At 72.8% G+C, this 56,915-nt stretch carries 48 protein-coding genes and 1 pseudogene (1 of these 49 running past the window's edge); 24 read left to right on the forward strand and 25 right to left on the reverse strand.

Annotation, left to right across the window (positions count from 1 at the left end):
• Window positions 1-116: 116 nt before the first annotated feature.
• Entirely contained in the window at window positions 117-2,276 is a 2,160-nt protein-coding gene (locus ABTW95_RS24310) for an outer membrane protein assembly factor BamB family protein (protein ID WP_500227455.1), read from the reverse strand.
• A 14-nt stretch (window positions 2,277-2,290) separates the two neighbouring features.
• Window positions 2,291-4,357 (reverse strand): outer membrane protein assembly factor BamB family protein, encoded by a 2,067-nt coding sequence (locus tag ABTW95_RS24315; protein ID WP_396450489.1) that lies wholly within the window; start codon window positions 4,355-4,357, stop codon window positions 2,291-2,293.
• 238 nt (window positions 4,358-4,595) lie between these two features.
• Between ABTW95_RS24315 and ABTW95_RS24320 the strand changes: the two genes are divergently transcribed.
• Window positions 4,596-5,162, forward strand: a complete 567-nt coding sequence (locus ABTW95_RS24320) for a TetR/AcrR family transcriptional regulator (protein WP_396450491.1) — start codon at window positions 4,596-4,598, stop codon at window positions 5,160-5,162.
• Between the two features lie 100 nt (window positions 5,163-5,262).
• Complete coding sequence (locus tag ABTW95_RS24325) at window positions 5,263-6,498, forward strand: alkyl sulfatase dimerization domain-containing protein (RefSeq protein ID WP_500227456.1); 1,236 nt, start codon at window positions 5,263-5,265, stop codon at window positions 6,496-6,498.
• Window positions 6,499-6,573: 75 nt separating this feature from the next.
• Here the strand turns inward: ABTW95_RS24325 and ABTW95_RS24330 are convergent, their stop codons facing one another.
• Genes ABTW95_RS24330 through pgfA form a run of 3 tightly spaced genes read right to left on the reverse strand, consistent with a single transcriptional unit; the run spans window position 6,574 to window position 9,993 of the window.
• Window positions 6,574-7,737, reverse strand: coding sequence for a serine hydrolase domain-containing protein (locus ABTW95_RS24330; RefSeq protein WP_500227457.1), 1,164 nt, complete (start codon window positions 7,735-7,737; stop codon window positions 6,574-6,576).
• The gene (locus ABTW95_RS24335) at window positions 7,734-8,864 is read right to left on the reverse strand and encodes a DUF1214 domain-containing protein (protein ID WP_500227458.1); all 1,131 of its coding nucleotides are present in this window, start codon (window positions 8,862-8,864) and stop codon (window positions 7,734-7,736) included. The genes ABTW95_RS24330 and ABTW95_RS24335 overlap by 4 nt, the downstream gene beginning before the upstream one ends.
• Before the next feature lie 52 nt (window positions 8,865-8,916).
• On the reverse strand, window positions 8,917-9,993 hold the full coding sequence (gene pgfA, locus ABTW95_RS24340) for a cell envelope lipid trafficking protein PgfA (protein ID WP_500227459.1): 1,077 nt from the start codon (window positions 9,991-9,993) through the stop codon (window positions 8,917-8,919).
• A 148-nt stretch (window positions 9,994-10,141) separates the two neighbouring features.
• Here pgfA and ABTW95_RS24345 point away from each other — a divergent pair, with 148 nt between their 5' ends.
• The 6 genes from ABTW95_RS24345 to ABTW95_RS24370 all read left to right on the forward strand — a co-directional run bounded on the left by ABTW95_RS24345 (window position 10,142) and on the right by ABTW95_RS24370 (window position 16,974).
• Window positions 10,142-11,521 (forward strand): MFS transporter, encoded by a 1,380-nt coding sequence (locus ABTW95_RS24345; protein ID WP_396454677.1) that lies wholly within the window; start codon window positions 10,142-10,144, stop codon window positions 11,519-11,521.
• A gap of 214 nt (window positions 11,522-11,735) precedes the next feature.
• Complete coding sequence (locus ABTW95_RS24350) at window positions 11,736-12,713, forward strand: lipase family protein (protein ID WP_500227460.1); 978 nt, start codon at window positions 11,736-11,738, stop codon at window positions 12,711-12,713.
• A 382-nt stretch (window positions 12,714-13,095) separates the two neighbouring features.
• Window positions 13,096-14,226 (forward strand): ABC transporter permease, encoded by a 1,131-nt coding sequence (locus ABTW95_RS24355; protein WP_396450503.1) that lies wholly within the window; start codon window positions 13,096-13,098, stop codon window positions 14,224-14,226.
• Complete coding sequence (locus tag ABTW95_RS24360) at window positions 14,223-14,954, forward strand: ABC transporter ATP-binding protein (RefSeq protein ID WP_396450505.1); 732 nt, start codon at window positions 14,223-14,225, stop codon at window positions 14,952-14,954. Before ABTW95_RS24355 ends, ABTW95_RS24360 begins: the two co-directional genes overlap by 4 nt.
• 53 nt (window positions 14,955-15,007) lie before the next feature.
• A complete protein-coding gene (locus tag ABTW95_RS24365) occupies window positions 15,008-15,592 on the forward strand; it encodes a TetR/AcrR family transcriptional regulator (RefSeq protein WP_396450507.1) in 585 nt (194 codons plus the stop codon).
• A 122-nt stretch (window positions 15,593-15,714) separates the two neighbouring features.
• Complete coding sequence (locus tag ABTW95_RS24370) at window positions 15,715-16,974, forward strand: glycoside hydrolase family 6 protein (protein WP_500227461.1); 1,260 nt, start codon at window positions 15,715-15,717, stop codon at window positions 16,972-16,974.
• 154 nt (window positions 16,975-17,128) lie between these two features.
• On the opposite strand, the gene ABTW95_RS24375 is transcribed toward ABTW95_RS24370, so the two are convergent.
• Genes ABTW95_RS24375 through ABTW95_RS24385 form a run of 3 tightly spaced genes read right to left on the reverse strand, consistent with a single transcriptional unit; the run spans window position 17,129 to window position 20,882 of the window.
• Window positions 17,129-19,375: a xanthine dehydrogenase family protein molybdopterin-binding subunit gene (locus tag ABTW95_RS24375; RefSeq protein WP_500227462.1), complete on the reverse strand. Its 2,247-nt coding sequence runs from the start codon at window positions 19,373-19,375 to the stop codon at window positions 17,129-17,131.
• Complete coding sequence (locus ABTW95_RS24380; RefSeq protein ID WP_396450513.1) at window positions 19,372-20,364, reverse strand: FAD binding domain-containing protein; 993 nt, start codon at window positions 20,362-20,364, stop codon at window positions 19,372-19,374. Before ABTW95_RS24380 ends, ABTW95_RS24375 begins: the two co-directional genes overlap by 4 nt.
• A complete protein-coding gene (locus tag ABTW95_RS24385) occupies window positions 20,361-20,882 on the reverse strand; it encodes a (2Fe-2S)-binding protein (RefSeq protein ID WP_500227463.1) in 522 nt (173 codons plus the stop codon). Before ABTW95_RS24385 ends, ABTW95_RS24380 begins: the two co-directional genes overlap by 4 nt.
• 319 nt (window positions 20,883-21,201) lie before the next feature.
• Here ABTW95_RS24385 and ABTW95_RS24390 point away from each other — a divergent pair, with 319 nt between their 5' ends.
• On the forward strand, window positions 21,202-22,254 hold the full coding sequence (locus tag ABTW95_RS24390; protein WP_500227464.1) for an alpha/beta fold hydrolase: 1,053 nt from the start codon (window positions 21,202-21,204) through the stop codon (window positions 22,252-22,254).
• 19 nt (window positions 22,255-22,273) lie between these two features.
• On the opposite strand, the gene ABTW95_RS24395 is transcribed toward ABTW95_RS24390, so the two are convergent.
• Complete coding sequence (locus tag ABTW95_RS24395; RefSeq protein ID WP_500227465.1) at window positions 22,274-24,142, reverse strand: helix-turn-helix domain-containing protein; 1,869 nt, start codon at window positions 24,140-24,142, stop codon at window positions 22,274-22,276.
• A gap of 156 nt (window positions 24,143-24,298) precedes the next feature.
• On the opposite strand from ABTW95_RS24395, the gene ABTW95_RS24400 reads away from it, so the two are divergent.
• From ABTW95_RS24400 to ABTW95_RS24410, 3 genes are all read left to right on the forward strand, one after another.
• On the forward strand, window positions 24,299-24,973 hold the full coding sequence (locus tag ABTW95_RS24400) for a TetR/AcrR family transcriptional regulator (protein ID WP_396450521.1): 675 nt from the start codon (window positions 24,299-24,301) through the stop codon (window positions 24,971-24,973).
• Window positions 24,974-25,089: 116 nt separating this feature from the next.
• On the forward strand, window positions 25,090-26,715 hold the full coding sequence (locus ABTW95_RS24405; protein WP_500227466.1) for a long-chain fatty acid--CoA ligase: 1,626 nt from the start codon (window positions 25,090-25,092) through the stop codon (window positions 26,713-26,715).
• A gap of 25 nt (window positions 26,716-26,740) precedes the next feature.
• The gene (locus ABTW95_RS24410; protein WP_396450525.1) at window positions 26,741-27,625 is read left to right on the forward strand and encodes an SMP-30/gluconolactonase/LRE family protein; all 885 of its coding nucleotides are present in this window, start codon (window positions 26,741-26,743) and stop codon (window positions 27,623-27,625) included.
• Between the two features lie 143 nt (window positions 27,626-27,768).
• Here the strand turns inward: ABTW95_RS24410 and ABTW95_RS24415 are convergent.
• The 5 genes and pseudogenes from ABTW95_RS24415 to ABTW95_RS24435 form a co-directional block, all read right to left on the reverse strand.
• Window positions 27,769-28,554: pseudogene (locus ABTW95_RS24415) on the reverse strand (branched-chain amino acid ABC transporter permease); the annotation flags it as partial.
• 83 nt (window positions 28,555-28,637) lie between these two features.
• A complete protein-coding gene (locus ABTW95_RS24420; RefSeq protein ID WP_396449321.1) occupies window positions 28,638-29,501 on the reverse strand; it encodes a branched-chain amino acid ABC transporter permease in 864 nt (287 codons plus the stop codon).
• A gap of 9 nt (window positions 29,502-29,510) precedes the next feature.
• The gene (locus ABTW95_RS24425; RefSeq protein WP_396449320.1) at window positions 29,511-30,752 is read right to left on the reverse strand and encodes an ABC transporter substrate-binding protein; all 1,242 of its coding nucleotides are present in this window, start codon (window positions 30,750-30,752) and stop codon (window positions 29,511-29,513) included.
• 50 nt (window positions 30,753-30,802) lie between these two features.
• A complete protein-coding gene (locus ABTW95_RS24430) occupies window positions 30,803-31,504 on the reverse strand; it encodes an ABC transporter ATP-binding protein (protein WP_396449319.1) in 702 nt (233 codons plus the stop codon).
• Window positions 31,491-32,282 (reverse strand): ABC transporter ATP-binding protein, encoded by a 792-nt coding sequence (locus tag ABTW95_RS24435; RefSeq protein ID WP_396449318.1) that lies wholly within the window; start codon window positions 32,280-32,282, stop codon window positions 31,491-31,493. The genes ABTW95_RS24430 and ABTW95_RS24435 overlap by 14 nt, the downstream gene beginning before the upstream one ends.
• 249 nt (window positions 32,283-32,531) lie before the next feature.
• Here ABTW95_RS24435 and ABTW95_RS24440 point away from each other — a divergent pair, with 249 nt between their 5' ends.
• On the forward strand, window positions 32,532-33,920 hold the full coding sequence (locus ABTW95_RS24440; protein ID WP_500227467.1) for a tannase/feruloyl esterase family alpha/beta hydrolase: 1,389 nt from the start codon (window positions 32,532-32,534) through the stop codon (window positions 33,918-33,920).
• A 71-nt stretch (window positions 33,921-33,991) separates the two neighbouring features.
• Here ABTW95_RS24440 and ABTW95_RS24445 read toward each other — a convergent pair whose 3' ends face one another.
• Window positions 33,992-34,882: a LysR family transcriptional regulator gene (locus tag ABTW95_RS24445; RefSeq protein ID WP_396449316.1), complete on the reverse strand. Its 891-nt coding sequence runs from the start codon at window positions 34,880-34,882 to the stop codon at window positions 33,992-33,994.
• Window positions 34,883-35,017: 135 nt separating this feature from the next.
• Here ABTW95_RS24445 and ABTW95_RS24450 point away from each other — a divergent pair, with 135 nt between their 5' ends.
• Both ABTW95_RS24450 and ABTW95_RS24455 read left to right on the forward strand, forming a co-directional pair.
• On the forward strand, window positions 35,018-36,205 hold the full coding sequence (locus tag ABTW95_RS24450; protein ID WP_500227468.1) for a CaiB/BaiF CoA transferase family protein: 1,188 nt from the start codon (window positions 35,018-35,020) through the stop codon (window positions 36,203-36,205).
• Window position 36,206: 1 nt separating this feature from the next.
• Window positions 36,207-37,553: an SLC13 family permease gene (locus tag ABTW95_RS24455; RefSeq protein ID WP_500227469.1), complete on the forward strand. Its 1,347-nt coding sequence runs from the start codon at window positions 36,207-36,209 to the stop codon at window positions 37,551-37,553.
• 7 nt (window positions 37,554-37,560) lie between these two features.
• Here ABTW95_RS24455 and ABTW95_RS24460 read toward each other — a convergent pair whose 3' ends face one another.
• Window positions 37,561-38,745 carry a cytochrome P450 family protein gene (locus tag ABTW95_RS24460; protein WP_396449313.1) on the reverse strand — a complete coding sequence of 395 codons (1,185 nt, stop codon included), beginning with the start codon at window positions 38,743-38,745 and terminating at the stop codon, window positions 37,561-37,563.
• Window positions 38,746-38,808: 63 nt separating this feature from the next.
• Between ABTW95_RS24460 and ABTW95_RS24465 the strand changes: the two genes are divergently transcribed.
• Both ABTW95_RS24465 and ABTW95_RS24470 read left to right on the forward strand, forming a co-directional pair.
• Window positions 38,809-39,249 (forward strand): SRPBCC family protein, encoded by a 441-nt coding sequence (locus tag ABTW95_RS24465; RefSeq protein WP_396449312.1) that lies wholly within the window; start codon window positions 38,809-38,811, stop codon window positions 39,247-39,249.
• Window positions 39,246-39,755, forward strand: coding sequence for an NUDIX hydrolase (locus ABTW95_RS24470; protein ID WP_500227470.1), 510 nt, complete (start codon window positions 39,246-39,248; stop codon window positions 39,753-39,755). The genes ABTW95_RS24465 and ABTW95_RS24470 overlap by 4 nt, the downstream gene beginning before the upstream one ends.
• Before the next feature lie 17 nt (window positions 39,756-39,772).
• Here ABTW95_RS24470 and ABTW95_RS24475 read toward each other — a convergent pair whose 3' ends face one another.
• The 7 genes from ABTW95_RS24475 to ABTW95_RS24505 all read right to left on the reverse strand — a co-directional run bounded on the left by ABTW95_RS24475 (window position 39,773) and on the right by ABTW95_RS24505 (window position 47,245).
• Window positions 39,773-41,251, reverse strand: a complete 1,479-nt coding sequence (locus ABTW95_RS24475; RefSeq protein ID WP_396449310.1) for a hydrogenase large subunit — start codon at window positions 41,249-41,251, stop codon at window positions 39,773-39,775.
• Window positions 41,248-42,702 carry a proton-conducting transporter transmembrane domain-containing protein gene (locus ABTW95_RS24480; RefSeq protein ID WP_396449309.1) on the reverse strand — a complete coding sequence of 485 codons (1,455 nt, stop codon included), beginning with the start codon at window positions 42,700-42,702 and terminating at the stop codon, window positions 41,248-41,250. The genes ABTW95_RS24475 and ABTW95_RS24480 overlap by 4 nt, the downstream gene beginning before the upstream one ends.
• Window positions 42,702-43,361 (reverse strand): hypothetical protein, encoded by a 660-nt coding sequence (locus ABTW95_RS24485; RefSeq protein WP_396449308.1) that lies wholly within the window; start codon window positions 43,359-43,361, stop codon window positions 42,702-42,704. Before ABTW95_RS24485 ends, ABTW95_RS24480 begins: the two co-directional genes overlap by 1 nt.
• On the reverse strand, window positions 43,358-44,302 hold the full coding sequence (locus tag ABTW95_RS24490; protein WP_396449307.1) for a respiratory chain complex I subunit 1 family protein: 945 nt from the start codon (window positions 44,300-44,302) through the stop codon (window positions 43,358-43,360). Before ABTW95_RS24490 ends, ABTW95_RS24485 begins: the two co-directional genes overlap by 4 nt.
• Window positions 44,299-46,314: a proton-conducting transporter transmembrane domain-containing protein gene (locus tag ABTW95_RS24495; RefSeq protein ID WP_500227471.1), complete on the reverse strand. Its 2,016-nt coding sequence runs from the start codon at window positions 46,312-46,314 to the stop codon at window positions 44,299-44,301. Before ABTW95_RS24495 ends, ABTW95_RS24490 begins: the two co-directional genes overlap by 4 nt.
• Entirely contained in the window at window positions 46,311-46,796 is a 486-nt protein-coding gene (locus ABTW95_RS24500; RefSeq protein WP_396449305.1) for an NADH-quinone oxidoreductase subunit B family protein, read from the reverse strand. Before ABTW95_RS24500 ends, ABTW95_RS24495 begins: the two co-directional genes overlap by 4 nt.
• An 89-nt stretch (window positions 46,797-46,885) precedes the next feature.
• Entirely contained in the window at window positions 46,886-47,245 is a 360-nt protein-coding gene (locus tag ABTW95_RS24505; protein WP_396449304.1) for an ArsR/SmtB family transcription factor, read from the reverse strand.
• Window positions 47,246-47,433: 188 nt separating this feature from the next.
• Between ABTW95_RS24505 and ABTW95_RS24510 the strand changes: the two genes are divergently transcribed.
• Together ABTW95_RS24510 and ABTW95_RS24515 are read left to right on the forward strand one after the other, a co-directional pair.
• The gene (locus tag ABTW95_RS24510; protein WP_500227472.1) at window positions 47,434-47,649 is read left to right on the forward strand and encodes a hypothetical protein; all 216 of its coding nucleotides are present in this window, start codon (window positions 47,434-47,436) and stop codon (window positions 47,647-47,649) included.
• Window positions 47,650-47,947: 298 nt separating this feature from the next.
• Window positions 47,948-49,510 (forward strand): cellulose binding domain-containing protein, encoded by a 1,563-nt coding sequence (locus ABTW95_RS24515; RefSeq protein WP_396454447.1) that lies wholly within the window; start codon window positions 47,948-47,950, stop codon window positions 49,508-49,510.
• A gap of 149 nt (window positions 49,511-49,659) precedes the next feature.
• Here the strand turns inward: ABTW95_RS24515 and ABTW95_RS24520 are convergent, their stop codons facing one another.
• Window positions 49,660-49,842 carry a DUF397 domain-containing protein gene (locus ABTW95_RS24520; RefSeq protein ID WP_500227473.1) on the reverse strand — a complete coding sequence of 61 codons (183 nt, stop codon included), beginning with the start codon at window positions 49,840-49,842 and terminating at the stop codon, window positions 49,660-49,662.
• The gene (locus ABTW95_RS24525) at window positions 49,829-50,650 is read right to left on the reverse strand and encodes a helix-turn-helix domain-containing protein (RefSeq protein ID WP_500227474.1); all 822 of its coding nucleotides are present in this window, start codon (window positions 50,648-50,650) and stop codon (window positions 49,829-49,831) included. The genes ABTW95_RS24520 and ABTW95_RS24525 overlap by 14 nt, the downstream gene beginning before the upstream one ends.
• 165 nt (window positions 50,651-50,815) lie before the next feature.
• On the opposite strand from ABTW95_RS24525, the gene ABTW95_RS24530 reads away from it, so the two are divergent.
• From ABTW95_RS24530 to ABTW95_RS24550, 5 genes are all read left to right on the forward strand, one after another.
• The gene (locus tag ABTW95_RS24530; protein ID WP_396449300.1) at window positions 50,816-51,241 is read left to right on the forward strand and encodes an ATP-binding protein; all 426 of its coding nucleotides are present in this window, start codon (window positions 50,816-50,818) and stop codon (window positions 51,239-51,241) included.
• Between the two features lie 6 nt (window positions 51,242-51,247).
• The gene (locus tag ABTW95_RS24535; protein ID WP_396454444.1) at window positions 51,248-52,684 is read left to right on the forward strand and encodes a hypothetical protein; all 1,437 of its coding nucleotides are present in this window, start codon (window positions 51,248-51,250) and stop codon (window positions 52,682-52,684) included.
• A 242-nt stretch (window positions 52,685-52,926) separates the two neighbouring features.
• Window positions 52,927-54,501, forward strand: a complete 1,575-nt coding sequence (locus tag ABTW95_RS24540) for a chitinase (RefSeq protein WP_396449298.1) — start codon at window positions 52,927-52,929, stop codon at window positions 54,499-54,501.
• 10 nt (window positions 54,502-54,511) lie between these two features.
• A complete protein-coding gene (locus ABTW95_RS24545; RefSeq protein WP_500227475.1) occupies window positions 54,512-56,275 on the forward strand; it encodes a chitinase in 1,764 nt (587 codons plus the stop codon).
• A 47-nt stretch (window positions 56,276-56,322) separates the two neighbouring features.
• Window positions 56,323-56,915, forward strand: partial view of a lytic polysaccharide monooxygenase auxiliary activity family 9 protein gene (locus ABTW95_RS24550; RefSeq protein WP_500227476.1) — the 5' portion only. Its footprint extends 277 nt past the window's final position; only the first 593 of its 870 coding nucleotides appear in the window; the start codon lies at window positions 56,323-56,325; its stop codon lies off the right edge, out of view.

A 56,915-nucleotide genomic window follows, 5' to 3' on the forward strand; every position in this document is an offset into this window, starting at 1 on the left:
CTGGACCTTAGACAAGCCCATCATCGCAGGCCACGGGGCATCCCTTTTGTCGTTTCCGCAACCTGAACAGCAATCACCCGGTGGATCGAGGCTAAGCCATGGGGCTCAGAGCCGTGTCACGGCTCGTAGCAGATCGCCTGGACGACGGTGTCGTCCACGACGCAGTACACCGTGCCGTCCATCGCGGTGTAGTACCTCGCGCTGCCCAGGATGCTTTGGACGTCCTCGAACTCGAAGCGGTGGCGTAGGCGGCCTGTCGGCAGGTCAAAGACCGACAGGCCGCCGATGGCGCCGTAGTACACCAGCGATCCCAAGATCAGGGGCCGTTCACCATGCCCCTTGCCCACTCCGCGCTCCCAGCGGGGCGCGCCGGTGGCGGCGTCGAGGGCGACGATCCTGCCCTCGTTGTCGGTGGCCACCGCGACCCCTCCGCCCACCGCGGGGATCAGGAAGCCACGCGATCCGGCGCTTCCCGCGGCGCCCGCGACGGGGCGCTGCCAGCGCCGGCGTCCGGACGCCGCGTCGAGGGCGTAGAGGGTGCCGTCCTGGCCGCCGACGAACACGGTGCCGCCGGCGACCCCCACCGGGGCTCCCTTCCCATTCTGGGACGCCGCGGCGCCGCCGAGGGGGACGCTCCACCGCTTCCGTCCGGTGGCCGCCTCCAGGCCGAGGACGGAGCCGTCCTCGGTGGCGACCACCACCAGGTCGCCCGCCACCACCGGTGTCGAGGCGGCGCCGGCACCCGTCCGCACCTGCCAGCGCGCGTTGCCGGTGGCGATGTCGATCCCGTAGACGAAGCCCTTCTCCGAGCTGAAGCAGCACAGGCCGCCCGCGAGCGCCGCCTGGGTCTGGAACAGGGTGTCCACGCTGTACTGCCAGCGCGGCCTGCCGCTCGCGGCGTCGTACCCGTACAGCCCGTACTCCCCGGTGCCGCTGCTTCCGGTGAGGCAGACGACCCCGGACCCGGCGACCACGACGGGCGCGAGACCGATGCTCTTCAGCGACTGGGTCCAGAGGGCCTTGCCGGTCGCCTCCTCGAACCCGACCACGGCCTCACGGCTCGCGGAGTCGTAGAGGAAGCCCCTGCCGCCGAGCAGGGCCGGCGACGAGTCGCGGGCCGCCGTGAAGTCCGCCTGCCACCTCTGCCGCCCGGTCCGGGCGTCGAGCGCGAACGTGCGGCCGTCCAGCCTCGCGGAGGCGAACACGTACACGGTCCCGCGCGACGCCGCGAGCGGCGCCCTGGTGTACATGTCGTCGGGCAGCTCGAACGTCCAGCGGACCGCGGAGTCGCCGCCCCGCCGCAGGAGGAAGGCGCCGGCCGAGCCCCCGGCCAGGGCCGCCAGGACGCCGCCCGCGCCGAGGGCCAGGAAGGCGCGGCGGCCCGAGCCGCCGGGGACGGCGGTCTCGCCTCGCCGGGCGACGTCGTGCGCGATGGGCGGCGGAAGCCAATGCGTGCCTTGCGCGGCGGCGGCCGGGTCGGCGGACAGCTGCGCCAGCAGCCAGTCGGCGCCGGGCCTGCGAGCGGGATCCTTGTCCATGCAGGCCGCGATCAGCGCGCGCAGGCCGGGATCGGGGACGCCCTCCAGATGGGGCGGCAGGTGCATGACGCGGTACACCATCTCGTGGACGGCGCCCTGCCCGAACGGGCCGGCTCCGGTGGCGGCGTAGGTCAGGACGGCGCCGAACGAGAACACGTCCGACGGCGGCCCGGCCGCACCGCCGGACGCCTGCTCGGGGGACATGTAGGCGGGGGTGCCGAGGGCCGCGCCGGTCCGCGTGAGCGCGGTGGCCTCGCTCGGGCGGGCGATGCCGAAGTCGATGACGCGCGGCCCTTCGGGGGTGAGCATCACGTTGGACGGCTTGAGGTCGCGGTGCACGACCCCGGCGCGGTGGATCGACACCAGCGCCTCGGCGAGCCCGGCGCCGAGCGCGCGGACCGCGGGGGGAGGCAGCGGCCCGTGCGCGGCGACGGCTTCCTCCAGCGACATGCCGTGCAGGAACGCCGTGGCCAGCCACGGCGGCGAGGCGTCGGGGTCGGCGTCCACCACCGGGGCGGTGTAGACGCCGCCGACGGCGCGGGCCGCCGTGATCTCGCGCCGGAACCGCGCCCGGAAGTCGGCGTCCTCCGCCAGGGCCGGGTGAATGATCTTGATGGCGACCGTCCGGCCGCCGGGTGAGCGGCCGGCGAAGACCTGCCCCATGCCGCCCTCGCCCAGCCTGGACACGACGCGGTAGGGCCCCACCTGCCGCGGGATTCCAGAACGTGTCGCGGACATCGGCTCCCCGTCTTTCACCCGGTCGCGGTGCCCGATCCACCGCGCGCGTCGAGAGCGTACAGGTAACCGTCCTTGCAGCCGGTGTAGACGACACCGTCCGCGACGGCCACGCCGGACTCGATGCCCCCGGCGGTCCAGAAGCGCCACACCTTGCGGCCGGTGCCGGCCTCGATCGCGTACACGCCTCCGTTGGAATAGATCCCGCTGGGGACGTACAGGGTGCCGCCGGTCAGGACGGGGTTCGCGTGGATCTCCCCCTCCACCTGGATCTGCCAGCGCATCGTCCCGGTGGCGGAATCCAGAGCGGAGACCTTCCCGCCGTAGTCGCACACGTACACCAGGCGGTCCGTCACCACCGGCCGGGACGTGGCGGTCTCCCCGATGTCGAACGTCCAGCGCCGCTTACCGGTACGGGCGTCGACCGCGTGGACCTTCTCCCCCTGGAAGTCGGCGAAGCAGACCATGCCGTTCGCCGCCGCGGCGTCCTGGACGCCGTTGGGGGACTGGTACGTCCACCGGGTCCGTCCGGTGGACGCGTCGTAGGCGGTGAGCCTCTTGCCGCTGGGAACGTAGATCGTGCCGTCGGCGATGGCGGGGGTGTGGGCGGCGCCGCCGCGCTGCCATCGGACCGCGCCGCCGGACGCGTCGAGCGCCTGGAAGGCGTCGCCGCCGCAGAAGACGAGCCCCCGGTCGACCACGGGGTCCGCCTGGGTGTTCCCGACCGTCCGCCGCCATTTCAGCTTGCCCGTGCGGGCGTTGACCGCGTGCAGGACTCCGTCCTGCGAAAGGGCGTAGACGAGGCCCGACGCGACGGCGGGACCGGTGACGATCCGCAGCGCGGTCCGGTGTCGCCACCGCGCTTCGCCGGTCTTCGCGTCGAATGCCAGCAGGCCCCGCTTCTCACTGCCCACGAAGACCTGCCCGCCGGCCGCCACCGGGGTGGAGATGAGGAAGTCGTCGCCGGAGAAGCGTTTCCACAGCACCTTGCCGTCATGCATGGGCGGGGGCGCCGGTGCGGAGGACGTGGTGGGCGGCACGGCCGGCGGCCGCTTGCCAAGCCCGTCCGAGGAAGCCGCCCGCAGTGCGCGGACCAGCGGCACGGCTCCCCCGACGCCCAGCACGACGCACGCGGCCGCCCCGCCGAGGAGCAGGAGCCGCCGCCGTTCCTGGGCCACGGCCGACCGGGGCTCGGTCAGCGGGAGGTCGGGCACGTCCGTGCCCGCCTGGAGGATGCGGGCGGCGACGGGGTCCGGCAGCCAGCCGACGCCGTGCAGGTCGGTGCTCTGCGGCACGAGGGGGGCGAGCCGGTGAAGCAGCCGGTCCGGGGCCGGCCTCCTGCTCGGGTCGGGGTCCAGGCATTCCTCGGCGACCGCGCGCAGTCCCGGATCGGTGACGGCGTCGAGCCGCGGCCGCTCGTGCACGGCGCGGTAGATCAGCACGTGGGGCGGCCCCTGCCCGTAGGGGCCGGCGCCCGTCGCGGCGAAGACCAGGACCGCGCCGAGGGAGAAGACGTCGGCGGCGGGCCCCGTCGGCGCCCCGCGGGCCTGCTCCGGCGACATGAAGCCGGGGGACCCGACGGCGAAACCCGCCTGGGTGACGATGGCGCCGCCCGCGGCGTGGGCGATGCCGAAGTCGATCACCTTCGGCCCGTCGAGCCCCAGGATGACGTTGGACGGTTTGAGGTCGCGGTGCACGATCCCGGCGCGGTGTATCGACACCAGCGCCTCGGCGAGCCCGGCGCCCAGCGCCGCGACGGCGGGAGCCGGCAGCGGCCCCGCCAGGTCCAGCGGCACGCCCGGCAGGTATGCGGTCGCCAGCCACGGCAGGGCGGCGTCGGGATCGGCGTCCATGACGGGGGCGGTGAAGGCGCCGCTGACGGCCCGGGCCGCATCGACCTCGCGGCGGAACCGCGCCCGGAAGCCCGGATCCTGGACCAGCTGGGGGTGGACGATCTTGACCGCCACCAGCGCCCCGCCTGGGGAACGCCCCAGGAACACCTGGCCCATGCCGCCGGTGCCGAGCCTGGCCAGCAGCCGGTGGCCGCCGACCCGCCGGGGATCACCGGACCGGAGAGGCTCCATGCCCGCCACACCCTCTCTCCTGCTCCTGACCTCCGCGGACCGCGCTCCCGTCCGCGCAGTGAGATGCCGGTGCGCACCGCCCCGTTCGCCTGCGTCCGCGGTGAGACCGCCATGATTCTGGCAGACCAGGACGAGATGCTCAGCGAAGTCGCCGCCTCGGCGCCGCCCGGCCGATCCGGGCGGCCGGCGCGGGCGCTCACTTGCACTGGGGGACGGGGCCTGCTCTACTGGCGGTCTCATGGGGACGGTCGGCTCGAATCAGCGTTCGCGTGGCCCGGAGCAGACTCGGAGGGCGATCACCGAGGCCCTCCTCGATCTTCTGCGGGAGTCCGGCAAGGTGCCGACCGCCGCCGACATAGCCACCCGGGCCGGCGTGTCCCGCCGCAGCGTCTTCGTGCATTTCTCCGATCTGGACGAGTTGTACGTCGAGGCCGGGCAGCGCCAGGCCGAACGCCTGCTCGCCGCGGTCGAGCCGATCAGCCCCGACCTCCCGCTTCCCGAGCGCATCGACCGCTTCGTCGACCAGTTGGAACGCATCTACGAGACCATGACGCCGGTCCGGCGCGTCTCCATCGCGGCCGCCACCTCCGGGGTGGTGGCCGGGCTGATCAACGAGGGCGACGAGTGGCTGCGGGGGATGCTCCGCGAGGTGTTCGCGGCGGAATTCCGCGGGCGCGACCCGCTGCTTCCCGACATCGTGGACGCCGCCGTCAGCTGGGGCGCCTGGTACCACCTGCGGCGGCTGAGTCCGGCGGACAAGCGCCGCTGCTTCCGCGAGATCCTCACCGCGCTCATCCCCGCCTGACCGCCTTCCCTCCCGCTCCGACCGCCGGCACGCCCGCGGCCGCCCGACTGTGCGCCGCCCCACACTGGCATCTTTGCACTCAGAGTGCAATAGTGGGTCCATGCTGATGCAGTATGCGGAGCGGATGTGGCAGGGCAAGGCCGGCATGGAGGGATTCATCAACGGCGAAATCCCCACCGGAGTGGCATACGAGATCGCCGACGGCGTCGCCGTGGTACCCGCGTTCGCGAATGTCACCGTCCTGCGGACCGACAATGGCCTGGTCCTCTTCGACACCGGAGCCCAGAACACGGCCGAGAGCAATTACCAGGCGATTCGAAAATGGTGCCCCGACCCGGTGCGGTACGCCGTCTACTCGCACGGGCACATCGACCATGTCTGCGGGCTCGGCCCCTTCGACGCGGAGGCGGAACGGAACGGCGCCGAGCGGCCCGTGGTCATCGCGCACGAGGCCGTCAAGGCCAGATTCGAACGCTATGTCCTGACCGCGGACTACAACCGCGCGGTCAACGCGCGGCAGTTCGGGAACCCGAAGTTCCGCTGGCCGCAGGACTTCCGGTATCCCGAGATCACCTACCGCGACGAGCACCGGCTGCGCGTCGGCGAGCTCACCTTCGAACTGCGGCACGCACGCGGCGAGACCGACGACCACACCTGGGCCTACGTCCCCGAGCGCGATCTCATCCTGGCCGGCGACCTGTTCATCTGGCACTCCCCCAACTGCGGCAATCCCCAGAAGGTCCAGCGGTACGCGGCCGAGTGGGCGACCGCGCTGCGGGCCATGGCCGAACTGGACGCGTCGCTGCTGATCCCGGGGCACGGCGCCCCCATCGCCGGGCGCGAGCGAGTCCGCACGGCGCTGACCGATGTGGCGGAATACCTTGAGTCGCTGGTGTCGCAGACCCTGGCCCTCATGAACCGCGGCGCGCGCCTCGACGAGATCATCCATGTCGTGCACGTGCCGGAGCGACTGGCCGCCAAGCCCTACCTGCGGGCCGCCTACGACGAGCCCGAGTTCATCGTCCGCAACATCTGGCGCCTCTACGGGGGCTGGTGGGACGGCGATCCGGCCGCGCTCAAGCCGCCGCGGCCGGACCGGCTCGCCTCGGTGCTGGCCGAGCTCGCGGGCGGCCCGCACAACCTCGCCGCACGGGCCTGCCGCGCGCTGGACGACGCCGAACCGCGGATCGCCGCGCGCCTGATCGAACTGGCGCACCAGGCCGCACCGGACGACAAGGACATCAAGGACACCCACCGGCAGATCTTCACCGCGCTCGCGCAGTCGGCCACGTCCCTGATGACACGCGGCATCTACCTGGCGGCCGCCCAGAGCTGAACCCGCCCCCGCAGCGGGAAGGCGCCGCCCCCGAGCCACGGGGGCGGCGCCTTCTCCGCCGATCACGGCGCCGCGTCAGCGGATCACCGCGTCGGTGACGACCTTGGCGGCCTCGGACGGACCGAAGGTCGGCGGCTTGGGCCGCGGTTCGGTCTTCCCCAGGCGCACCACGACGGTCCGGGACACCGGATCCACCTGGACGAGCTGGTTGCCGAGGCCCAGCGCCCAGAACAGCCGGGGCGGAGCGCCCGGCACCAGCCGGCCCCGCGAGGTCTCCGCCCGCCGCGCCCCTCCCAGGTCGGTCGCCGCGAGCGGGCCGCGGACGGTGCCGGGCCGGTTGAGCCACCAGAGGTAGCCGTATGCCGAGTTCAGCTTCGTCGACGGCCGGCCTGTGGCCTCCTTGACATAGGCGGCGGACACGATCTGCCGCCCCCGCCATTTCCCGTTTTCGAGCATCATCTCACCGAACCGGGCCATGTCCCGGCACGTGGAGTTGATGCCCATGAAGGTCTGCGTGTTGCCGGCGCGATCGGCGCCCATGGTGGTGCGGCTCATTCCCAGCGGCTTGAACAGGCGTTCCTCGGCGAAGCGGGAGACCTCCTTTCCGGTGGCCTTCTGCAGCACGCGCTGCAGGGTCTGGACCGCCGAGTTGTTGTAGACCCAGACCTCGCCGGGGTCGTGCTGCTGTTTCAGGCCGATGGCGAACTTCGTGCGGTCCGATGCCCGCAGCAGCTGCTGGTAGTCGGTCTGGAAGCTCCATTCCCGGCCGGAGACGTTGCTGAGGAGGTCGCGCACCGTCACCTTCTCCGAGGGGGTCCCCTTCCACTCGCCGATCCATTTCGACGCCTTGTCGTCAAGGCTCAGGACGCCGTCGTCCTGGGCGATCCCGACCAGGATGCCGGTGAACGACTTGGTGACGGACCATACCGGCTGGGCCTTCTCCGGCCGCCCCTCGCGGAAGTACCACTCGCCGACGAGCTTCCCATCGCGTGCGACGGCCAGGCAGTCCGAATCCCCCTTCTCGGCGACCGCCGCGATGCTCTTGAGCTTCGCCGCGTCCATGCCGGCGGCCGCGGGCGCCGTCGTCTCCCATGGGGACGGGCCGGCCTCGCCGGCCGAGGGGGCGGCTGACGTTCCCGCCTCCCCGGACCCGTGCCCGGCGGAGCACCCGCCGGCGAGGAGGACGGCGGTGAGAGCGGCCCCGAGAACGCGGTTCGGTCCTGCGGGCGGCCGGGTCATCGCGCGCTCCCGCCGTGCGGGGCCGCGCCCCGGTCGTCCCGCAGGTCGGCGAGCCTGACCCGTTCGGCATCGGGCATGACCGGCGCGTCCGCGAGAAGCCAGCGGAACAGGACCCAGCCCTCGGGATGGCCCGAGGTGTCCAGCCAGTTCGGCAGGCCGGGATCGGCGCCGGCCACGACGACTCGTACGCTCCCGTCCGCCCCGGCCGTCGCGGTGGCGCTGTTGAGCCCCGTCCGCCGCGTCCGATGGTCCAGGGACTGGCCCCAGCGGTTCGCCAAGTGCACCCCCCAATAGCGGCATCGCGGAGGACGCACGTCGATGACGAGCGCCTCCCCTTCGCCGAGCGAGTACCAGCAGACCACGTAGTCGTTGTCCGGGGTGCGGTAGGGGCCGTGCTCGCCGGTCGCGACGAAGCGGTTCGGCGTCGCGCGCATCCTCTCCACCCGCTGCGCCGACAGCGATGCCGCCGCCTTGACGAACGTCGCCGTGGTGCGCGCGATGCGGGCGAAGCCCTGGTCGTCGAGCGGCGGATCGGGGGCCGGGTCGTCCAGCGCCTCGATCCGGTACTCCGCGGGGACCTCCGTTTCGCGGTCGAGGAAATACTGCCGGGCGATGACCGCCCGCGAGTCGGCGTCGACGCGGAGCCAGCCGCCCGGCGCCTCCTCGGGCGAGAGGATCACCTCGAAGTCGCCGCCGGGCGAGAAGGCGATGTCATCGTCGGACAGATTGACCAGGCGGGTCGTCCCATCTCGGCCCATCGCCGAGTACACGCAGAACGACAGGTAGGTCGAGGTTCCGCGGTTCCCCCAGATGCGGTAGCGGCGGGCACGGCCGAGCACCGCGATGTCGTAGTCGGTGTCGGGATTGTCGAAGAAGAACTTACGCACCGGCGTCACCCCCGGCAGGAACACCGGGTGCCGGGAGCGCCGCAACGCGGCACGCTCGAACTGGTCGGTCAGCACGTTCAGGAGGAAGCCGAAGCCTTCGGCCACGTCGACGGCGGGGATGGCGTCCGCGTCCGCCGCCATCGTCTCGCCCGCCTCGGCTAGCGCGGCCATGAGCTCGCGCCAGGCCGCGATGCTCTCTAGCGGACGGGAGCCGTTCCCCGGATGGAGTAGTTCGGTCACTGGTGCACTCTCTTTCCTGCTTCCTGCGGACGCCGGCACGGTGTGCGGCGCACTACACGGCGTCGTCATGCACCTCGGGCTCCGCCTCGCGCGAGAGCGGAGGAGCCGCGTCGAGGCGGGCGCGCCTGGCACGGGCCCTGAGATACACCGCCATCAGGAGCGCCGCGCCGAGACCGGCCGAGGTGAGCGGCAGGACGACCCGGAGGAGCAAGATCGTGCGAGCCGTCTTGTTCGTCCGAGACACCCGGTCTCGCCGGTCGGCGTCGGACAGCCTCAGATCGAGGTCCGCGACGATCAGGCGGTCGGCCCCGTCCTTCGTGCGGAGCACCGTCCTGCTCGTCTGCCGCTGGTCGACGCGGATGCCGGTGCGCGGGTCGACCCATGCCGTGACCGTCCCCTCGTAGACCTTGTCGACCTCGACTTCACCGCTGCCGGCGTCGGAGCCGCGGTCTCCGCGGGCGGGTTCGTCCAGACCCAGCAGTGCGGCCGGGACCCGTACGGGGGAGCCGACCACCGTCGGCTCGGTGCGCTGGACGAACCGGTAGGCCGTGACGCCCCCGACCCGGTCGACGCCGGCGAACTTCATCGGCTGCCGCGTCATCGTTTTGGTATCGAAGACGTAGTAGGTCCGTTTCTGCACGCCGATCGGCCAGAAGAGCCCGATCCCCGACTGCTTGACGCTCGTGTCGCCGTTCACCGCGGCGCCCCGCACGTTGAGCAGCCGCGCCGTCCGGCGGTCGAAGGCCACGCGCTGCGACTGGATGTCGATCTGGGCGCCGCTGTCGGCGTCCCCGATCCACGTGAAGGAGTCCCAGACGGCGATCTTCTCGTCACTGGCGCGGACGTCCCCGCGGATGGTGTTGACGGCCGTGACCCGCGCGCCGCGCCTGACGGTGCGGCCCTTGACGTCCAGGTACGTGGCGTCGGCGGCCTGCAGCGTCGTCTTCTGGTAGACGTCCGCGGGCGCGACGAGGAGCTTCGGCGCCACCTGCAGGCGCAGAAGCGGAGCGAGGGCGAGCAGGCACGCACCGGACGCGACCGCGGCCAGGCCGAGGGCGCGGGCCGGCCTCGCCCTTCCCGCACCGCGCCCGGAGTGCGGGACCGGCCCGCGGTCTTGAGAACTCGACATGGAGCCAACTATTGCACTCTGAGTGCAAATACGCCACTATTCATCCCGTGGACATCAGCCCGACGCGGCCGAGAAGCTCGGACCCGGTCAGCTCGAAGGCGGGGACGAAGGGACCCGATAACCAAGTCCCCGGAGTATGGAAGAGCAAATGATCAAGGACGACTCCGACATCCGGCGAGCGGGGGAGCCCGCGCCGGATCGGCGCTCCCCCCGCCCCGCGGACGGCCACGCGCCCTATGGGTGGAAACCCCTGGCGGTACTCGCGGCGGCCGGGTTCATCGACCGTTTCGAACACCAATTGCTCCCGGGCGTGCTGCCTTTCATCCAGGACGAGTGGGACGTCGGCGACACCACCGCCGGGCTGCTGCCGCTGGGCGGGGCGCTGGCCGCGGTCACCCTGACGCCGCTGGCCGGATACCTCGCCGACCGGTACCGCCGTGTCCGCATCCTCGCGGTCATCGTGCTGTGCTGGGCGGTCGCGACACTCGCCTCCAGCCTCGCGACCGGGTTCGCGATGTTCTTTGTCATCCGGTTGCTGCTGGCGAGCTCCGAGGGCTTCTACGGCCCTCTTTCAGGGAGCCTCCTGGCCGATTTCTATCCCCCGCAAAGCCGGGCGAAGGCCTATGGCTGGAGAGGGCTGACCCCCTATCTCGCCAGCATCGGCGTAATAGCGGGCGGAGTGCTCGGACAGCACTTCGGCTGGCGCGCCGCCTTCGTCATCGCCGCCATTCCCGGGCTGATCGTCGCCGCGCTGTGCATGCGTTTGCAAGAGCCGCCGCGCGGCCTGCTCGACCGGCCGGCGGGCGCCGCGCCGGGCTCACCCGGCGCTCCCGCGGACGAGGACGGCCGCGTCCCGGAGGCCCGCACGGGCGCCGCCCGCCCCGGGCGGGGCGGGCACCCCCGCTTCCGCCGGCAACTCCGCCAGGTGCTCGGGACGCCGACGCTCCTCCTGCTCTCGATCGCCCTGGCGGCCCTGGCGTTCGGGCTCTCGGGGATCTCCTACTGGACGCCGACCCTGATCCACCGCGACCACGGCGTCGCCGAGGGGCTCGCGGCGTCGGTCAGCGGTGCGGTCACGGTGATCGGGGTCGTCGCGGGCGTGCTGGCCGGAACCCGGCTCGGCCGCCGCTGGCGGCGCGGCGGCGCTCGCCTCCTGGTCGGCGGGGCCGGGATCGTGATCGGAGGCGTGTTCCTCGTCGCGGCGATCTCGATGCCGTCCCTCGGGGCGTTCGCGATCACGCTGCTGCTGGCGAAGGCGACCATGGCGACGGCCATCCCCAACCTCACCGCCGCGATAGCCGACGTCCTGCACGCGACCACGCGCGGCCTCGGCTTCGCCGCACTGCACGTGTGCGGAGCGTTCGGCGTCGCCTTCGGACCGCTCGTGGTCGGGGTCGTCTCGGACGCGACCGGCTCGGTGGTCTCGGCCATGTACGGGCTGTCGGTCCCGCTGCTGCTGGGAGGGCTGCTGACGATCGCGGCCCACATGACCTTCGACCGCGACCGGAGCCGCCCGCCCGCGGGCTGAACCGCCCGCCCGTCCCCCGCTCACCCGAACACCCCTCCATGACCGCCTGCCCGCCGCACGGCGCGCCGGCCCGTCTCGTCCTGCCCGGAAGACATCGGCCCCCGGGCAGGCCCCACCCCAAGGAGGAAGTCAGTTGGAAAATCCGCTACGAGCAACGACCTCGAAGACCGCATCGCTCAGAGGTCCGCTCCTCATCCTGATCACCGCGCTCGCCATGCTCGCAGGACCGATCCCCAGCGCGCTGGCGGCGGCTCCGACACCGCCCGCGCAGCCCGCGGCCGGCCCGGGCGGCGCAGACTACCTGTGGTCGGGCTCCACCGTCCGCAGCGTCACCTTCAGCGACCACACCAAGGACTACTGGGTCTTCGCACCCACGGGCTGGCAGGGCTCCGGGGGCGCCCCGTCCACCGTGCCGCTGGTCACCTTGGTGCACGGATGGCTCGGTGACGACCCCAAGTACTACGAGGACTGGATCGACCACCTCACCCGCAAGGGCAACGTCGTCATCTTCCCCCGCTACCAGACGAGCGCGCTGACCCTGCCCAGGACCTTCGCGGGGAACTCCATCTACTCCATCAAGCACGCGCTGGCCAACTACCCCGCCGACGCGGAGGTCAAGCCCGACACATCGAAGGGAATGACGCTCATCGCACACTCCTGGGGCGGGCCGACCGCCGCGAACATCGCGAACCGCTGGTCGGCGGAGGGACTCCCCCGTCCCAACGCGATCCTGTTCACCGAGCCCTACGACCGGTCGCTCGACTCGTCCCTGGCGGGGATCCCCTCCACGACCAAGATCGACTGCCTCGTCGGCGACGAGGACACGACGGTCGGCCGCACCGGCTGCGACGCGATCTGGGACCTGACCGGACACATCCCGACCACCAACCGCAACTACATGTGGATGTTCAGCGACGCGCACGGATCCCCGGCCCTGACCGCCGACCACCGGGTGCCGACCAGCAATAACGGCCAGGCCGAGGTCGACGCTCTCGACTGGTACGGCATCTGGAAGCTGGGCGACGCCCTGCGCGACTGCGCGGTCTACGGCACGCACTGCGACTACGCCCTGGGCGGCACGGCCCACCAGACCTCGCTCGGGACGTGGAGCGACGGGGTGCCGGTCCGGCCCATGACGGTCTCGACCACCAAGCCCGCCTGCCCCGCCGGCAGCGGCGCCAAGGGCTGCTGACATGCCGGACGGGCACTCCGGACGGCAGCGTGCGCCAGGCTTGACGATCCTCTCCGGCCGCACGACCGTCTCCCCGCACGGAGCCGTCCCCGTCCCGGCCCGCACAGGGACGCCGCCGGCGGTGTCCCGACCCGGCTGACCCCGGGAACACCACCCCGCCTCGGGCCCGTCCGCGATCTGCCGCGCGGACGGGCCCGAGTGCTGTCGCGGCCGGTCCCCGGGCGGGGCCGGCCGACGCGTTTCCGACGCACCCGGCCGGCGATTCGCCGGGCGGTGACCGCGGCCGGCCGGAGACGCCCGGGGAATCGGGCGACCCCGGGGAGGTTGGCGACAAGGTGTTGGTATGTTGTCGACATGATGTCGACAAGAAGGTGTGGGGCCGATGTTCCTCGCACTTCGTGAGCTGCGGTTCGCCAAGGTCCGGTTCGGGCTGATGGGAACCGTGGTGGGGCTGATCGCGGTCCTCATGGTGATGTTGTCCGGGTTGTCGGTGGGGCTGGTCAGGGACGGGGTGTCCGGGCTGCAGAACCTGCCGGTCACCTCCTTCGCGTTCGAGCGCGGCGTCCAGCACGACTCCGCCTTCTCGAGGAGCGTGGTGGAGACGTCCGCGGTGGACGCCTGGCGGAGCAGGCCGGGCGTGGCCGACGCGGCGCCCTTCGGCAACACGCTCATCAACGCGAAGAGCGACAGGGGCGTGGACATCGACCTCGCGCTGTTCGGGGTGGCGACGGATTCGTTCCTCTCGCCCGAGGTCGGGGAGGGCTCGCGGCTGAACGGCGCGGACGGCATCGTCGTCAGCCGCACGGCCCTGGACGCCGGGCTGCGCATCGGCGACACGATCACCGTCGACCGCCTCGGCACGAAGCTGCGCGTCATCGGGGCCACCCCCCGGCAGGACACCTTCGGGCATGTCGACGTAGCCTACGTGCCCCTGGCGACCTGGCAGCGGGTCAAGGCCGGGGCGGCGCCGGGCGACGCGATGCCCGCGCACGCCACCCGGGAGATCACCGCGGTGGCGGTGCGGGCGGAGCCCGGCGCTTCGGTGGACCTCTCCGCGGGCGACGCCGCCGCCCGCACCGAGAGCCTCACCTTGAAGCAGTCCTACGGCGCGTCCCCCGGCTACACCGCGGAGACGTCCACACTGCGGCTCATCCAGGGGTTCCTGTACGCCATCTCCGCGCTGGTCGTCGGGGCGTTCTTCGCCGTCTGGGCGATCCAGCGCAAGCACGAGGTCGCCGTGCTGCGCGCGATGGGCGCGTCACGGGGATGGCTGCTGCGCGACGCGCTCGCCCAGGCGTTCATCCTGCTGGTGGCCGCCGTCGCGATCGGCGCGGGGATCGGCGTCGGCCTCGGGTCGCTCATCACCGGCGGCGGAGCGCCGTTCGCGCTCAGCGCGCCGAGCGTCTCGACCGCGGCGGCGGGGATCGTCCTGCTCGGGCTGGCCGGCGCCGGCGCCGCCGTCGTCCGCATCGCGTCCATCGACCCCGCCACCGCCCTGGGAGGCAACCGATGACCGGCCAGACCACGCCGACCACCGGGCCGGCGGAGGACGCGACCGCGCCCGACCGCCCGGCGCTGCTCATGGAGGGCGTCTGCCTCCAGCACGGCGACGGCACCGAGACCGTGCAGGCCCTCGACGACGTCGACCTCGCGGTGCGGCCCGGGGAGCTGGCCGCCATCGTCGGCCCGTCCGGCGCCGGGAAGTCGAGCCTGCTCGCGGTCGCCGGCGGGCTCGCCCGCCCGGACCGCGGGACGGTCACCGTCGCGGGGCTCGACCTCACGGCGGCCGGCCCGAGGGCCCGGGCGAAGCTGCGGCGCGAGCACATCGGCTTCGTCTTCCAGTCCGGCAACCTGATCCCCGCGCTCACCGCCCGCGACCAGCTCCGGCTGCCGCTGCGGTTCCGGCCGCGCCGCGCCCGCTCGGGCCGCGACCCTCTCGCGCTGCTGGAGGAGGTGGGCATGGCGGACAAGGCGGACCGCTACCCGCACCAGCTGTCCGGCGGGGAGCGGCAGCGGGTCGGCATCGCCCGGGCACTGGTGACCGGGCCGAGCGTGCTGCTCGTCGACGAGCCCACCGCCGCCCTGGACCGGGCGCGCAGCCACGAGATCGTCCGCCTGCTCGCCCGCGAGTCGCGGCATCACGGTGCGGCGGCCATCATGGTGACGCACGATCACGACGTCCTCGAACACTGCGACACGGTGTACGAAATGATCGACGGGCGCCTCACCGCACTCGCCTGACGCGCCGGCGGGCGCGGCGGGCGCGGCAGGGGGGCCGTGGCAAGGGGGGCCGCATGCCGAAGATCCAAGCGCCGACCATCGCGGAACACCGGGCCGCGCAGCGGGCGGCCCTGCTCGACGCGGCCCGCGGCCTGCTGTCGGAGGACGCCGAGCGCGCCCCCAGCCTGGCGGACGTCGCCCGCCGGGCCGGGCTCGCCCGCTCCAGCGTGTACGCCTACTTCAAGTCCCGCGACGACCTCCTCGACGCCCTCATCGTCGACACCTTCCCCCGCTGGTCCGCCTACGTCCGGGCGCAGATGCGGAAGGCCGGGTCGCCCGGCGCCCGCGTGCTGGCCTACGTCTTCGCCAACCTCCGCCTCGTCGCGCGCGGCGACCACGCGCTCGCCCGCGCGCTCGCGGCCACCGGGCGCGCCGACGCGCTGGCCAACTCCAGCCGGCTCCTCCACGACCAGTTGCAGACGCCCTTGCGCGAGGCCCTCGCCGACCACGGCGCGTCCGACCCCGCGGGGACGGCCGAGCTCGTCCAATCGATCGTCTACACGCTCAGCCGCATGATCGAAGAGGGGCTGGCCGAACGCTCCGCGCGCCGCCTCGCCCGCGAGCTGCTCGCGCCGTACCTGCTCCGCGAGACGCCTTAGCGACGCCTCCGACAGCGAGGTTGGGTCTTGACGGATCTGTGGGCGGTGATCAGACTCCCTGCATGGGAGCGCTCCCACGCCTGGGCGCCGCTCCCCCACCACCCCAGAGTCTGGAGAACCGGATGAGAAGACGCATCGGGATCCTCGCGGCGGCCACGGCGAGCATCGTCGCGGTCCTCGCGGCGCCGGCGCAGGCATTAGGGCACGGTCCCGGCCCCGGACACGGCCCCGGACACGGCCCCGGACACGGCCCCGGCCACAGCCACGGCAATCCGCTCCACGGGAAGACGAAGTTCTACGTCGAGCCGTCGAACAATGCCGGGAAGCAGGCCGACATCTGGGCGGCCGAGGGCCGCGAGGACGACGCGGCGCAGATGCGGGCCCTGTCCAAGGTGTCGCAGGCCGTCTGGTTCACCAGCGGCACACCCGCCGAAGTGCACAAGGCGGTGCGGCAGACGATGGTCGAGGCCGCCAAGCAGCATGCCGTCCCCGTGCTGGTGGCGTACTACGTACCGGGGCGGGACTGCTCGCAGTACTCGGCGGGCGGTGCTCCCAGCGAGGCCGCGTACCGCGCATGGATCGACGCCTTCGCCAGGGGGATCGGCGGCGGCGAGGCCGTGGTCATCGTCGAGCCGGACGGGCTGGCGCTGCTGTCCAGCGAGCCGTGGTGCAACGAGGGCGGCGGAGGCACCACCGGAACGCCGGAGGACCTCACCAAGGTCGATGAGCGCTTCCGCGAGATCAACTACGCGATCGGCGCCCTGCAGCGCCTGCCGCGCACCGGCGTCTACGTGGACTCCGGGCACTCGGACTGGCAGCCGCTCAACGACTACGACGCCGGCTACGGCGAACCGAGCGCCCAGCTCGGCATGGCCAGCCGCCTGCTCAAGGGCGGCATCGCCAAGGCCGACGGCTTCGCGCTGAACGTCTCCAACTACCGCAGCACCGACGAGCTGGTCGCGTACGGCACCCGGCTGTCCGAGTGCCTGCGCTTCCGCCAGAAGACCGGCGCGGACGAATGCTCCGACGCCGACCTGGCCACCGTCCGGGACGACCCGCGCAAGCTCCCGCACTTCGTCCTGGACACGAGCCGCAACGGCCAGGGACCGTGGGCGCCGCCGGCGGACAAGTACAGCGACGCCCAGGTCTGGTGCAACCCGCCGGGCCGGGGCCTCGGCGCGCGGCCGTCGACGCACACGGGCAACCCTGTGGTCGACGCCTTCCTCTGGATCAAGCGCCCCGGCGAGTCCGACGGCCAGTGCACCCGCGGCACCGCCGGCCCCGAGGACCCCGAGTACGGGATCGTCGATCCGGCCGCCGGCGCCTGGTGGCCCGAGTACGCCCTGGGCCTCGCCCAGCGAGCCGTCCCCCCGCTCCGCTGACCGACCCGAACCCGTAGCGGACGCGGCGGCCCGCGTCCCCCATCGGAACCGCGGCCCCCGGGCTCTGATCTCCAGCCAGGTCAGAGCCCGGGGGCCGCGCTTCTGACTCGGCGCGGAAAGGGCGAACACCGCGCCTGTCCGCTTGGAGCGCCGGTCACGCGGGGTGGTCCGGGAGGTGGGCCAGCAGCTGTTCGGCGGTGATCGGCAGGTCGCGGACGCGGTGGCCGGTGGCGTGGTGGACGGCGTTGGCCACCGCGGCGCCCGAGCCGACCTGGCCGATCTCGCCGACGCCCTTGACGCCCAGCGGGCCGGTGACCGGGTCGTCCACCTCGATCAGGACGACGTCGACGTCGGGTGCGTCGGCGTTGACCGGCACCAGGTAGTCGCCGAGGCTCGCGTTGGCCCACCGGCCGAGGCCGGTGTCCATGCGGGTGCCTTCGAGCAGGGCCTGGCTCATCCCCCAGAGCATGCCGCCCATCAGCTGGCTGCGGGCCGTCATGGGGTTGAGGACGCGGCCGGGCGCGAACGCGCCGGTCATGCGGCGCACCCGGACGAGGCCGAGGTCCGCGTCGACCGCGACCTCGGCGAACTGCGCCCCGAACGTCAGCAGCCCGTGCGGGGTGTCATGCGGCGGGGGGTCCCAGCTGCCGACCGCTTCGGTGTCGTTCATGAGGTGCCGCCGCATGAGGTCGCCGTAGGTCTCGCCGGCGTCGCCGGCGGTCATCCGGCCGCCGGTAACGGTGATCTCGGCCGGGTCGGCGCCGTACAGGGGCGACTCGGGGTCGTCCACGGCGGTGGCGATCATCTGGTCGCGGACGGCGACCGCGGCGTCGTGCACGGCGGCGCCGACCATCATCGCCCCGTTGGAACCCACGGGCGAGCCGGCGGTCGGCATGTCGGTGTCGCCGTAGTCCAGGCGGACGTCCCCCAGGTCGAGGCCGAGGCCGTCGGCGGCGACCTGCGTCAGGACGGTGGTCATGCCGGTGCCGAACTCCTGGGCGGCGGTGGACACGACGGCGGTGCAGTCGGGGTACAGGCGGGCGCGGGCGCGCTGGGTGCGCATGAAGAACGCCACCGGGTACGCCGCGGCGGCCATGCCGGTCCCGATCAGCCAGTTCCCCTCGCGCCGGACGCCGGGGCGCGGGTCGCGCCCGTCCCAGCCGAACCGCTCCGCGCCCTGCCGCAGGCATTCCGCGAACCCGCCGCTCGACCACGGGTGGCCGGTGTTCGGGTCGACGTCGGTGAGGTTGCGCATCCGCAGCTCGACCGGGTCGACGCCGAGTCCGCACGCGAGCTCGTCCATGGCGCATTCGAGGCTGAACACCCCGGCGGACTCCCCCGGCCCGCGCGTGAACGTGGGCGTCATCGTGTTGCCGCGCACCAGGCGGTGCACGCCCTCGAAGGCCGGGGCGCCGTACATCTGGGACGCCGCGCCGAACGCGGGCTCGGCCCAGTCGTCGAACGGCGAGGTGACGGAGATCTTGTGGTGCCGGATCGCGGTCAGCGCGCCGTCGCGCCGCGCCCCGAGCGTGACGCGCTGCTCCTGCTCCTCCCGGTGCCCGCAGGAGGTGAACATCTGCTCGCGCGTCGCGGTGAGCCGGACCGGGCGCCGGACGTGCCGGGCGGCCAGCGCGGCGAGCGTCACGTGCGGCCACACCATCGCCTTGGAGCCGAACGCGCCGCCCACGAACCGGGTCAGCACCCGGATCTTCGACTGCGACATGCCGAGCAGGGCGGCCACCGTCAGCTGCACGGCCTTGATGCCCTGGCACGAGTCGTACAGCGTCAGCCGGTCGCCGTCCCACACGGCGGTGGTCGTGAGCGGCTCCAGCGCGTTGTGGTGGTTGGCGGCGAACCGGAACGCGGCGTCGACCCGCACGTCGGCCGCCGCGAGCCCGTCCTCGGCGCTGCCGCGGGCCAGCCGGGCGGGCATGAAGCCGCCGAAGATCTTCTCCGGTTCGCGGGCGCCGGCGCGGCCCTGCTCGATGACGGTGACGGACGGCGCCTCGTCGTACTCGGCCTCGACGAGGGCGGCGGCGTGGCCGGCCTGCTCCAGCGTCTCGGCGACGACGATCGCGACCGGCTGGCCCGCGTAGTGCACCTCGTCGTCCTGCATCGGGAAGAACGTCTCGCCGGGCGCGGGCGCGCCCAGCAGGGAGGGGATCAGCGGGACGCGGGCGACCCGCGGCAGGTCGTGCCGGGTCAGCACCGCGACGACCCCGTCCGCCTCCTCCGCCGCCGCCGTGCGGATCGACGCGACCCGCCCGGCGGCCACCCGCGCGCCGACGATCCGCGCGTGCACCAGGCCGGGCAGCTCGATCTCCCCCGAGTAGCGGGCCGCGCCGGTGACCTTCTCCCGGCCGTCGACCCGCGGGACCTCCCGTCCGATGGACGCCCTCATCGCTCCGCCCCCTCCGTGAGCATGGCCAGCGCCCGGACGGCGGTCCGGCGCGCCAGCTCGACCTTGAAGGAGTTCAGCGGCCTCGGCTCCGCCGCCGCCAGTTCGTGCGCGGCCGCCTCGCCGAAGGCGTCCGCCGTGGCCGGCCCGCCGAGCAGGCTCCGCTCGGCGGCCCGCGCCCGCCACGGCTTGGTCGCGACGCCGCCGAGCGCCAGCCGCACCTCGGCGACGGCGCCGTCCCGGACGTCCAGCGCCGCCGCGACCGAGACGAGCGCGAACTCGTAGGACGCGCGGTCGCGGACCTTCAGGTACACCGACCGCCGCGCGACCGGGACCGCGGGCACCTCGATCGCCGTGATCAGCTCGCCGTGCCGCAGGGCGCGCTCGTGCTGCGGGGTGTCGCCCGGGAGCAGGAAGAAGTCGTCGATCGGGATGCCGCGCTCGCCGTCCGGGCCGCGCGTGCGGACCACCGCGTCCAGGGCGGCCAGCGCGACCGCCGCGTCGGACGGGTGCGCGGCGATGCACTTGTCGCTGGTGCCGAGCACCGCGTGCCCGCGGTGGAAGCCGGGGATGGCGGCGCACCCGCTGCCGGGCTCCCGCTTGTTGCACGGAGAGACGGCGTCGCGGAAGTAGGAGCACCGCACCCGCTGGCACAGGTTGCCGCCCATCGAGGCCATGTTCCGCAGCTGCGGCGAGGCGCCCAGCAGAAGCGACTGCGCCACCATCGGGAACCTCTCCGCCACCCCCGGCGCCCGCGCCACGTCGCTCATGCGCGCCAGCGCGCCGATGCGCAGGCCGCCGTCCGGCAGGTCCTCGACGCGGTCCAGCGGCAGGTCGTTGATGTCCACCAGCAGGTCCGGCCGCAGGACGTTCTGGCGCACCAGGTCCACCTCGGTCGTGCCGCCGGCGAGGAACGCGCCGCCGGGACGCTCCCGGACCGCCGCGATGGCGGTGCCGACGTCCGCCGCCCGCACGTAGTCGAACGGCCTCACCGCCCCGCACCGCCCTTCGCGTCGCGGGCGTCGCGGATCGCGGCGCGGATGTTCGGGTACGCCGCGCACCGGCAGATGTTGCCGCTCATCCATTCGGCGATCTCGGCATCGTCGCCGGCGTGGCCCTCGTCCAGCAGCGCCACCGCGGACATGATCTGCCCCGGCGTGCAGTAGCCGCACTGGAACGCGTCGCGGGCGATGAACGCCTCCTGCACGGGATGCAGGCGGTCGCCGTCCGACAGGCCCTCGATGGTGGCGACCTCGTGTCCTTCGCAGGCGATCGCGAGCGTCAGGCAGGCCAGCACACGGCGGCCGTCCACCCGCACCGTGCAGGCGCCGCACGTGCCCTGGTCGCACCCCTTCTTCGAACCGGTCAGCCCGAGATGCTCGCGCAATGCGTCCAGCAGGCTCACCCGGGGCTCGATCCGCAGGCGCCGCTCCCGGCCGTTGACGGTGAGCACGACAGCGCGGGCCCGGGGACCGCGCACCTCGGGCCGCGCCTCGACGTCCATCCCCATGGGCACTCCTCCGAGATCAGATACAGATCACTCTCCGTAGCGGAGGGAGTGCCCACAACGCGCCCGGTCTCACATCCCGCCGAGCGTGCCAGGGCATCGATCCGACCACCCGAGACGGGGTCACGGACCGGCGAACATCCGTCCAACGGGCGGGCCGTATAGGACGTGGCCGACACCGGCCGCCCCGGCAGGGCCACGCCGAGGGCGCCGGCTCCTGCCCTGCGGACCGAGTGCTCCTTACCCTTGGAGAGGACGCACCGCCAAGGGGGCCACCGCCGGCCCCTGCCCCCCGCACACTTCGCGTGAGGACGCTGGACGGATGACCCGGGTTCTGGACGGCGGCGGCCACGAGCCGCAGTTCGAGATCCGCTTCTGCACCGCCGAGGACGGAGTGCGGATCGCCTATGCCACGGTCGGACATGGGCCTTTCCTGGTCGTGCCTCCCGCCTGGATCAGCCACCTGGAGCTCATGTGGCGGGACCCGGCCGTGCGCGCGTTCGTCCTCGCCCTGGCCGAACACCGGACGGTACTGCTGTACGACAAGCCCGGGTGCGGGCTGTCCGGCCCGTGGCAGGGCCGCGGGACGCTGGACGCCGAGGTCCGCGTGCTGGAGGCCGTCGTCGATCACCTGGAGCAGGAGCGCGTCGACCTGCTGGGGGTCTCGACGGCCGCGGCGGTGTCGCTGGCCTTCGCCGTCCGGCATCCGAAGCGGGTCGCGCGGCTGGTCGCCTACGGCGGTTACGCCGACGGCGGCAAGGTCGCGTCCGCGGAGGTCCGGGCGACCATGCTGGACACGGTGCGCAAGCACTGGGGGGCGGGCTCGGGTGTCCTGGCCGACGTCTTCATGGCCGACGCCACCGGGGATGAGAAGGCGCGGTTCGCCTCGTTCCAGCGCGACGCCGTCACCGCGGAACTCGCCTGCGAGCAGCTGGAGCAGTGCTTCGAGGCGAGCGTGGAGGACCGGCTGAACCGCGTCGCCACGCCGACGCTGGTGCTGCACCGCCGCGGCGACCGCGCGATCCCGTACCGGCTCGGGCGCGACCTCGCCGCGCGGATCCCCGACGCGCGGCTGGTGACGCTCTCGGGCCGCAGCCACTTCCCGTGGGCCGGCGACTCCGCCGCGGTCGTCCGCGCGGTCCTGGGGCACCTGGGCGCGGGCCGTCCGGAGCGCCGCGGCCCGCGGCCCGTGCTCACCCCGCGCCAGCGGGAGGTCGCGGCCCTGGTCGCGGACGGGATGAGCAACCGCCAGATCGCCCTGCGGCTAGGTATCCGGGAGCGTTCCGCCGAGGGCCACGTCGAACGGATCCGGCACCGGCTCGACGTCCACTCCCGCGCCCAGATCGCCGCCTGGTGGACCCGGCACAACAACTGAGGCGGGGCCGGGCGCCGCGTCAGCGGGCGAGGTCGCGGGTGAGCCGGTGGAGGCGCAGGGCGAGCTGCACTTCGAGGGTGTGGTCCGGGCTGTTCCAGTCGACGCCGAGGAGGCGTTTCACGCGGTCGAGGCGCTGCGTGACGGTGTTCGGGTGGATGTGCAGCCGCTTCGCGCTGGCGACGAGGCTCTGCCCGGTGGCGAAGTAGGTTTCGAGCGTCTCCATCAGCATGGTCGACCGCTGCTCGTCGTGCCGGATGACCGGGCCGAGCGTCCGCACCACGAACCGGGTCGCGGACGCCCCGTCCCCGAGGAGCAGCCCCGCGTACCCGAGGTCGTCGGCCGTGGCGGCGGCCCCCTCGCGTTCGAGGCGGAGCAGCGCCTGCGCGCAGGCCAGCGCCTCGGCGTAGGCGGCGGGCAGGTCGGCCGGGTCGTCCACCGGTCCCGCCGCGCCGACGGTGACCGGCGACCGCAGCCGCATCGTCATCGACCGCGCCACCTGGCGGCCCGTCAGCGACGGGTCGTCGGACGGGATCACCAGGACCGCCCGGCCCTCCCGCACGGTGCTCAGGCCGTCGCGGGCGGCCGCGAGGTCGGACGCCACGGAGGCGAGGCCCCGCCGCTTCTCCGCCCGGATGTGCGCGACCACGACGGCGTGCCGCTTCTGCGGCTGGTAGCCGATCCGCAGCGCGCGCTCGGCCAGCGAGGAGTACGTGCGGGCGTCGGGGGTGAGGAGGTCGTCCAGCAGCTCGCCGCGCACCCTGGCCTCCGCGGCGGCGAGGTTGCGGCCGAACAGCTGGAGCAGCGAGGCGACGACGGCCGCCCGTTCGAGCAGGCGCCGGTCCAGGTCGCCGACCTCGGCGGACGTCTCCGGCGGCGCCCACACCAGGGTGCCGAGGTTCTCGCTGCCGGCGACGAGGTCGGTGGCCCAGTACAGCTCGCCGGCCTGCCCGTCCGCCGCGGCGGCCATGCTCTTCAGCACCTCCCCGGACGCGCCCGGCGTCCAGGCGACGGGGGTCTGCAGCTCGTCGAAGATGGCGAGCACGCCGCCGAGCTGGTCGCCCGTCGCGGTCACGACCTCCTGCACCCCGCCGCCGCGCAGCACGATGTCCATGCTCTGGTCGTGCGCCGCGACCGCCCGCTCCTCCTCGACGGTGTGCCGCCGCAGCGCCTCGTTCGCCTGCCGCAGCGCCGCGATCGCCTGGTCCTGCTCGTGCCGCTGCCGCGCCTGGTCGATCGCGGACGCGGCGAGCGCGGCGAAGGAGCCGAGCAGCGCGATGGCGTCGTGGGAGAACGGGCCGGGCGTGCGGTTGGAGGCGAAGAGCACCCCGATGACGGTTCCGTTGCGCAGCGGCACGCCGACGATCGACACCTGCCGCTCCGCCCGCACCGACGCGTCCACGGCCGGGTCGTGGGCGAGCCGCTCGTCGCTGAAGTAGTCGGGCGTGGAGAACGGCGTGCCCGTGGCGGCGACCCGGCCCCCGATGCCGACGCCGAACGGGATCCGCACGTCCTTCCAGGCGGAGGACGTCGCGCCGACCATCACGCGCATGCGGGTCGAGCGGTCCTCGTCGTCGTTCAGGCTCAGGTAGGCCATGTCGCAGCCGAGCAGCCGCTGCGCCTGGCTCACGATCAGGTGGAGGATGGCGTCCGGATCGCTGCGGTCCTCCGCCAGCTCCTTCGCGCACTCGACCAGCGCGCGCTGCTGCTCCCCGCGGACGCGCTGCTTCTCCAGCATGTCGCGCAGCCGGAGCGCGAGCGTGTGCTCGGCCTGCAGCTCCTCCAGCTCGGCGGGCGACGCGGCGTCCGCCGCCGTGGCGCGCAGGACGTCGTCGTAGTGCGGCAGCGGTGCCCCGTCGACGAGAAGCCGGAGATAGCTGTGCCCGTTCACACCGACGTCGACCCTTCCCTATAGTAAGTAAGCGCATAGTCACCGCTGCGGACGCTCGTGTCAAGGCTCGCCCGAACCGAGGGCTCGCCGCGCAGAGGCCCGCCGGGGCGTGCGCCGGTAGCATGCCCCGGTACGCGAAGGAGGCGAGAGTCGCGGATGCCCAGACGGCAGGCGCGGTTCACCGCGCAGGACCTGGCGGACGACCCCCGGCTGCAGGACCACTCCCCCGACCTCTGGCGAGCGGAACTCGGCACGGTGCAGCGCGGGCTGCTGACGTCGGCGGTGCGCTGCTTCGCCGCGAACGGCTTCCACGCCACGACCACCCGCGACATCGCCGAGGGGGTCGGCCTGAGCCCGGCGGCCCTCTACGTCCACTTCCCGTCGAAGGAACTGGTCCTGTTCGAGATCATCCGGGTCGGCCACGAGCGGGTGCTGGCGCACGTCCAGGACCCGGCCATCCTGGCCCTGGAGAGCTCGGCGGACCGGCTGCGCGCCATCGTCTCGGCGTACACGTCGTGGCACGCCCGCCACCACGTGGTCGCGCGCGTCTGCCAGATGGAGCTGAGCGGCCTCACGGCCGAGCACTACGACGAGATCGTGGAGATCCGGCACCGGACCAACGCGTTCTACCGCGACGCGGTCGCCCGCGGGGTCGCCGACGGCTCGTTCGCCAAGGTCGACGTCAAGCGGGTCACGCGCGCGATGCTGTCGCTGAGCATCGACCTCGTGCGCTGGTACCGGCTCGACGGCCCCGATTCGCCGGAGCAGCTCGGCGAGTTCTACGCCGACCTCGCGCTGAAGCTGGTCGCCCGGGACGGGCCCGGCGCCTAGCGTCCGACCCGCCGGAAACCGCGGCCGGGCGGGCTTTCCGCACTGCTGACTATGCGCTTAGTAAGCGGCTAGGATGATCCGGTCGGCCGCCGTAGCCCGATGGTGCTGGAGGTTCCATGCACGGCCTGATGCAGGACCGGCCCCTCGACGTCTCGATGCTCGTCCGCCGCGTCGAGCGGCTGTTCGCCCACAAACGGGTCGTGACGGCGACGGCGGACGGCGAGGTCGCCGCCACCTGGCACCGGGTCGCCGCCCGCGCGCGCCGGCTCGCCGCCGCGCTCGACCTGCTGGACGTCCCGCGCCACGCCCGCGTCGGGACGTTCGGCTGGAACTCCCAGCGCCACGTCGAGCTGTACCTCGGCGTCCCGAGCGGCGGCCGCGTGCTGCACACCCTCAACCACCGGCTGTTCGCGGCCGAGCTGGCCTACATCCTCAACGACGCCGAGGACGACGTCCTGTTCGTCGACCGCTCCCTCATCGGGACGGTGTGGCCCCTCCTGGAGAAGGCCCCGACCGTCCGCCACGTCGTGCTCATGGACGACGGCGGCACGGACGAACCGCCCGAGGACCCCCGCGTCATCGACTACGAGACGCTGCTCGCCCAGGCCCCCGATGCCGCGCCGCCGGCCGCGGTGGACGAGAGGGACGCGGCGAGCCTCTGCTACACGTCGGGCACGACCGGGCGCCCCAAGGGGGTGCTGTACAGCCACCGGTCGATCGTCCTGCACGCGCTCATGCTCCTCGGCGCGGACAACTTCGCGATCAGCGAGCGCGACGTCGTGATGCCGATCGTGCCGATGTTCCACGTCAACGCGTGGGGGCTGCCGTACGCCGCGATGCTCGCCGGCGCCGACCTCGTGCTGCCCGGCCCGGCGATGAACTCGGCGGCGCTGGCCCGCCAGATGTCCCGGCACCGCGTGACGGTCACGGCGGGGGTCCCGGCGATCTGGCGCTCGCTGCTCCCCCTGCTCGACGGGATCGACGTCTCGTCCCTGCGTCTGGTCGTGTCGGGGGGCAGCCCGGTGCCGGACGCGCTCGCGCGGGCGTGGCACGAGGCGGCCGGCGTCCCGCTCACCAGCTCGTGGGGCATGACCGAGACCAGCCCGGTGGTGGCCGTCTCGCGGCTCGCGACCGTGCACGACGGGCTCGGCCCCGACGTCCGGCGCGCGGTGCTCGCCCGCCCCGGCCCCTCGCTCCCGCTGACCGAGGTGCGCCTGGCCGGCGACGACGGCGGCGCCGTGGAGCACGACGGCGCGACACCGGGCGAGCTGCAGGTGGCCGGGCCCACGATCGCGTCCGGCTACTTCGGCGCCGACCCGGGCGAGCCGAGCTTCACCGAGGACGGCTGGCTGCGCACCGGCGACGTCGCCACCATCGACAGGTACGGCTACATCGACATCGTCGACCGCACCAAGGACCTCGTGAAGTCCGGCGGCGAGTGGATCTCCTCCGGCGCCCTGGAGAACGAGATCATGGCGCATCCGGACGTGGTGGAGGCCGCCGTCATCGGCATACCGGACGAGCGGTGGGGCGAGCGGCCGCTGGCCTGCGTCGTCCTCGCCCCGGGCGGCGAGCTGGACGAGGAGGGCCTCCGCGCCCACCTGACCGGGCGCGTCGCCTCCTGGTGGATCCCCGAGCGGTTGTGGGTCCTGCCCGAGATTCCCAAGACGGGCACGGGCAAATTCTCCAAGGTGGCCCTGCGGGAGCGATGGCGGCGGCTCGCGGGGACGGAATACGGTTGAGCATTCAACCTCACGGGAGGGCAGCATGACCGGTACGGCGCACACGGTGATCAGCGGCTTCCGCTTCCTGGAGGCCCCGCGCTGGCGGGACGGGCGCATCTGGGTCTCCGACTTCTACACGCACCAGGTCGTCTCGGCGCGCGAGGACGGCGCCGATCTGCAGGTCGAGGCCGTCGTCCCCGAGCAGCCGTCCGGGCTGGGGTGGCTGCCGGACGGGCGCCTGCTCGTCGTCTCCATGCGCGACCGCCGGATCCTGCGGCGGGAGGCGGACGGCTCACTGGTCGTCCACGCCGACCTGGGCGAGCACGCGACGGGCCACCTCAACGACATGGTCGTCGACACCGAGGGCCGGGCGTACGTGGGCAACTTCGGCTTCGACCTCATGGGCGGAGCGCCGCTGGAGACCACCGCCCTGCACCGGGTCGACCCGGACGGCACGGTGACGGAAGTGGCGGACGACCTGTGGTTCCCCAACGGCAGCGTGATCACCGGGGACGGCGTCCTGCTGGTGAACGAGACGTTCGGCGACCGGGTGACGGCCTTCGACGTGACCGCCGACGGCCGGCTCGTGAACCGGCGGGTGTGGGCCGAGTTCGGCCCGCTGCCGGCCGAGCGGTCCGTCGGCGACATCCTGGCCGGGGTCGCGACGGCCCCGGACGGCGCCTGCCTGGACGCCGAGGGCGGCCTCTGGATCGCCGACGCCCTCGGCGCCCGGCTGATCCGGGTCGTCGAGGGCGGCGAGATCACCGACGAGGTCGGCTTCGGCACCAACGTCTACGCGTGCGGGCTCGGCGGCTCCGACGGCCGGACGCTCTTCGCGTGCGCCGCGCCCGACTTCGACGAGAAGGCCCGGAAGTCCGCACGGGAGGCCGAGCTGCTCTCCGTCCGGGTCTCCGTGCCTGCGGCCTGATCGGGGGTCTGATCGGCGGCCCGATCGGCGGACTGATCAGCGGGCTGATCGGGGGCTCGTGCGGGGGCCGGGCGGCGCGCGGCGAGCAGGTGCCGGGCCGTCCCCCAGATCCCGCGGCGGAACAGCAGCACGATCACGATGAAGATCGAGCCCGTGACGATGCCCGTCTCCTGGAACCCGGCGGTGGCCAGGTAGTCCTGGAGCTGGACGACCAGGGCCGCGCCGATCGCGCCGCCCCACAGGGTGCCGATGCCGCCGAGGATGACCATCATCACGGCCTGCCCGGAGGTCGTCCAGTAGACGCCTTCGAGCGAGGCGAAGCCGTGGCCGATGGCGAACAGGCCCCCGGCCAGCCCGGACAGCCCCGCCGACAGGACGAAGGCCAGCAGCCGGTACCGGTCGACGGGGTAGCCGAGCGCGCGGGCGCGGGCCGGGTTGTCGCGGATCGACACCAGGACCCGCCCGAACGGGGAGCGGACGATGCGCCAGGCGGCGAACATCCCGGCCAGCACGAACGGCAGGGCCGCGTAGTAGAAGTAGAACGGCTCGGACAGGTCGAGGCCGAACAGCTCGCGGGGGATGCCCTGCAGCCCGTTCTCCCCGCCGGTGACGTCCCGCCACTGGTTGGCGATGAAGTAGACCATCTGGGCGAAGGCCAGGGTGACCATGGCGAAGTAGATGCCGGTCAGCCGGACCGACAGGTACCCGATCGGCAGCGCCAGCAGCGCCGCGAACGCCGCGCCGCCGAGGATCGCGACCGGGAACGGCATGCCGGTGTGCAGGGCGATCAGGCCGGTGCAGTAGGCCGACCCGCCCCAGAACGCGGCGTGCCCGAACGACAGCAGCCCGGTGAAGCCGAGCAGCAGGTCGACCGCGGCGGCGAACAGCGCCCAGCAGGCGATGTCCAGCGCCACCGGCGGGTAGATCATCCAGGGCAGGGCGAAGGCGGCGACGAGCCCGATCGCGAGGAGCAGCGGCCCGCTCCGGCCCGGCCGGGCCAGCCTGGACAGGATCACCGGAACGCCTCCTCTCGTCCGAACAGGCCGGCCGGGCGCCACAGCAGCACGGCGGCCATGAGGATGAACACCAGCGTCTGCGACAGCGACGGGATGTACAGGTTGCCGAGGGCCGACACCAGCCCGACGGCGAACCCGGCGGCGACCGAGCCGAACACCGACCCGAGCCCGCCGATGACGACGACCGCGAACACCGTGATGATCAGGTCGGCGCCCATCAGCGGGTTGACCGCCCGCATCGGCGCGGCCAGCACCCCGGCGAACGCGGCCAGCGCGACGCCGAACCCGAACACCGGCGTCACCCACCGGCCGACGTCGATGCCGAGCGCGCGGGTCAGCTCCGGCCGCTCGGTGGCCGCCCGGACGATCATCCCGACGCGGGTGCGGGTGAGGACGAGCCACACCGCGACGCACACCAGCGCCGAGATCGCGAGCACGAACACCTGGTAGGCGGGGTAGGTGAACAGCCCGAGGTCGACCGTCCGGTCCAGCTGCGACGGCCGGGGGTACGGCTGGGAGTTGACCCCGTACTTCCGTTTCACCAGATCCTGCAGGATCAGCGCGAGGCCGAAGGTGAACAGGAAGTTGTAGAGCGGATCAAGGGGCGTCAGCCGCCGGATGAACAGCCGCTCCAGCACGATCCCGGCCACGCCGAGCAGCGGCGGCACCAGGACCAGGGACAGCCAGAAGTTCAGCCCGAACGAGTCGAGCGCGACGAACGCCCCGAACGCGCCGAGCATGTAGAACGCGCCGTGGGCGAGGTTGACGACGCCGAGCATCCCGAAGATGACGGACAGGCCGAGGGCGAGCAGGGCGTAGAACGCCCCGCCCACCAGCCCGTTGAACGCCTGCTGGAGCAACGCCGCCGCCTACAGCTTGCAGGCGGGGTCGGGCTGCGGCTGGAACGCCTCCGCCGCCGGGATGGTCTTCAGGACCTTGATGTAGTCCCAGTCCTCCTTGACCTCGCCGGCCGGCTTCACCTGGCCCAGGTACGCGTCGTGCAGCAGCAGGTGGTCCTGCGCCCGGATGGTGGCGTTGCGCGCGAAGATGTCGTCGAACGTGTAGCCCTCCAGCTGCTTGACCACCGCGTCGGAGTCGTCGGTGCCGGCGCGCTGCACGGCCTCCAGGTACTGCAGGGCGGCCGAGTAGTTGCCCGCCATGTTGGACGTGGGACGCTGGCCGGCCTTCGCCTGGAACTTGTCGGACCAGCCGCGGGCCTTGTCGTCGAGGTTCCAGTACCACATGTCGGTGTAGCGGGTCCCGGCCAGGGCGTCCGCGCCGAGGGAGTGGATGTCGGTGATGACCAGCAGCCCGACCGCCAGGCCCACGCCCTTGTCCTTGAGCTTGTACTCGTTGTACTGCTTCACCAGGTTGACCAGGTCACCGCCCGCGTGCATGGTGCCGATCACCTGCGGCTTGGGGTCGAGGTTCGGCGCCTTCAGCAGGAACGTGGAGAAGTTGTCGTTGGGGAACGGCGTCGGGTCGGTCTTGACCACCTTGCCGCCGGCGTCCTCGATCGACTTGCTGAAGGTCTTCTGCATGTCCTGCCCGAACGCGTAGTCCGGGTAGATGATGTACCAGCTCTTGGCGCCGTCCTTGGTGACCTCGGCGCCGGTGCCGTGGGCGAGCATGTAGCTGTTGTAGCCGTAGTGGAAGGTGTACTTGTTGCACTGCTTGCCTTCCATCTCGGTGCTCGCGGCGCCGACGTCGATGAACACCTTCTTCTTGTTCTTGGCGATGGTGGCGACGGCGAACGCGGCCGAGGACGTGGGCACGTCCAGGATCACGTCGGCGTGCTGCCGGTCGTAGAGCTCCTGCGCCTTGGAGTTGGCGATCTCCGGCTTGTTCTGGTGGTCGGCGGAGAGCACCTCGATGTTCTTGCTGACCGCCTTGTCGCCGTACTTGGCCTTGTAGTCGTCGACCGCCATCTTGACGGCCTCGACCGTCTTGCGGCCGGAGGTGTCGGCGTAGATGCCCGACTGGTCGTTCAGCACCGCCAGGACGATCTTGTCGTTGCTGACCTTCCCTCCGCCGCCGCCCGGCCCGCCCCCGCACGCGGCCAGCAGCAGGCCCGCGGCGACCAGGCCACCGCTCCACCCCATGATTCTCATTCCGGCGTCTCCTTTGGTCTCCACGAACTCGGCCCGTCAGGTCCCGGGGGTCAGATGCCGAGGTACTCGAGCAGCTCGTGCTCGCGTTCCCGGACCTGGTCGTTGTCCAGCGCGTCCACGATCCGGCCCTCGGCGAGCAGGTAGTGGCGGTCGGCGACGGTGGCCGCGAAGTGCACGTTCTGCTCGATGAGCAGGACGGTCACCCCGGCGGCCTTGACCTCCCGGAGGATCTCGCCGATCTGCTGGACGATCAGGGGCGACAGGCCCTCGGTGGGCTCGTCGCACAGCAGCAGCCGGGCACCCGTCCGCAGCACCCGGGCCAGCGCGAGCATCTGCTGCTCGCCGCCCGACAGCTTCGTCCCGGGGAACCGGCGCCGATCTTTGAGGCGGGGGAACGTCTCGTACACCTGCTCCAGCGACCACGGCTCCGGACCCATGCGCGGCGGCAGCGTCAGGTTCTCCTCCACCGAGAGCGTGGCGAAGATGCCGCGGTCGTCGGGCACGTAACCCAGACCGCGGCGCGCGCGCTTGTGGGAGCTCATCGCGGAGATGTCCGCGCCGGACAGCGACACCGCGCCCGTCGTCCTGCCGTGCGCCGCGTGCAGGCCCATCAGGCAGCGCAAGAGCGTGGTCTTGCCGGCGCCGTTGCGTCCGACGAGCGTGACGATCTCGCCCTCGTCCACCCGCATCGACACCTCGCGCAGCGCCTGCGCCTCGCCGTACCAGGCGGACAGTCCGTCAATGCGCAGCATTGGAGTCTCCGAGGTAGGCGGTGACGACGCGGGGGTCGTGGCGGATCTCGGCGTAGGGGCCTTCGGCCAGCACCTTGCCGTGCTGCAGGACGGTCACCCGGTCGGCGAGGCTGGCGACCACGTTCATGTTGTGCTCGACCAGGACCACGGTGCGGCCCGCGCGGATCTTGCGGACGAGTTCGATGGTGCGTTCCACGTCCTCGACGCCCATGCCGGCGGTCGGCTCGTCCAGCAGCAGGACCTTGGGGTCCAGGGCCAGCGCGAGCGCCAGTTCCAGCGCCCGCTTGCTCCCGTACGACAGCGAGCCCGCCGGGACGTCGCCGTGGCCCGCCAGCCCGACCTCGTCGAGCAGCTCCCCGGCGCGGCCCGCGAAGCGGTCCAGCTTCCGGTCCGAGCGCCAGAACCGCCAGCCGAGGCCGGTGCCGCTCGCCAGCGCCAGCTCCAGGTGCCGGCGCGGGGTCAGCTCCGCGAACAGGCTGGTGATCTGGAACGAGCGCGCCACGCCCAGCCGGGTGATCGCCTCGGGGCTGCGCCCGGCCAGCTCCCGGCGGCCCTCCAGCAGCACGGTGCCCGCGGTCGGCTTCAGGAACCCGGTGAGCAGGTTGAACAGCGTCGTCTTGCCGGCGCCGTTGGGGCCGACCAGCGCGTGGACCGAACCCTCCCCGACGTCGAGGTCCACGCCGTCCACGGCCCGGAAACCGCGGAACTCCCGCACCAGGCCCCGTGCCGTGAGAACCGGCGCCGCCTGAACCGGGGCCTCCGGGACGGGATCGCCCATGCGCCCTCCTCACGCGTCGTGCCGTGACCCGCGCCACATCCGGGTCGCCGTGACCGTGAACGCTAGGCGGCGGCGGAGCGTGCGAACCAGGTGACCCGGCACATATTCGGGCGGCCGACTATGAGGCGGCGCACACCGCAGGGGGCCGCCACCACAGGACGCCGTCCAAGAGTGTGCTCGACGACGTGGCCCCGGCCGCGGGCGGTCGCACAGCATGTCTTCCCCGAACCCCACCCCCGGAGGCCGCACATGCCTGTCCTTCGCAGATCCTCCGCAATCTCAGTCCTGCTGGGCTCGCTGCTGGCGGTCCCCCTGGTCGCGGCGGCCGGTGCGCCCGCGCAGGCGGACGGCGGCTGCGCCCGCGCGCACGAGGTCCGCGTCCCCGGAGCGGAGAAGCAGATCGCCGCCTGCCTGGACGACCTGACCACCGCCGGCACGGTCGCATCGGGCCACACCGTCCCCGCCCAGTGGACGGGCCTGCACTCGGTGGCCACCAGGAACCCGAGCGGGGTGCCGGGAGTCCAGATCGACGGCTACTTCCCGGACGACTCCTCGTTCAACACCACCCACGGCTGGAACCACGACGCCCAGTTCGTGATCCGGCTCCCGAAGAACTGGAACGGCGGCCTGGTGGTCTCCGGGGCGCCGGGGACGCGCCTCCAGTACGCCAACGACTTCACCATCTCCGACTGGGTGCTGGCCAAGGGGTACGCGTTCGCCTCGACCGACAAGGGCAACAGCGGCAACACGTTCTACAAGGACGGCAGGCGCCCCGGCGACGCCATCGCGGAGTGGTACCGCCGGATGACCCAGCTCACCGTCGCCGCGAAGGCCACGGTGGCCCGCTACTACCGCAGGCCGCCGCGCAGGACGTACGCGGCCGGCATCTCCAACGGCGGCCAGCTCGTGCGCTGGGCGCTGGAGAACCACCCCGAGCTGTACGACGGCGGCATCGACGCCGAGGGCACGTACTGGCCGCGGGACGGCGCGATCAACGCGCTCGTCTACCTGCCGGTGGCGCTGCGCAACTACCCGAAGTACGCGGCGACCGGCGACCCGAAGGCGCACGCCGCGATGATCAAGGCCGGCTTCGCCCCCGGCTCGGAGTTCCTGTGGGACTTCAACTACAACTTCATCTGGGACAACACGCAGCGCATCTACCGTGAGGAGGTCGACCCGGCCTACGACGGCGACCTGGAGGCGGGCATCCCGTACTGCGAGAGCGGGACGCCGAACTGCGACACCGACTACAACTACTACGCGCGTCCGAGGAGCGTCCATCAGACGGTGAAGCGGCTCGGCATGACCGGCCGCATCGGCAAGCCGATGATCACCGTGCAGGGGACGCTGGACACCCTCCTGCCGATCAGGGTCCACGGCGACGCCTACGCCCGGAAGATCCGCTCGCAGCACCGGGGGGCGCTGCACCGCTACTACCGGATCGAGGGCGCGTCGCACCTCGACCTCGAATACGACATGTTCCCCGACCGGATGCGGCCGCTGCTGCCCTGCATGCGGACGGCGTTCGAGGACCTCGAGCGGTGGACGGCCCCGCGGCACCGCCAGGCGCCCCCGCCGAGCGCCACCGTCCCGCGCCAGACGGCCGGGGACGTGGCCAATACCTGCTCCATCGGCTGACCGGCCCCCGTCCGGTCCCCTGAGACTCCCCTGACGGGCCGCCACCCACTCACCGGCTTCCCGGCGGCCCGTCAGGGGACGCGGCTCGCCAGCTCGTCCGCCTTGGCCCGGATGAGCCGCTGGACGATGACGGCCGATCGCGAGGGCCGCCCCTCCCGCCGCCGCGTCAGGCACAGCCCGACGGAGGGCGCGTCCCGCAGCGGCAGCCAGACCAGGTCGGGGATGTCCGCGGAGGTGTCGAACCGGGCGAGGACGCCGAGCCCGGCGCCCTGGGCGACCATCACCTTGACCGTGCGCGCCGACATGGCCTGGACGACGAGATCGGGATCGGCCATGTGCCGGTGCAGCGTCTCCCACAGCACCGTGCCCGCCCGCATGGTGACGATGGGCCAGGTCTCCAGGTCGCGCCAGTGGACGTGGTCGCGTCCCGCCAGCGGATGGTCGGTGCGCACGCAGATCCCGAGCGGGGCCGAGACGAGCGGTGTGCGGCGCAGCCCCGGCGCGGCCGGGCCGTCCGGCACGGTGACGACCCCGAAGTCGAGCGCGCCGTCGAGCACGGCGTCCTCGATGGCGGCCGAGGCCCCCTCCCGGACGGTGAACCGCAGCCCCGGATGCCGCTCCCGCAGCCGGCCCACGACCGGCGCGATGATCGTCTCCGCGGCGACGGAGACGCCGCCGATCTGGACCCGGCCGCGGTAGGCGCCGCTCGACTCCATGGCCGACTCGCGCACCGCGTCCTCCGCCGCGACGAGTCGCTGCAGCGGCTCGATCAGCGCCTGACCGGCCGGCGTCGGCCGCACCCCGTGCCGGCTGCGGGTGAGCAGCACGACGTCGAGTTCCTCCTCCAGCAGCGCGATCTGCTGCCCGATGGCGGGCTGGCTGACCTCGCATCGGGCGGCGGCCGCGCGCAGCGACCCCGTCTCGATCGCGGCCAGGAAGTACCGCGCCCGTTCCACGCGCACCGGCCCACTATAAAAGCAGAACCTTTCACGGGTGAACTGCGGAGCCGTCTTCCCTGGCAGGTCGGCGGCGGTGCATCGTGCCGTTGGCCGGGCCTTCCGGCCCGAAAGATCATCATCGTGTGAAAGGAACACCTGGTGCCCGACGGTCCGCTGAGCGGAGTGCGCGTCCTGGACGTGTCGACGATCCTGGCCGGTCCCCTGGCGTCCTCGCTGCTCGGCGAGTTCGGCGCCGAGGTGATCAAGATCGAGCATCCGGCCGAGGGCGACCCCGCGCGCCGCTACCCGCCGCTGGAGGACGGCGAGTCGGCCGCCTGGGCGATGCTGGCCCGCGCCAAGCGGAGCGTCACGATCGACCTGCACCACCCCGAGGCCGCCGATCTCGTCGGCCGCCTCGCCGCCGCCGCCGACATCGTCGTGACGAACTTCCGCCCGTCGACGCTGCGCCGGTTCCGCATCGACTTCGACGACCTGCGGGCGTACCGGCCGGACCTGGTGATGGTCCACGTGAGCGCGTTCGGGCGCACCGGCCCCTACGCCGACCGCCCCGGCTTCGCCCGCGTCGCGGAGGCGTTCGCGGGCCTCACCTACCGCACCGGCGACCCGGAGCGGCCGCCGGTGTTCGCCGGCTACCCCGTGGCCGACGGCGTCACCGGCATCTACGCCGCGTTCGCGGCGATGCTCGCGCTGCGCCAGCGCGACCTCACCGGGGAGGCGCAGCTGGCCGACATCCCCCTCTACGAGCCGCTGCTGCGGATGATGGAGGACTTCGTCGTCGAGTACGGCGCCACCGGCGAGAGCCGCGAACGGCAGGGCAACGAGAACCCCCACATCAGCCCGAACAGCCTCTACCGCACGCGCGACGGCCGCTGGCTCGCCCTGCCCGCCTCGACCGAGCAGATGTGGCGCCGGCTGGTGAAGGCCATGGACGCGGCGGACCTCGCCGTCCACGACTCCATGACGGCCCGGCTGGAGCACCGCGAGGAGATCGAGGCGCGGGTCGCCGGCTTCGTCGCGTCCCACGACCTCGAACCGCTGATGGCGCTGCTCATCGACGCCGGGGTGGCGGCGGGGCCGGTGAACTCGGCCGCCGACATCTGCGCCGACCCGCACATCCGCGCCCGCGGATCGGTCGTGGAGGTGCCCGACGAGCGCACCGGCCGCCCGCGGCTCATGCAGGCCCCCGCCGGCCGCTTCTCCGGCTTCGACGCCACGATCGGCCGCACCGCACCGGCCCTCGGCGAGCACACCGCCGAAGTACTGCGCGACCTCGCCGAACTCACCGACCCCGAGATCCAGGAGCTGCGCCGCCGAGGAGTGGTCTGACATGGCAACCCTGTCCATCATCATCCTGGTCGCCCTTTTCGCGGCGACCCTGATCCCCGCGTTCGACCTCGGGCTGGGCGCCCTCGCCGCCGCGTTCCTCATCGGCCTCGCCGCCGACGTGGCCACCGACGACGTGACCGGCTTCTTCCCCGCCGACTTCTTCGTCCTCATCGTCGGCGTGACGGCCCTGTTCGCCGTGGCGCACCTCAACGGGACGCTCGACTGGCTGCTCGACCTCCTGCTGCGCCTCGTCCGCGGCCGGCTGGTCCTGATCGTGCTGGTCCCGTTCGTGATCGGCGCCGTGCTCACCGCGGTCGGCACGCTGCCCGCCGCCGCGACCGCCATCGTCTCCCCGATCGCGCTGGGCTTCGCCGCCCGGTACCGGATCTCGCCGCTGATCGCCGCCGTCCTCGGCGTCACCGGGATCATCAGCGGGCTGCTCTCGCCGCTCGCCGTCTACGGCGTCACCGCGCGGGAGCTGAGCGAGAAGCAGGGCATCGCGCTGCCCGGCTCGGCCCCGGTGTCCTTCCTGCTCGGCGGCCTGGTCACCGGCCTGCTCGTGTGCGCGGCCCTGCTCGCCGCCGGCACCCGGACCGGCGCCATCCCGCCCGGCCGGATCTCCGCCCCGCCCGCTTCCGCCGCCCCGGACGGATCCGCGCCGGCCCCCTCCGCCGCGCCGGACGGATCCGCGCCGGAGCCGTCCGGCGCGCCCTCCGGCGGCACGGCGACGCTCGTCTCCACCGCGCCGGCGGGGACGCGCGAACGCCGGGGAGCCCGCGTTCTCACGATCGGGTGCCTGCTCGCCGTGGTCGTCCTCTCGGTCGCCTTCGACATGAACGTCGGCTACCTCGGCCTGACCGCGGCGCTGATCCTGCAGCTGGCGCTCCGGCTGCCGTCCGGCGAGATCGTCTCCCGGATCCCGTGGAACGTCGTCCTGCTGATCGGCGGCCTGCTGACCTACGTGGGCCTGATGCAGCACCTGGGCGCCTTCAAGCAGATCAGCGACTTCCTTCGGGTGGACGGCTCGCCGCTGCTCAGCCTGCTGGTGCTCTGCTACATCGCCGGCGTGACCTCGTTCGCCGCCAGCTCCATCGCGGTCTTCGTGACCACGATGCCGCTGCTGCCCCCGCTCGTGGCCGACGGCGTCTCCCCGGTCGGCGGCGTCCTCGCCCTCGCCCTGGCGTCCGTCATGGTGGACATCAACCCGCTCGGCATCACCGGCGGCCTGATCCTCGGCGCCGCCGAACCCGCCGCACGGCCCCGCCTGTTCCGCAACCTCCTCATCTACGGCCTCATCTCGATCCCCGTGGCCCCCTTCCTGACCTGGCTCGCCTTCGGCTGGTGGTGAGCCGGGCTCAGACGCGGACCGGGAGGGCCGCCAGGCCGCGGACTATCGAACCCGCGCGGTGGTGGCGCAGTTCGGTGGGCGGGACGGCGAGGGCCAGGTCGGGGAAGCGGTCCAGCAGGCCGCCGATGGCGATCTGGCCCTCCAGGCGAGCCAAGGGGGCGCCGAGGCAGAAGTGCGGGCCGTGGCCGAAGGCGACGTGGCGTCTGGGGGCGCGGGTGACGTCGAGGCGGTCGGGGTCGTCGAAGGCGGCGGGGTCGCGGTCGGCGGCGGCGAGGGAGACGTGCACCCAGGCGCCCTTCGGGACGGGCGTCCCGGCGATCTCCATGTCCTCCAGGGCGATGCGCTGGCTCGCCCGTTCCAGCGGGCCGTCGTAGCGGAGCAGTTCCTCGACGGCGGACGGCAGCAGGTCGGGGCGCGCCCGCAGCAGGTCCATCTGGTCGGGCGCCTGGAGCAGGGCGAGGACGCCGTTGCCGATGAGGTTGACGGTGGTCTCGTGGCCGGCGATGAGGAGCAGCCCGATGCCGTTCAGGAGTTCGGCCTCGGTCAGGGCGGCGTCCCCGTCGCGGGCCGCGATGAGGGCGCTGACCAGGTCGTCCTCGGGGCGGGCGCGGCGGGCGGCGATGACCTCGCGCAGAAAGGCGTTGAACTCGCGCGCGGTCTCGCGGCGGCGGGCGCGGGCCTCGGCGGTCAGGGCCGGGACGGTCAGCACCGCCGTCCACGCGCGGAACCGGTCCCGGTCGGACGCCGGCACGCCGAGCAGCTCGCAGATGACCTGGACCGGCAGCGGGACGGCCAGGTCCCGGATCAGCTCGGCCCCGCCGCGGGCTCCGATGCCGTCCAGCAGCCCGCCGGCGATCTCCCGCACGCGGGGGCGGAGCCGCTCGATCCGGCGGGTGGTGAACGCCTTCGCCATCAGCCCGCGCAGCCGGGTGTGGTCGGGCGGGTCCATGGCCAGCATCGTCCCGCCGAAGAACTGCTCGCCGTTCACGGGCAGGGAGCTGTGCGCGACGTCCTTGGACAGGCGCGGATCGGCCAGGGCCGCGCGGCCGTGCTCGTGGTCGACCACCAGGAAGGCGGTGGCGCCGCGGGGGAAGTCGATCGGGTGGACCGGTCCCCGCTCGCGCAACTCGGCGTACGGGCCGTACGGGTCCTCGCTGAACGTCCGGCTGAAGAGGAATTCCAGCGGCAGCATCAGGCCACCCTCCCACCGTGTCGGCCGCGGAGCCACCCCCGGGGCGGTGGAAGGATGAGCGGCATGGGACAAGTCGTGGTCAACGCGGAAGCAACGGTGAAGGCGAGCCCGGATCGGGTGCTCGCGGCGCTCGGCGACTACACGGGGGTGAGGTCCCGCATGTTGACCGAGCACTTCAGCGAGTACGAGGTGCGGGAGGGCGGCCAGGGCGAGGGCACGGTGGTGCACTGGAAGCTCGCGGCCACCAGCAAGCGGGTCCGCGACTGCCTGTTCACCGTGAGCGTTCCCGACAGGGACCGGCTGGTGGAGCGGGACGCCAACTCGTCCATGGTCACCACCTGGACGGTCTCCCCCGCCGCCGAAGACGCACGCGTCCAGGTCACGACCACCTGGGACGGGGCGGGCGGCATCGGAGGGTTCTTCGAGCGGACCTTCGCCCCCAAGGGCCTGCAGCGCATCTACGACGCGCAGCTGGCGAAACTGAGCTCCGAACTGGGCGCATGACCGGCGCGCCGGCCGAGGAGACCTACCGCCGGCGGACCGCGCGGGTGCTGCTGGTGGACGACGCCGACCGCGTCCTGCTGTTCCGCTGGCCGCTGCGGGACGGCCCGGCGAGCCACTGCTGGATCACCCCGGGCGGCGGCGTCGAGCCGGGCGAGACCCTGCACGCCGCCGCGGTCCGCGAGCTGCGCGAGGAGACCGGCCTGGTCGTCTCCCCCGACGACCTCGGCCAACCGGTCGCCCTGACCTCCGGGCACGCCGACCTCGGCTGGGCCGAGGGCCTGTTCCGCGACGACTTCTTCCTGCTCCGCACCGCCGCCTACGACATCGACACCGCGGGCTTCACCCCCATCGAACGCGAGCACGTCGGCGCCCACCGCTGGTGGACGCTCAGCGAACTGGCGAACGCCGAAGAACCGGTCTACCCGCTGATGCTCGCGGACCTCCTCACCGACCTCCTGGCAGGCCGCCTCCCCACCGCCCCGGTCCGCCTCCCCTGGCACCACTGAGGGAGAACGGCGTCGCGTCACAGGTCGTTGGCGGCGTAGGAGAGGTTGAAGCTCTTGTTGACGAGGGGGAAGTCGGGGACGATCGCGCCGGTCAGCGCGACCGGGAGGGCGGGCCAGTTGAAGAAGGACGGGTCCGCGATCTTCACGCGGGTCAGCGTCCAGTCGGCGGCCAGTTCGACGCGGTGGACGATCGTGCCCCGCCAGCCTTCGACGATGCCGATCCCGGACGCCGGGGCGGCCGCGGCGGTCGGCGGCCAGGAGGTCACCAGGCCGGGGTTCATGGCGTAGGTCAGGTCGCGGATGACGTCGATGGACGCGGCGGCCTCGCGGGCGCGGATCTGGAAGCGGGCCAGCACGTCGCCGGTCGCGGCGGTGGGCACGGTCAGCGCCGGGCGCAGGTCGGTGAACGGGTGGTCGCGGCGGGCGTCGGCGTCCAGCCCGCTCGCGCGGGCGACCGGGCCGAGGACGCCGAGGTCGCGGGCGGCGTCGGCGGGGAGCGGCGCGGTGCCGGTGAAGCGGTCGGCGACGACGGTGTGGCCGAGGGCGAGGTCCGCGAGCTCGGCGATGCCGGCGCCGATGGCCTTCAGCGCGGCCGGGTCGGGCAGGGCGCGCAGGACGGCGCCGCCGAGCAGGACGCCGCCGCGGAGCAGCCGGTGGCCGGTCACGACGGCGTTGAGGCGCAGGAGCTGCTCGCGGATGCGGCCGAACTGGGCGTTGAGGACGGAGTGCCCGACGTCGTTGCAGAGGGCGCCGAGGTCGGTGACGTGGTTGTAGAGGCGTTCGAGTTCGAGGAGGACGGCCCTCATCCGCTGGGCGCCCGGTGACACGGTGCAGCCCGCGGCGTCCTCCACGGCGAGGCAGAAGGCGAGGGTGTGGCCGACGGTCGTGTCTCCGCTGACGCGTTCGGCGACCGGCAGCGCGTCGAGCGGCAGGCGTCCCTGGAACAGCTTCTCCAGGCCCTTATGGACGAACCAGAGCCGCGCCTTCAGCTTGAGGATGCTCTCCCCGACGACGGAGAACCGGAAGTGCCCCGGTTCGATCAGCCCGGCGTGCACGGGGCCGACCGGGATCTCGTACACGCCCGGCCCGTCCACCTGGACGAACGGGTAGGGGCCCTCCGGGTCGCCGAACGGGGGCGGCGGCCCGGCGTCGGCGCGCATCGGGTACCAGCCGCGCGGCCAGTGGTGGTGCCGGACGAGCCGGCGCGGCAGCGGGTGGTCGGTGGGGACGATCCCGTACAGGTCGCGCATCTCGCGTTCGAACCGCCCGGCGGGGAAGCTGAGCGCGGCGAGGCTCGGCACCCGCGGGGCGTCCCGGTCGAGGCGGACGTGCAGTTCGGTGCGCCGGTCCGGGCGGGGGGCGGTGAACAGGTAGACGACGCGGAAGCAGTCCGGGTCCTCGTGGGCGGCGGCCAGGGCGAGGCGGTGGCCGTCCTGGAGCAGCTCGGCGGCGTGCTCGCGCAGGTGGGCGGCGTCGATGTCGTGGACGGTGGTCATCGGTGCGCTCCGAGGACGGCGGCGGCGTCGAGCAGGAGGTCGTGGAGGGGCCAGAGGGTGACGCCGAGCGCGGCGGACGCGAGCAGCCCGAGCAGCAGCCCGGCCGCCGCTCCCGGCGAGGGCCGGGACGGGAGGGTCGCGGCGCCGGGCCCGGGGCCGCCGAGCAGCATCCGGGCCGTGCCGGCGGCGACGGCGGCGGTGACGGCGAGCAGCAGGGCGAGCGCGGCGGCGACGGCCCAGCCGAGCCCGGCGGCGAACCCGGCGCGGAAGATCGCGAGTTCGCTGGCGAACAGGCTGAACGGCGGGAGGCCGAGCAGCGCGAGCACGGCCGCGCCGAACGCGCCGCCGATCAGCGGGGAGCGGGCCGCGAACCCGCGCACCGCGCCGATCCGGCTGGTCCCGGCGGCGTGCTGGATGTGCCCGGACGCGATGAAGGCGACGGACTTGGCGAGCCCGTGCCCGAGCACGTGCAGCAGGACGCCGGCGACGGCGAGCCGCGTCCCGATCGCCGCGCCGAGCGCGAGCAGGCCCATGTGCTCGATGCTGGAGTAGGCGAGCATCCGCTTGTAGTCGCGCTGGCGCAGCAGCAGCGCCGCCGCGAGCGCGAGCGACGCCAGCGCGACGGCCAGCAGCAGCGCCCGGACGAACCCGGCGCCGAGCGCCGCGTCCGCGATCACCTTGACGCGCAGCACGGCGTAGAACGCGACGGACAGCAGGACGCCGGACATGAGCGCGGACACCGGCGCGGGGGCCTGGCTGTGCGCGTCCGGCAGCCAGGCGTGCAGCGGGGCGAGCCCGGCCTTGGCGCCGAACCCGAGGACGAGCAGCGCGACGGCGATGCGGGTGACGTCCGGGTCGAGGCGCCCGGCGTGGGCGGCGAGCTCCGCCCAGCCGAGGGACCCGGAGGACGGGACGTGGGCGTGCTGCGCGGCGAAGTGCAGCAGCGCGACGCCGAGGAACGCCAGCGCGATCCCCGCCGAGCAGATCACGACGTACTTCCAGGCGGCCTCGGTGGCGTTGCGGGTGCGGCGGTGCCCGACGAGGAACGCGGTCAGGATCGTGGTGGCCTCGATCGCGACCCACAGCATCCCGAGGCTCGCGGCCAGCACCGCCAGCGCCATCGCGGCGACGAACGCCTGCGTCAGGACGCCGTAGCGGCGCCTGTCGCGGGCGGGCGCGTCCTCGGCGGCCAGGTAGGCGGGGCTCGCGAGCATGGCGAGCAGCGCCACCGCCCCGATCACGATGACCATGAAGGCGCTGAGCGCGTCGGCGCGCAGCAGCCCGCCGAGCCCGGTGCGGGGCCCGCCGGCGGCGAGCGCGATCCCGGACGCGAGGACGGCGGCGGCCGCCAGGGCGCCCAGCCAGGACGTCCCGCGGCGCGGGCCGAGCACGGCGTGGGCGGCGGCCGCCAGCAGCGGCGCCCCCATCGGGGCGGTCAGCAGCAGGCTCATCAGTCGCGCAACTCCCGCAGATCGTCCAGGTCGGTGTCGCCGAAGGCGGCCCGCATCCGCGCGGTCAGCACCTGGAGCACCAGCACCGCCAGCAGCACGTCGAGCGAGACGCCGAGCTCCACGATGAGCGGCACCCCGGACGTGGTCAGGAACGCCACCGCGGTGATGCCGTTGTCCATGAGCAGGAACCCCACGATCTGGGACAGCGCGCGCCGCCGCGTCACGAGGACGAACAGCCCGATGAGGACCACGGTCAGCGCGATCGGGACGGCGTGGGTCGCGGGCGTCGGGTCGAGCCGCACGATCGGGCGGGTGACGGCGTAGGAGAGCAGGCCGAGCAGCGCCGCGATCGTGAGCGAGGTCGCCACGTTGACCAGCGGCTGCGTCTCCCGGCTCGTCCCGCCCGCGGACATGGCGCGGCGCAGCAGCCGCGGCAGGACCACCGCGCGCAGCGCGCCGACGAAGGCGGCCAGCGCGACGACCTCGCCGTCCCCCTCGTGGACGCCGAGGACCGCGATGAGCAGCGCCAGCGCCGCGCCCTGCAGCGCGAACAGCCGCACGATCGCGGCGAGGTCGCGGCGCCACAGCACCAGCACGCCCGCGAGCAGGAAGGCGCCGCAGGCCACGTCGAGCAGCTGGACGTAGGTGGTGTGGTTCACGGCGCCACCAGGAAGAAGGACGAGGCGACGGCGAACAGCGCGAGCACGAACGAGCCGGCGAGCAGCTCCGGCACCCGGAACATGCGGAGCTTGGCCATGAAGACCTCCGCGGCGGCGAGCGCGGCGCCGGCGGCCGCGACCTTGGCGCCGATCGCCGCGACCGCGACCGGCAGCGCCGCGAGCGAGTCACCGGCGATGCCCCAGGGGACGAACAGGTTGGACAGGAGGCCGAGGAGCACCGTCAGCCGCATCGCGGACGCCCATTCGACCAGCGCGAGGTCGGGCCCGGCGTACTCCAGCACCATCGCCTCGTGGATCATCGTCAGTTCCAGGTGGGTGGACGGGTTGTCCACCGGCATCCGGCCGGTCTCGGCGATGACGACGACCACGAGGGCGACGAGCGCGAGCAGGCTCGCGGGGAACACGACCTGCTGCGGGTCGTCCAGCGCGGAGCCGACGATCGCGCCGAGGTCGGTGGAGCCGACCCGCACCGACAGCGCGAACGTCGACAGCAGGATGGTGGGCTCCACCAGCGCGAGCACGACCATCTCGCGGCTCGCGCCCATGCCGCCGAACGCGGTCCCGGTGTCGAGGCCGGCGAGCGCCAGCGCGACGGTGCCGAGCGCGAGCAGGGCCGTCACGGCGAACAGGTCGGCGGCGCCGTCCAGCGGGGAGCGCGTCGTGACGAGCGGCACCACGGCCGCGGCGACGAGCGTCGTGCCCGCGAGCACCAGCGGCGCCGCGCGGAACAGCGCGCCCGTGCCGTGCGGGGTGATCGGCTCCTTGCGGAGGAGCTTGCGCAGGTCGCGCCAGGGTTGCAGGACGCCGGCGCCGGCCCGCCCCTCCGCCCTCGCCCGGATCTGCCGCATCAGCCCGGCGAGCAGCGGCGCGCCGGCCGCGACGAGGACGACCTGCAGAACCGTCCCGACGATCCCGGTCACCGGAGCACCGCCAGGGCGATCAGCAGGCCGGTGAAGGCGTAGAAGCCGTACCCGACGTAGCGGTGCACGCTGCCGTCGGCCAGGCCGCGCGCCGCCTCGCCGACGCGGGCGGCGGCGGCGAGGACGGGCCGGTACAGCCGGTGCTCGACGCGGTCGCCGACCCGCGTCCGGTAGGTCACGCTGTCCACGAGATAGGCCGACTCCTTCAGCGGGGTGACGTCCAGGTCGGTTTCGGGGGCGAGGACGTTGTCGAAGACGCGCTGCAGGGGTTCGGCGAACGAGGTCGCGGTGTACTCCATGCGCGGCGACATGGGGCCGGCGCCGCAGTCCCAGAGCCGGGCGCGGCGGCGGGACGCGCGGCGGGTCGCGGCGAGGCGCAGCAGCGCGAGCAGCCCCACGACGGCGACCAGCAGGAAGGCGGCGATGAGCAGCGGCGACACGGTGCCGGACAGCCCGGCGAGGCGCAGCGTCACCGGCCCCGCCACGGCGTCCGGCCCCGGTACGGCGAGGGCCACCGGCCGGGCGATCGAGGGCAGGACGAGCCCGGGCGAGAGCGCCAGGACGACGCAGCCCGCGGCGGCCGCGGCCATCCCGGCGAGCATCGGCGCCGGCGCCTCCCGGGCCTGCGCCGCGGCCGAGCTGCGCGCCCGCGCCAGGAACCCGACGCCGAACGCCTTCACGAACGCGGCGATCGCCAGGCCCGCCGACAGCGCCACCGCGGCGACGGCGAGCGGCATCGTGACCGCCGTCATCGTCCCGCCGGACGGCAGGGCGTGGACGAGGCTCTGCAGCAGCAGCCATTCGCTGACGAACCCGTTGCCGAGCGGGAGCGCGGAGGCCATCAGCGCGCCGGTCCCGAACAGCGCCGCGGTGGCGGGCATGCGGGTCCGCAGGCCGCCGAGGGCGTCCAGGTCGCGGGTGCCGGTGGCGTGCACGACCGACCCGGCCGCGAGGAACAGCAGCGTCTTGAACCCCGCGTGGTTGACGACGTGCAGCAGCGCGGCGGTGAGCGCCAGGGCGGACAGCGTCCGCGCACCGGACGCCGCGAACAGCCCGGACGCCCCGACGCCGACGAGGACGAGGCCCATGTTCTCGCACGTCGAATAGGCCAGGAGCCGTTTGATGTCGCTGGACACGGCGGCCTGGAGGACGCCGTACAGGGCCGACCCGCCGCCCGCCGCCAGGACGGCCAGCCACCACCACGCCGGCCCGCCGCCGAGCAGGTCGAAGCCGACCCGGACGATCCCGTACACGCCGAGGTTCACCATGGCCGCGCTCATCAGCGCCGACACGTGGCTCGGCGCCTCCGGATGGGCGCGCGGCAGCCACACGTGCAGCGGCGCGATCCCCGCCTTGGACGCGAATCCGGCGAAGACCGCGAGGAACACGGCGGCGCGCCCCCACTCGGGGAGCCCGTCCGCCGCCGCGCGGAGCCGCTCGAACGACTCGCCGTGCGCGGCCGCCGCGAACCCGGCCAGCCCGGCGAGGATCACCACCATCCCGAGATGCGTCATGACGGCGTACCACAGGCCCGCCGCGGCGACCTCGTCCCGCCTGCGGTGCTCGGCCACGACGAGCAGCAGCGACGCGAGCGCCATCAGCTCCCACGCCAGCAGGAAGGTGCTCACGCTCGCGGCGGCCGGGACCAGCGCCATCGCCGCGAGGAAGACCGGCGCCATCACCTGCGGGACGCGGCCGTCCAGGCCGCCGTGCCGGGTGTAGCCGATGCCGTAGACGGCGGCGCACACCGCCACCGCCCCCGTGACCGCGACGAACAGGCCGCCCAGCGGGTCGAGGGCCAGCTGGACGCCCGCGAGCGGCAGCAGATCGGGCAGCCGGACGCTCCACTCCCCGCCGCGCATCGCCGAGACCCCGGCGACGACGGCGGCCGCTCCCCCGGCCGCCGTGACCGCCCCGGCGGCCGCCCGCCGGGACCTGGGCGGCAGGACGAGCCCCGCGACGGCCGCGAGCAGGTTCAGTCCGAGGGCCGCCGTGAACGCGGCGGACGTCATCGCCCGGTCAATCCGCGCAGCGCCGCCACGATCGCCTCCGGCTCGGGCGGGCATCCCGGCACCTCGACGTCCACCGGGACGACGTCCCGGACCGCGCCCGCGACGCCGTACGCCTCGGCGAAGACGCCGCAGTTGCGCGCGCAGTCGCCCAGCGCGACGACGACCTTCGGCTCGGGGACGGCCTCATGGGTGCGCCGGAGCGCCATCTCCATGTTGCGCGTGACCGGTCCCGTGACCAGCAGCGCGTCCGCGTGGCGGGGCGAGGCGACCTGGCGCGCGCCGTACCGCTCGGCGTCGTGCACGGGCCCGAACGCCGAGGCGATCTCCACCTCGCAGCCGTTGCACGACCCGGCGTCGACGTGCCGGACCTGGACCGACCCGGCGAGGGCGCGGGCGCGCGCGGGCAGCGCGGGCTCGGGGCGCCTCGGCGCGGCCTCGGCGGCGCGCCCGGTCGTGCGGATCTTGCGGAACAGGTCTCTCACGCGGGTCCCCGGGGTCGAATACTGACATGCGCAATTGCCAACTTTAGCAACTCATAAGCATGCTAAGACCGCATACCCGTCCAACCCGGTCAGGCCCCGGCGCGCCCCCGCCCGCCGGCGGGCCCGGAGGAGCGCATCTCGTCCAGCAGTTCGGCCTGCCCCGACAGCACGCCGGTCAGGATCTCCCGCGCCACCGCGAGCAGGTCCGCGACGCGGGGGCTGGTCAGCGAGTAGATGACCGTCGCCCCCTCCTTGCGGGAGACGACGAGCCCCGCCCGGCGCAGCACGGCGAGCTGCTGCGACAGGTGCGCCGGCTCGATGCCCACCTCCGGCAGCATCTCCGCCACCGCGTGGTCGCGCTCGCTCAGCAGCTCCAGCACCCGGATCCGCGCCGGGTGCCCCAGCGTCTTGAAGAACTCGGCCTTCAGCTGGTAGAGCGGCGCGCTCACCGCGGCCGCCCGCGGACCGTCCGTGGCACCATCGTCCCGGTACTCCTTCGCCGGAGTAGCAACCTTAGCAATTGCTAAGGTTAGCAACTCCTTCCCGCACCGGCCCGCCGGCGGCCGGGCCGCCGCAGGCGCATCCGCGCCCTCTCGTTCCCAGGCTGTAGAACCAGTCCTTCATGTAGTGGTTCGGCTTGTACTCGGAGTGGCGCGATCCGGCTCCGGCGAAGGACCTTTCCGAATGGCTCGGCCGCGGCGTCGCCCGATTCAGCGAGGAGGAGGCCGGCCGCTGCTTCCGCGACGGCTCCCAGCACACCCTTCTCCATGAAGGGCACAGGGCCGTGATCGAGTGCCAGAAGGTCTTCCCCACCGACTGGGAGTTCCGCGTCGACATCAAGCCGTACTGGTGACGCGCGCTCCAGGGGACTGAGGCTCCCCGGAAATTTTCCGGCGCCCGCCGCGCTGGTCCGGTCCGCCAGCGGGACTGGTCGCCCGGCCGCCGCACGCCCTCCCGCCGGCGCCCCCGCGGGGGGTTGCCAGCGCGCCGCCGGCCGGTTACGGTTCAGTCGATTTATAGGAAAGTTTCCTATTAGAAGGTTCACCGGATGCCGCGCGCGCCGCCCGCCACGCACTCACCGACACCGCAGCACGACCGACTCGGGGTTCGGGGGATTCCCGCTCGTCCACACCTCCTACCCGGGAGTGACTTTGCGAAGAACACTTCTCCCCGCTTTCCTGTTCACCGCCCTCTGCTCCCTCGTCCTCGCCCTCCTCGCCCCCGTCGCGGCCAATGCCGCGTCTGTGACGGCGACGTTCACCAAGTCGTCCGACTGGGGCTCCGGCTACGAGGCCAAGTACACGATCAAGAACGAGACCGGCTCGGCGATCTCGTCGTGGAAGGTCGAGTTCGACCTCCCGTCCGGCTCCACGGTCGGGACGTACTGGGAGGCGCTGCTCACCACGTCCGGGCAGCACTCCACGTTCACCAACCGCAACTACAACGGCAACGTCGCCCCCGGCGCGTCGGTCTCGTTCGGCTTCATCGTCAGCGGCTCTGGAACGCCCCAAGGCTGCAGGCTCAACGGCGCGTCCTGCGACGGCGGCGGCACCACCGAGCCCGGCGCGCCCTCGGCTCCCGGCACCCCGACCGTGACCGGCCGGACCGACACCTCCCTCACCCTCTCGTGGTCGGCCTCCTCCGGCGGGCCCACCGGCTACCGCGTCTACGAGGGCTCCGCCGTCCGCGCCACCGTGTCCGGGACGAGCGCCACGATCAGCGGCCTGGCCAAGTGCTCCGACCACACCTACACGGTCAGGGCGTACAACGCGTCCGGCGAGTCCGCGGCGAGCGGGCCGGTGTCGGCCACGACCACCGGCTGCACGACGCAGCCGCCCGGCACCCGCCGGGCCGCGCCCTACCTCTACATGGGCTGGGGCGAGCCGCCGAACCCGGCCACGGTCATGAGCGCGACCGGGATCAAGTGGTTCACGATGGCGTTCATCCTGTCCGGCGGCGGGTGCAGCCCGGCGTGGGACGGGAACCGTCCGCTCAGGGGCGGCGCGGACGAGCAGGCGATCGGCCAGATCCGCGCGGCCGGCGGTGACGTGCTGCCGTCCATCGGCGGCTGGTCGGGCAACAAGCTCGGCCCGAACTGCTCCTCCGCCGATGCCCTCGCCGGCGCCTACCAGCAGGTCATCGACGCGTTCGGCCTGAAGGCGATCGACGTCGACATCGAGAACAGCGACGAGTTCGAGAACGCCGCCGTCCAGGACCGGATCCTCGGCGCCCTCAAGATCGTCAAGCAGCGGAACCCCGGCATCCAGACGATCCTGACGTTCGGCACCGCCACCACCGGTCCGAACTACTGGGGCCAGCGGCTCATCACCCAGGCCGCGGCGCTCCAGGCGAACGTGGACGTCTTCACCGTCATGCCGTTCGACTTCGGCGGCGGCTCGGACATGTACGGCAACACCGTCAACGCGTCCGAGGGCCTGAAGAACCAGCTGAAGTCGGCCTTCGGCTGGTCGGACGCCACCGCCTACTCGCACATGGGCATCTCCGGCATGAACGGCCTGTCCGACCAGCAGGAGCTCACCTCGCCCCAGACGTGGACGCAGATCCGCGACTGGGCGAAGTCCAAGGGCCTCGCCCGCCTCGCGTTCTGGTCGGTCAACCGCGACCGTCCCTGCGCGGGCGGCGGCGTGACCTCCAACTGCAGCGGCATCGACCAGCAGCCGTGGCAGTTCACCAAGATCACGGCAGGTTTCTGACCCTCTCCTCCCGGCGGCCCGCGTCCCCCTCCCTGGACGCGGGCCGCCCCTTCGCGCAGCGCTTCGGCGTCCGCCGCCGCGCAGCCGCGGTGACAAGCAGAGAGCCCCGATCCACAAGGACCGAGGCTCGAATGTTGTTCCGGGGGGTGTCAGCGCTTCAACGCGGCCACCAGCATCGCGAACTCGTCTCGGCTGACGACCAGCTTCGGGCCGTCCGGGTTCTTCGAGTCTCGGACGCCGACACCGGAGGGGAGGCCGGCGACCTCAACGCAGTTGCCGCCATTTCCCGAGCTGCGCGATGACTTTCGCCATGTCGCCCTACTCAGATCCATGATGATCTTCCTTCATGATGCGGCGGATCAGGTCCGCCGACTGCTTCACCGACGAGGCCGACGATTTGATCGACTCGTAGCACATGGCCCAGTAGCCAACGTCCTCAGGGCGCTCGATGAACCGTCCGCCCGTGAGATCCTCAGCGTAGGCCACGGTCACGCCGCCGGGGAGAGCCAGGAGACTGAAGCAACACGTCAAGCCGGCGTGCGCTCCAGTGTCGAAGGGGATCACTTGGAGCGTGACTTTCGGATGGTCGGTGAGTTCCAGGAGATAGCCGATCTGTTCACGCATGATCTTCGCGGATCCGACCGGGCGGCGTAGGACTGGTTCGTCCATGACGACCCACAGCGTTGGGCAGTTCGTCGCGGTGAGCAGCGCTTTGCGCTCCATGCGGCTTGTGACAAGTGCTTCGATCTCCTCCGGAGTATCGCCCGGACGGCCCGTCCTGTGGAGCTCACGCGCATACTCGGGTGTCTGGAGCAGGCCCGGGATGCAGAGGCCCTCGTACCAGCGGATCATGGACGTCTTCTTCTCGACCTCCAGGTACTCCGCGAACCCGGTCGGGAGGCGGTGAGCCTTCTTGAAGTCGAGCGTCCGGGTGAGCGCGCCGCCGGTCTCCAGTTCACGATCGCACGACTCCGCGAACGGCAGGGAGGCGGCGAGCTGCCCCGTCTCGACGCCGGAGATCAGCGACTCCGAGAAGCTGATCCGGGTGGCGAGTTCCGCCTGCGTCAGCCCGGCCTGCTTGCGGTAATGGCGCAGCTCACGTCCCCATATGGCTTGGGGGCTGTACGGGTCGACCACCACTTTCGGCCTCCAGCGTCCGAGTTCAACGACTTCACCGGGCTTCGACGGCACCCCGGTCGAGTTCAGGACGACCCCAGAGTGTCACGACTCCCACACGGAACGTGGCCTTTTCGGTCCAATCTGTGAACACACGAGTTCGGGCGGTGTTTCAGGGAGGTCAGACACATGGCGACGGCAGCGCGCGCACCCGAGACTCCGACACTCGTCCTTGAGCCCGACGCTCAGGCGCCCCGGCTGGCGCGGCGGTTTCTCGCCGAGCGGTTCGCCGAGTGGGGGATCTCGGACGACTACGTGGGGCGGGTCGTGGTCAGCGAACTCGTCACCAACGCCTACCTGCACGGGAAGGGGCAGATCGTCGTGCGGGTGTTCCGTGACGAGCGCGACGGCCTGGTGGTCGTGGAGGTGTGGGACGCCGGCGAAGGACGCCCGCGGGTCCGGCCGGAGGATCACGCGGCCGCGTCGGGGCGGGGGCTCCTGCTGATGGCGGAGATCGTCCACGGGTGGGGCGTCCGGCCGCTGAACGAGGGCGGCAAGGTCACGTGGGCGAAACTGCGAGGCCGCGACGCGGACTGGCCGCTTGATCACAGGTAAGGGATCATGGACGACATGGCCCGTTATCAGCGCGATGCCCAGCTTGAACCGTTTCCTCGTGAGCTGCTGGACGAGGCCGTACGGGCGCTGCTCTCCGCGGTGGAAGAGGCGCCCATCGGTGAGAGCGGCTTCACGTTGGGGGACGAGGTCATCGAGGATGTGCGGCTGGTGAAGGGGCGTCACCTCGCCGCGGGGGCCCGCTACCGGGGAGAGGGCGACGGGTTCGTCGTCGATGTGCACGTGCCCATGTGGAACCGGGTCGGCGAGTCCCGCATCGAGGTCGTCGGCGACGCCGGCGGTCATACGGTCGGCCTGCGGGTGGAGCTGCGCATGTCCGGGCGGCGGCTCCGCAGCCTTCGCGTCACGGGGAATTACCAGGGGCCCAAGCCGTTCCGCGGGTTGCGGCGGGTGAAATGGGAATGCGAGGTGCGGGCCGAGGAATGGTGGTCCGCGCTCGCTCCGAAGACGGCTCCGATCTCGCTGCGAGTCGTGCACCCTTTCGCTTCCGGGGAGCTGCGGATTGCGCGGCGCAAGGACAAGCGCGGACGCTGGTCCGTCAGGATGGCGGCACGGTACGGCGGACGGTCGCTCATGCGTCCGCTGGCCGCGCTGGGGCTGCTCTTCGTGCGGGGGCGCGTCCGGCGTGCGCTGAACGAAGGTTTCGGCAAGGCCGTGTCCGCGTGGAACTCCGAAGTGCCGGGCATGGTCGAGCGGGGCTTGCCGGAGCGGCTTGAATTCGAGCATCAGATAAAGCTCGAAGCCGTGTCTCGCGAGTGGGTCGAGGAGTATGTGGCCGCTCTTCACCGCGAGATCGAAAAGCTGTCTTTCCATAAACGGCGGCTCGTTGAGGGCGGCGCGGGCTTCGGCGTCCGGCTGCTCAAGGGCAAGCACATCAGGCCGGGCACCGGCTATCGCATCGCGTTCGCGGACGACGAGGTCGAGCCGCTCGACCTGCACGTCGCGGCGTGGGACTTCGACGGGCGGAACCGCATCGAGTTCAGTACCCCGGACGATGTGCAGACGGGGTGGGTCGAGATCGACAGCGCCCGGAAGGTCGGCGCCGTCCGCGCCGGGTTCGCCGGCGAGTTCGAGGGCTTGCCCGCCGTGACGGCTGAGGCCGAAGCCGATCTCGGACGCTGGTGGAGCACGGGCGCCCTGCTCCGCGTCAGCGCCGCGCACCCGGTGGGCGAGGCGGGCCTGACCGCCGACCGGGCCGCGGACGAGGGCGGGCAGTGGACGGTGCACGTCGCCGCCACCGTCGCGGGCCTGGCGTGGGCGCGCCACCTGGTCGCGCTCGCCGGGCTGCTGTCCGGTCCCGCACTGAGGCGCTCGTTCCGCGAGAACGCGGACGCGTTCGCCGAGAAGTGGAACGGCGCCGCCCCCGGAAGCGGGCCCGCCGGCCAGGCCGCGGCCTCCACGCTCCGCGCCCTCCTGGGCCGCTAGGCGTATTGGCAGGTCTCGCCGAAGCAACGGCGCTTTCTCGGTGTTTCATGCCGATATTCGGGCGGGCCCGTGCTGGTTCGGCGCGCAAGCTGGGGTGGTTGACGGAGGGCCGCGAGGCGGGGGTTGCCCAGGTCACGGACGCTGGTTACCTTGCTCCCAAATAGATAGGAAACCTTCCTGACAATTAGCGGCATCGGGGTTCGGGGGAATCCGCCGGCTTTCCGACCACGAGGGAGTACCCCTTGCGCCCCCGCTCTGTGCTCAGTGTCCTCGCCGTCCTGCTCGCCGTCCCGCTCGCCCTCCTCGTCCCGGCCGCCGCGCACGCCGAAGCGGGCGCGACCGCGACGTTCGGCAAGCCCTCCGACTGGGGCTCGGGGTGGGAGGGGCGGTTCACGCTCACCAACGGCACCGGTGCCGCGATCGACGGCTGGCGGGTCGAGTTCGACCTGCCGGCCGGGACGTCCGTCGGCACCTACTGGGACGCCCTCCTCACCAAGGACGGGCAGCACCACACGTTCACCGACCGCGGCTACAACGCCGCCATCCCGGCGGGCGGATCGGTCACGTTCGGGTTCCTCGGGAACGGTCCCGGGAGCCCGCAGAACTGCACGTTCAACGGCGAGCCCTGCACCGGCGGCCCCACCGATCCGGGCGGGCTCGGCACGCCCGGATCGGTGGCCGTCACCGGACGCACGGACACCTCGCTGACGCTGACGTGGGAGCCCGCCACCGGGACGCCGTCCGGATACCGCGTCTACGAAGGCTCGTCCGTCAAGGCGACCGTCACCGGCACCACCGCCACCATCGGCGGGCTCGCGAAGTGCGAGACGCACACCTACACGGTCAAGGCGTACGACGACGAGGGCGAGTCGGCCGCCGGCGGCCCCGTCACCGCGACGACCAGCGGATGCGCGACCGGGCCGCTCCCCCGGCACTTCCTGACCGGCTACTGGCACGACTTCGTGAACCCGGCGCAGGAGCTCAGGCTCTCCCAGGTGCCGGACGAATACGACCTCATCGCGGTCGCGTTCGGCGAGGCCACGGCGCGGGCAGGCGAGGTCGCCTTCCGGGTCGACCCGGAACTCTCGACCGCCCTCGGCGGCTACACCGACGCCCAGTTCAAGTCGGACATCGCGGCGCTCCAGGCCAGGGGCAAGAAGGTCATCCTGTCGGTCGGCGGCGAGAAGGGAACGGTCCGGGTGTCGGACGGCACGTCCGCCCGGCTCTTCGCCGACTCCGTCTACGGGCTCATGACCGAGTACGGGTTCGACGGCCTCGACATCGACCTGGAGAACGGCCTCAACCCGGCCTACATGGAGCAGGCGCTGCGCGCGCTCCGCGCCAAGGCCGGCGCCGGCCTGATCATCACGATGGCGCCGCAGACGCTCGACATGCAGTCCACCGGCGGGTCCTACTTCCAGCTCGCGCTGAAGATCAAGGACATCCTCACCGTCGTCCACATGCAGTACTACAACTCGGGCGCGATGCTCGGCTGCGACCAGAAGGTGTATTCGCAGGGGACGGTCGACTTCATGACCGCGCTCGCGTGCATCCAACTGGAGGGCGGGCTCCGTCCCGACCAGGTCGCGCTGGGGCTGCCGGCCGGTCCGGGCGCGGCGGGCGGCGGTGTCGTGGCGCCGTCGGCGGTCGGCGACGCGCTCGACTGCCTCGCGAAGGGCACCGGGTGCGGCTCGTTCAGGCCGCCCCGCGCGTATCCCGACATCCGCGGCGCGATGACGTGGTCCATCAACTGGGACGTGACCAACGGCGGCGGCTTCGCGAACACCGTGGGCCCGCACCTGGACACGCTGCCGTAGGAGGCCGGAGATGCGGAAGATCTGGGTCCTGGCGGCGCTGGTCGCCGGGCTGCTGGTCGGGGTCACGGCCCCGGCGCAGGCGGCGAACATCCTGGCCAACGCCGGGTTCGAGAGCGGGTCGCTGAGCCCGTGGGCGTGCGACGGCGGGTCGGTCGTCGGCAGTCCCGTCCGGACGGGGAGCCACGCGCTCGCCGGCGGTGTCACGGCCGGCAGCACCGGTCAGTGCACGCAGACGGTGGCCGTGCAGCCGAACACCGCCTACACGCTCGAAGCCTGGGTGCGCGGCAACTACGTGTACCTCGGCGTGACCGGCGGATCGTCCACCTGGACGCCGTCCGCCACCGATTTCACCAAGCTGTCGGTTGCGTTCACCACCGGCGCGAATCAGACGTCCGCGCAGATCTTCCTGCACGGCTGGTACGGCACCGGGACGTACTACGCGGACGACGTCGTCCTGGACGGTCCCGGCGGCGAACCGCAGCCGGGAGTGCCGGGTACGCCTGGAACGCCCCAGCTCGGCGCCATCACCGACACCTCGATCGCCCTGTCCTGGGGCCAGGCGTCGGGGACGGTCACCGGCTACCGCGTCTACGAGGGCAGCACGGTCAAGGCGACCGTGACCGGTACGAACGCCACCATTTCCAACCTGGGAAAGTGCACCTCGCACAGCTACACGGTCGCGGCCTACAACGACGTCGGCGAGTCGGCCAAGTCGCAGCCCGTGAGCGGCCGCACGTCCGGCTGCGTCAACACCGGACTGCCCAAGCACGCCCTCATCGGCTACCTGCACGCGAGCTTCGCCAACGGCTCCGGCTACGTGCGCATGGCGGACGTCCCCGACGCGTGGGACATCATCGACCTCGCGTTCGGCGAGCCGACGTCGCCGACGTCCGGCGACATCCGGTTCACCCGCTGCCCGGTCGGCGAATGCCCGAACGTGGAGAGCGACGAGGAGTTCATCGCCGCGATCCGCGCGAAGCAGGCGCAGGGCAAGAAGGTGCTGATCTCGATCGGCGGCCAGAACGGCCAGGTGCAGCTCACGACGACGGCCGCGCGCGACAAGTTCGTCCAGTCCGTGTCGGCGATCATCGACAGGTACGGGCTGGACGGCCTGGACGTCGACTTCGAAGGCCACTCGCTCTACCTCGACGCCGGCGACACCGACTTCCGCAACCCCACCACCCCGGTCATCGTCAACCTGATCTCCGCGCTGAAGTCGCTCAAGGCGAGGTACGGCGGGAAGTTCGTCCTGACGATGGCGCCGGAGACGTTCTTCGTGCAGGTCGGCCACCAGTTCTACGGCGGTTCGGGCGCGGGCGACAACCGGACGGGCGCGTACCTGCCGGTGATCCACGCGATGCGCGACGACCTGACCGTCCTGCACGTCCAGGACTACAACTCCGGTCCGGTGATGGGCCTGGACGGCCAATACCACACCATGGGCGGCGCCGACTTCCACATCGCGATGACCGACATGGTGAAGGCCGGCTTCCCCGTCGCGAACACCGGTCATACGTTCCCCGGCCTGCGCCCCGACCAGATCGGCATCGGCCTGCCCGCCGCCGTCAGCGCCGGCAACGGGTACACGCCGCCCGCGCAGGTGCAGCAGGCGGTGACCTGCCTGGTGAAGGGCACCGGCTGCGGCGGCTACACGCTGCGCGGCGGGACCTCCCCTGACCTGCGCGGCCTGATGACCTGGTCGGTCAACTGGGACCGCTACTACGGCTGGCAGTTCATGGACAGCCACGAGCCCTTCCTCAACGGCCTCCCGTGACCCCCTGCCCCGGAGGACCACCCCACCCCCACCCCGGAGGAAGAAGCATGAGTTCGATCCGCACGAAGGCCGCCGCGGCGGCGGTCGCCGTGCCGGCCGCGTCCGTCCTGGTCGTGCTCGGCACGGCGACCGCGGCGAGCGCGCACGGCACCATGTCGGACCCGCCGAGCCGCGTGTACACCTGCTTCCTGGAGGGCCCGGAGACCCCGGACTCCGACGCCTGCGAGGCGGCCGTCGCGGCGAGCGGCACCCAGGCGTTCTACGACTGGAACGAGGTGTCGCTGCTGAACGCCGGCGGGCGCAGCCGCGAGATCATCCCGGACGGCCGGTTGTGCAGCGCGGGCCGCGCGAAGTACCGGGGCCTCGACCTGCGGCGCGCCGACTGGCCCGCGACGCCCATGCGGCCCGGCCGGCAGACGGTCACCTACCACGCGACCGCGCCCCACTCGAACAGCGACTTCGAGTTCTACATCACCCGCGAGGGCTGGGACCCGACGCAGCCGCTGCGCTGGTCCGACCTCGTCCCGCTGGCGACGTTCACCCACCAGTACCCGACGACGTTCACCCAGTGGACGCTCGACATCCCGCCCCGCACGGGACGCCACGTCCTGTACTCGATCTGGCAGCGGGTCGTGGGAAG

The sequence above is a fragment of the Spirillospora sp. NPDC127506 genome (genome assembly GCF_040302145.1).
Taxonomy (GTDB): Bacteria; Actinomycetota; Actinomycetes; order Streptosporangiales; family Streptosporangiaceae; genus Spirillospora.

Bases quoted from the DNA above. Each gene is read 5' to 3' on its own strand.
- ABTW95_RS24315 (WP_396450489.1), bottom strand. From the start codon at position 4,357: ATGGAGCCTCTCCGGTCCGGTGATCCCCGGCGGGTCGGCGGCCACCGG.
- ABTW95_RS24385 (WP_500227463.1), bottom strand. From the start codon at position 20,882: ATGGGGATGGACGTCGAGGCGCGGCCCGAGGTGCGCGGTCCCCGGGCC.
- ABTW95_RS24330 (WP_500227457.1), bottom strand. From the start codon at position 7,737: ATGACCCGGCCGCCCGCAGGACCGAACCGCGTTCTCGGGGCCGCTCTC.
- ABTW95_RS24360 (WP_396450505.1), top strand. From the start codon at position 14,223: ATGACCGGCCAGACCACGCCGACCACCGGGCCGGCGGAGGACGCGACC.
- ABTW95_RS24390 (WP_500227464.1), top strand. From the start codon at position 21,202: ATGACCCGGGTTCTGGACGGCGGCGGCCACGAGCCGCAGTTCGAGATC.
- ABTW95_RS24530 (WP_396449300.1), top strand. From the start codon at position 50,816: ATGGCGACGGCAGCGCGCGCACCCGAGACTCCGACACTCGTCCTTGAG.
- ABTW95_RS24475 (WP_396449310.1), bottom strand. From the start codon at position 41,251: ATGACCACCGTCCACGACATCGACGCCGCCCACCTGCGCGAGCACGCC.
- pgfA (WP_500227459.1), bottom strand. From the start codon at position 9,993: ATGTCGAGTTCTCAAGACCGCGGGCCGGTCCCGCACTCCGGGCGCGGT.
- ABTW95_RS24470 (WP_500227470.1), top strand. From the start codon at position 39,246: ATGACCGGCGCGCCGGCCGAGGAGACCTACCGCCGGCGGACCGCGCGG.
- ABTW95_RS24520 (WP_500227473.1), bottom strand. From the start codon at position 49,842: ATGGATCTGAGTAGGGCGACATGGCGAAAGTCATCGCGCAGCTCGGGA.
- ABTW95_RS24355 (WP_396450503.1), top strand. From the start codon at position 13,096: ATGTTCCTCGCACTTCGTGAGCTGCGGTTCGCCAAGGTCCGGTTCGGG.
- ABTW95_RS24545 (WP_500227475.1), top strand. From the start codon at position 54,512: ATGCGGAAGATCTGGGTCCTGGCGGCGCTGGTCGCCGGGCTGCTGGTC.
- ABTW95_RS24455 (WP_500227469.1), top strand. From the start codon at position 36,207: ATGGCAACCCTGTCCATCATCATCCTGGTCGCCCTTTTCGCGGCGACC.
- ABTW95_RS24320 (WP_396450491.1), top strand. From the start codon at position 4,596: ATGGGGACGGTCGGCTCGAATCAGCGTTCGCGTGGCCCGGAGCAGACT.
- ABTW95_RS24410 (WP_396450525.1), top strand. From the start codon at position 26,741: ATGACCGGTACGGCGCACACGGTGATCAGCGGCTTCCGCTTCCTGGAG.
- ABTW95_RS24345 (WP_396454677.1), top strand. From the start codon at position 10,142: ATGATCAAGGACGACTCCGACATCCGGCGAGCGGGGGAGCCCGCGCCG.
- ABTW95_RS24405 (WP_500227466.1), top strand. From the start codon at position 25,090: ATGCACGGCCTGATGCAGGACCGGCCCCTCGACGTCTCGATGCTCGTC.
- ABTW95_RS24480 (WP_396449309.1), bottom strand. From the start codon at position 42,702: ATGAGCCTGCTGCTGACCGCCCCGATGGGGGCGCCGCTGCTGGCGGCC.
- ABTW95_RS24325 (WP_500227456.1), top strand. From the start codon at position 5,263: ATGCTGATGCAGTATGCGGAGCGGATGTGGCAGGGCAAGGCCGGCATG.
- ABTW95_RS24370 (WP_500227461.1), top strand. From the start codon at position 15,715: ATGAGAAGACGCATCGGGATCCTCGCGGCGGCCACGGCGAGCATCGTC.
- ABTW95_RS24460 (WP_396449313.1), bottom strand. From the start codon at position 38,745: ATGCTGCCGCTGGAATTCCTCTTCAGCCGGACGTTCAGCGAGGACCCG.
- ABTW95_RS24375 (WP_500227462.1), bottom strand. From the start codon at position 19,375: ATGAGGGCGTCCATCGGACGGGAGGTCCCGCGGGTCGACGGCCGGGAG.
- ABTW95_RS24425 (WP_396449320.1), bottom strand. From the start codon at position 30,752: ATGAGAATCATGGGGTGGAGCGGTGGCCTGGTCGCCGCGGGCCTGCTG.
- ABTW95_RS24365 (WP_396450507.1), top strand. From the start codon at position 15,008: ATGCCGAAGATCCAAGCGCCGACCATCGCGGAACACCGGGCCGCGCAG.
- ABTW95_RS24430 (WP_396449319.1), bottom strand. From the start codon at position 31,504: ATGCTGCGCATTGACGGACTGTCCGCCTGGTACGGCGAGGCGCAGGCG.
- ABTW95_RS24435 (WP_396449318.1), bottom strand. From the start codon at position 32,282: ATGGGCGATCCCGTCCCGGAGGCCCCGGTTCAGGCGGCGCCGGTTCTC.
- ABTW95_RS24465 (WP_396449312.1), top strand. From the start codon at position 38,809: ATGGGACAAGTCGTGGTCAACGCGGAAGCAACGGTGAAGGCGAGCCCG.
- ABTW95_RS24535 (WP_396454444.1), top strand. From the start codon at position 51,248: ATGGACGACATGGCCCGTTATCAGCGCGATGCCCAGCTTGAACCGTTT.
- ABTW95_RS24350 (WP_500227460.1), top strand. From the start codon at position 11,736: ATGCTCGCAGGACCGATCCCCAGCGCGCTGGCGGCGGCTCCGACACCG.
- ABTW95_RS24400 (WP_396450521.1), top strand. From the start codon at position 24,299: ATGCCCAGACGGCAGGCGCGGTTCACCGCGCAGGACCTGGCGGACGAC.
- ABTW95_RS24310 (WP_500227455.1), bottom strand. From the start codon at position 2,276: ATGTCCGCGACACGTTCTGGAATCCCGCGGCAGGTGGGGCCCTACCGC.
- ABTW95_RS24495 (WP_500227471.1), bottom strand. From the start codon at position 46,314: ATGACGTCCGCCGCGTTCACGGCGGCCCTCGGACTGAACCTGCTCGCG.
- ABTW95_RS24440 (WP_500227467.1), top strand. From the start codon at position 32,532: ATGCCTGTCCTTCGCAGATCCTCCGCAATCTCAGTCCTGCTGGGCTCG.